This window comes from Orenia marismortui DSM 5156 (assembly GCF_000379025.1).
Lineage (GTDB): Bacteria > Bacillota > Halanaerobiia > Halobacteroidales > Halobacteroidaceae > Orenia > Orenia marismortui.
Genome location: NZ_KB900618.1, coordinates 402,995 through 460,665 on the forward strand (window position 1 = coordinate 402,995; position 57,671 = coordinate 460,665).

General features: G+C 30.5%; 54 protein-coding genes (2 of these 54 running past the window's edge). 4 read left to right on the forward strand and 50 right to left on the reverse strand.

Annotation, left to right across the window (positions count from 1 at the left end; genetic code table 11):
- Together OREMA_RS0107980 and OREMA_RS0107985 are read left to right on the forward strand one after the other, a co-directional pair.
- Positions 1–23, forward strand: the end of a protein-coding gene (locus OREMA_RS0107980) for a hypothetical protein (RefSeq protein WP_018248745.1). The gene continues 244 nt to the left of window position 1, outside the view; the window shows 23 of its 267 coding nt (coding positions 245–267); its start codon lies off the left edge, out of view; the stop codon is at positions 21–23.
- A 148-nt stretch (positions 24–171) separates the two neighbouring features.
- Positions 172–435 carry a hypothetical protein gene (locus tag OREMA_RS0107985; protein WP_018248746.1) on the forward strand — a complete coding sequence of 88 codons (264 nt, stop codon included), beginning with the start codon at positions 172–174 and terminating at the stop codon, positions 433–435.
- A gap of 28 nt (positions 436–463) precedes the next feature.
- Here OREMA_RS0107985 and OREMA_RS0107990 read toward each other — a convergent pair whose 3' ends face one another.
- Both OREMA_RS0107990 and gyrB read right to left on the reverse strand, forming a co-directional pair.
- Positions 464–1,192, reverse strand: a complete 729-nt coding sequence (locus OREMA_RS0107990; protein ID WP_018248747.1) for a YetF domain-containing protein — start codon at positions 1,190–1,192, stop codon at positions 464–466.
- Between the two features lie 871 nt (positions 1,193–2,063).
- Positions 2,064–3,971: a DNA topoisomerase (ATP-hydrolyzing) subunit B gene (gene gyrB / locus OREMA_RS0107995; RefSeq protein ID WP_018248748.1), complete on the reverse strand. Its 1,908-nt coding sequence runs from the start codon at positions 3,969–3,971 to the stop codon at positions 2,064–2,066.
- Between the two features lie 424 nt (positions 3,972–4,395).
- Here gyrB and gyrA point away from each other — a divergent pair, with 424 nt between their 5' ends.
- Positions 4,396–6,795, forward strand: a complete 2,400-nt coding sequence (gyrA, locus tag OREMA_RS0108000; protein WP_018248749.1) for a DNA gyrase subunit A — start codon at positions 4,396–4,398, stop codon at positions 6,793–6,795.
- A gap of 83 nt (positions 6,796–6,878) precedes the next feature.
- Here gyrA and OREMA_RS0108005 read toward each other — a convergent pair whose 3' ends face one another.
- From OREMA_RS0108005 to OREMA_RS0108110, 22 genes are all read right to left on the reverse strand, one after another.
- Positions 6,879–7,985: a protein-glutamate methylesterase/protein-glutamine glutaminase gene (locus tag OREMA_RS0108005; protein ID WP_018248750.1), complete on the reverse strand. Its 1,107-nt coding sequence runs from the start codon at positions 7,983–7,985 to the stop codon at positions 6,879–6,881.
- 129 nt (positions 7,986–8,114) lie between these two features.
- A complete protein-coding gene (locus OREMA_RS0108010) occupies positions 8,115–8,477 on the reverse strand; it encodes a response regulator (RefSeq protein ID WP_018248751.1) in 363 nt (120 codons plus the stop codon).
- Between the two features lie 14 nt (positions 8,478–8,491).
- Complete coding sequence (locus OREMA_RS0108015) at positions 8,492–10,480, reverse strand: chemotaxis protein CheA (protein WP_018248752.1); 1,989 nt, start codon at positions 10,478–10,480, stop codon at positions 8,492–8,494.
- Positions 10,481–10,497: 17 nt separating this feature from the next.
- Positions 10,498–10,974, reverse strand: coding sequence for a chemotaxis protein CheW (locus OREMA_RS0108020; protein WP_018248753.1), 477 nt, complete (start codon positions 10,972–10,974; stop codon positions 10,498–10,500).
- Between the two features lie 206 nt (positions 10,975–11,180).
- The gene (gene hisIE, locus OREMA_RS0108025; RefSeq protein WP_018248754.1) at positions 11,181–11,831 is read right to left on the reverse strand and encodes a bifunctional phosphoribosyl-AMP cyclohydrolase/phosphoribosyl-ATP diphosphatase HisIE; all 651 of its coding nucleotides are present in this window, start codon (positions 11,829–11,831) and stop codon (positions 11,181–11,183) included.
- The gene (hisF, locus tag OREMA_RS0108030) at positions 11,822–12,580 is read right to left on the reverse strand and encodes an imidazole glycerol phosphate synthase subunit HisF (RefSeq protein ID WP_018248755.1); all 759 of its coding nucleotides are present in this window, start codon (positions 12,578–12,580) and stop codon (positions 11,822–11,824) included. The genes hisIE and hisF overlap by 10 nt, the downstream gene beginning before the upstream one ends.
- 410 nt (positions 12,581–12,990) lie before the next feature.
- Positions 12,991–13,716 (reverse strand): 1-(5-phosphoribosyl)-5-[(5-phosphoribosylamino)methylideneamino]imidazole-4-carboxamide isomerase, encoded by a 726-nt coding sequence (gene hisA / locus OREMA_RS0108035; protein WP_018248756.1) that lies wholly within the window; start codon positions 13,714–13,716, stop codon positions 12,991–12,993.
- A gap of 348 nt (positions 13,717–14,064) precedes the next feature.
- Positions 14,065–14,682: an imidazole glycerol phosphate synthase subunit HisH gene (gene hisH, locus OREMA_RS0108040; RefSeq protein ID WP_018248757.1), complete on the reverse strand. Its 618-nt coding sequence runs from the start codon at positions 14,680–14,682 to the stop codon at positions 14,065–14,067.
- Positions 14,683–14,858: 176 nt separating this feature from the next.
- Positions 14,859–15,443 carry an imidazoleglycerol-phosphate dehydratase HisB gene (gene hisB / locus OREMA_RS0108045; protein ID WP_018248758.1) on the reverse strand — a complete coding sequence of 195 codons (585 nt, stop codon included), beginning with the start codon at positions 15,441–15,443 and terminating at the stop codon, positions 14,859–14,861.
- A 68-nt stretch (positions 15,444–15,511) separates the two neighbouring features.
- Positions 15,512–16,819: a histidinol dehydrogenase gene (gene hisD, locus OREMA_RS0108050; RefSeq protein ID WP_018248759.1), complete on the reverse strand. Its 1,308-nt coding sequence runs from the start codon at positions 16,817–16,819 to the stop codon at positions 15,512–15,514.
- 109 nt (positions 16,820–16,928) lie between these two features.
- Positions 16,929–17,585, reverse strand: coding sequence for an ATP phosphoribosyltransferase (gene hisG / locus OREMA_RS0108055; protein ID WP_018248760.1), 657 nt, complete (start codon positions 17,583–17,585; stop codon positions 16,929–16,931).
- On the reverse strand, positions 17,585–18,805 hold the full coding sequence (gene hisZ, locus OREMA_RS0108060) for an ATP phosphoribosyltransferase regulatory subunit (RefSeq protein WP_018248761.1): 1,221 nt from the start codon (positions 18,803–18,805) through the stop codon (positions 17,585–17,587). Before hisZ ends, hisG begins: the two co-directional genes overlap by 1 nt.
- A gap of 345 nt (positions 18,806–19,150) precedes the next feature.
- The gene (locus OREMA_RS0108065; protein WP_018248762.1) at positions 19,151–19,522 is read right to left on the reverse strand and encodes a YlbF family regulator; all 372 of its coding nucleotides are present in this window, start codon (positions 19,520–19,522) and stop codon (positions 19,151–19,153) included.
- A gap of 40 nt (positions 19,523–19,562) precedes the next feature.
- Positions 19,563–20,891 (reverse strand): tRNA (N6-isopentenyl adenosine(37)-C2)-methylthiotransferase MiaB, encoded by a 1,329-nt coding sequence (gene miaB, locus OREMA_RS0108070; RefSeq protein WP_018248763.1) that lies wholly within the window; start codon positions 20,889–20,891, stop codon positions 19,563–19,565.
- Positions 20,892–21,044: 153 nt separating this feature from the next.
- Complete coding sequence (locus tag OREMA_RS0108075; protein ID WP_018248764.1) at positions 21,045–21,605, reverse strand: GNAT family N-acetyltransferase; 561 nt, start codon at positions 21,603–21,605, stop codon at positions 21,045–21,047.
- Between the two features lie 55 nt (positions 21,606–21,660).
- A complete protein-coding gene (locus OREMA_RS0108080; protein WP_018248765.1) occupies positions 21,661–21,867 on the reverse strand; it encodes a hypothetical protein in 207 nt (68 codons plus the stop codon).
- A gap of 57 nt (positions 21,868–21,924) precedes the next feature.
- Positions 21,925–23,112, reverse strand: coding sequence for an SPL family radical SAM protein (locus OREMA_RS0108085; protein ID WP_018248766.1), 1,188 nt, complete (start codon positions 23,110–23,112; stop codon positions 21,925–21,927).
- A gap of 222 nt (positions 23,113–23,334) precedes the next feature.
- Complete coding sequence (locus OREMA_RS0108090; protein WP_018248767.1) at positions 23,335–23,772, reverse strand: DUF523 domain-containing protein; 438 nt, start codon at positions 23,770–23,772, stop codon at positions 23,335–23,337.
- 37 nt (positions 23,773–23,809) lie between these two features.
- Positions 23,810–24,238: a C-GCAxxG-C-C family protein gene (locus OREMA_RS0108095; protein WP_018248768.1), complete on the reverse strand. Its 429-nt coding sequence runs from the start codon at positions 24,236–24,238 to the stop codon at positions 23,810–23,812.
- A gap of 114 nt (positions 24,239–24,352) precedes the next feature.
- On the reverse strand, positions 24,353–24,859 hold the full coding sequence (locus tag OREMA_RS18325; RefSeq protein WP_018248769.1) for a GNAT family N-acetyltransferase: 507 nt from the start codon (positions 24,857–24,859) through the stop codon (positions 24,353–24,355).
- A 141-nt stretch (positions 24,860–25,000) separates the two neighbouring features.
- On the reverse strand, positions 25,001–26,947 hold the full coding sequence (locus OREMA_RS0108105) for an elongation factor G (RefSeq protein WP_018248770.1): 1,947 nt from the start codon (positions 26,945–26,947) through the stop codon (positions 25,001–25,003).
- 255 nt (positions 26,948–27,202) lie between these two features.
- Positions 27,203–28,309, reverse strand: a complete 1,107-nt coding sequence (locus OREMA_RS0108110) for a methylated-DNA--[protein]-cysteine S-methyltransferase (RefSeq protein WP_018248771.1) — start codon at positions 28,307–28,309, stop codon at positions 27,203–27,205.
- A gap of 267 nt (positions 28,310–28,576) precedes the next feature.
- Between OREMA_RS0108110 and OREMA_RS0108115 the strand changes: the two genes are divergently transcribed.
- On the forward strand, positions 28,577–29,032 hold the full coding sequence (locus OREMA_RS0108115) for a cupin domain-containing protein (RefSeq protein ID WP_018248772.1): 456 nt from the start codon (positions 28,577–28,579) through the stop codon (positions 29,030–29,032).
- 147 nt (positions 29,033–29,179) lie between these two features.
- Here OREMA_RS0108115 and OREMA_RS0108120 read toward each other — a convergent pair whose 3' ends face one another.
- The 26 genes from OREMA_RS0108120 to OREMA_RS0108255 all read right to left on the reverse strand — a co-directional run.
- Entirely contained in the window at positions 29,180–29,419 is a 240-nt protein-coding gene (locus OREMA_RS0108120) for a hypothetical protein (protein WP_018248773.1), read from the reverse strand.
- Between the two features lie 310 nt (positions 29,420–29,729).
- Positions 29,730–30,017 carry a hypothetical protein gene (locus OREMA_RS0108125; RefSeq protein ID WP_018248774.1) on the reverse strand — a complete coding sequence of 96 codons (288 nt, stop codon included), beginning with the start codon at positions 30,015–30,017 and terminating at the stop codon, positions 29,730–29,732.
- On the reverse strand, positions 30,004–30,396 hold the full coding sequence (locus tag OREMA_RS0108130) for a zinc ribbon domain-containing protein (RefSeq protein WP_018248775.1): 393 nt from the start codon (positions 30,394–30,396) through the stop codon (positions 30,004–30,006). Before OREMA_RS0108130 ends, OREMA_RS0108125 begins: the two co-directional genes overlap by 14 nt.
- 538 nt (positions 30,397–30,934) lie before the next feature.
- The gene (locus tag OREMA_RS17420; protein WP_018248776.1) at positions 30,935–31,612 is read right to left on the reverse strand and encodes a hypothetical protein; all 678 of its coding nucleotides are present in this window, start codon (positions 31,610–31,612) and stop codon (positions 30,935–30,937) included.
- 247 nt (positions 31,613–31,859) lie between these two features.
- Positions 31,860–32,183, reverse strand: coding sequence for a hypothetical protein (locus OREMA_RS0108140; RefSeq protein ID WP_018248777.1), 324 nt, complete (start codon positions 32,181–32,183; stop codon positions 31,860–31,862).
- A gap of 349 nt (positions 32,184–32,532) precedes the next feature.
- On the reverse strand, positions 32,533–33,417 hold the full coding sequence (locus OREMA_RS18330) for a formylglycine-generating enzyme family protein (protein ID WP_018248778.1): 885 nt from the start codon (positions 33,415–33,417) through the stop codon (positions 32,533–32,535).
- A gap of 1,000 nt (positions 33,418–34,417) precedes the next feature.
- The gene (locus OREMA_RS0108150; protein ID WP_018248779.1) at positions 34,418–35,617 is read right to left on the reverse strand and encodes an FprA family A-type flavoprotein; all 1,200 of its coding nucleotides are present in this window, start codon (positions 35,615–35,617) and stop codon (positions 34,418–34,420) included.
- A gap of 437 nt (positions 35,618–36,054) precedes the next feature.
- A complete protein-coding gene (locus tag OREMA_RS0108155; protein WP_018248780.1) occupies positions 36,055–37,248 on the reverse strand; it encodes an IS91 family transposase in 1,194 nt (397 codons plus the stop codon).
- A gap of 227 nt (positions 37,249–37,475) precedes the next feature.
- Entirely contained in the window at positions 37,476–37,919 is a 444-nt protein-coding gene (locus tag OREMA_RS18335) for a hypothetical protein (protein ID WP_018248781.1), read from the reverse strand.
- On the reverse strand, positions 37,919–38,167 hold the full coding sequence (locus OREMA_RS0108165; RefSeq protein ID WP_018248782.1) for a DUF6429 family protein: 249 nt from the start codon (positions 38,165–38,167) through the stop codon (positions 37,919–37,921). The genes OREMA_RS18335 and OREMA_RS0108165 overlap by 1 nt, the downstream gene beginning before the upstream one ends.
- Before the next feature lie 227 nt (positions 38,168–38,394).
- On the reverse strand, positions 38,395–39,258 hold the full coding sequence (locus OREMA_RS0108175; RefSeq protein ID WP_018248784.1) for a GIY-YIG nuclease family protein: 864 nt from the start codon (positions 39,256–39,258) through the stop codon (positions 38,395–38,397).
- 189 nt (positions 39,259–39,447) lie between these two features.
- Positions 39,448–41,418, reverse strand: a complete 1,971-nt coding sequence (locus tag OREMA_RS17440; protein ID WP_018248785.1) for a hypothetical protein — start codon at positions 41,416–41,418, stop codon at positions 39,448–39,450.
- A gap of 305 nt (positions 41,419–41,723) precedes the next feature.
- Positions 41,724–42,065, reverse strand: a complete 342-nt coding sequence (locus tag OREMA_RS0108185; RefSeq protein WP_018248786.1) for a HepT-like ribonuclease domain-containing protein — start codon at positions 42,063–42,065, stop codon at positions 41,724–41,726.
- Positions 42,062–42,352, reverse strand: coding sequence for a nucleotidyltransferase family protein (locus tag OREMA_RS0108190; RefSeq protein ID WP_018248787.1), 291 nt, complete (start codon positions 42,350–42,352; stop codon positions 42,062–42,064). The genes OREMA_RS0108185 and OREMA_RS0108190 overlap by 4 nt, the downstream gene beginning before the upstream one ends.
- A 271-nt stretch (positions 42,353–42,623) precedes the next feature.
- Positions 42,624–44,090, reverse strand: coding sequence for a group II intron reverse transcriptase/maturase (gene ltrA, locus OREMA_RS0108195; protein ID WP_018248788.1), 1,467 nt, complete (start codon positions 44,088–44,090; stop codon positions 42,624–42,626).
- Positions 44,091–44,841: 751 nt separating this feature from the next.
- Entirely contained in the window at positions 44,842–45,528 is a 687-nt protein-coding gene (locus OREMA_RS0108205) for a cyclase family protein (protein ID WP_018248790.1), read from the reverse strand.
- A gap of 1,190 nt (positions 45,529–46,718) precedes the next feature.
- Complete coding sequence (locus OREMA_RS0108210) at positions 46,719–47,471, reverse strand: hypothetical protein (RefSeq protein WP_018248791.1); 753 nt, start codon at positions 47,469–47,471, stop codon at positions 46,719–46,721.
- Positions 47,472–47,511: 40 nt separating this feature from the next.
- Positions 47,512–48,309, reverse strand: a complete 798-nt coding sequence (locus OREMA_RS0108215) for an L-2-amino-thiazoline-4-carboxylic acid hydrolase (RefSeq protein ID WP_018248792.1) — start codon at positions 48,307–48,309, stop codon at positions 47,512–47,514.
- Positions 48,310–48,435: 126 nt separating this feature from the next.
- Positions 48,436–49,284, reverse strand: coding sequence for an EFR1 family ferrodoxin (locus OREMA_RS0108220; RefSeq protein WP_018248793.1), 849 nt, complete (start codon positions 49,282–49,284; stop codon positions 48,436–48,438).
- A 49-nt stretch (positions 49,285–49,333) separates the two neighbouring features.
- Positions 49,334–49,870, reverse strand: a complete 537-nt coding sequence (locus tag OREMA_RS0108225) for a hypothetical protein (RefSeq protein WP_018248794.1) — start codon at positions 49,868–49,870, stop codon at positions 49,334–49,336.
- A gap of 100 nt (positions 49,871–49,970) precedes the next feature.
- Positions 49,971–50,561: a TetR/AcrR family transcriptional regulator gene (locus OREMA_RS0108230; RefSeq protein ID WP_018248795.1), complete on the reverse strand. Its 591-nt coding sequence runs from the start codon at positions 50,559–50,561 to the stop codon at positions 49,971–49,973.
- Between the two features lie 485 nt (positions 50,562–51,046).
- Positions 51,047–52,513, reverse strand: coding sequence for a group II intron reverse transcriptase/maturase (gene ltrA / locus OREMA_RS0108235; RefSeq protein WP_018248796.1), 1,467 nt, complete (start codon positions 52,511–52,513; stop codon positions 51,047–51,049).
- 1,190 nt (positions 52,514–53,703) lie between these two features.
- The gene (locus tag OREMA_RS0108240; protein ID WP_018248797.1) at positions 53,704–55,314 is read right to left on the reverse strand and encodes an Eco57I restriction-modification methylase domain-containing protein; all 1,611 of its coding nucleotides are present in this window, start codon (positions 55,312–55,314) and stop codon (positions 53,704–53,706) included.
- The gene (locus OREMA_RS17445) at positions 55,307–55,918 is read right to left on the reverse strand and encodes an HNH endonuclease (protein ID WP_018248798.1); all 612 of its coding nucleotides are present in this window, start codon (positions 55,916–55,918) and stop codon (positions 55,307–55,309) included. The genes OREMA_RS0108240 and OREMA_RS17445 overlap by 8 nt, the downstream gene beginning before the upstream one ends.
- Complete coding sequence (locus tag OREMA_RS0108250; protein WP_018248799.1) at positions 55,911–56,540, reverse strand: hypothetical protein; 630 nt, start codon at positions 56,538–56,540, stop codon at positions 55,911–55,913. Before OREMA_RS0108250 ends, OREMA_RS17445 begins: the two co-directional genes overlap by 8 nt.
- Positions 56,537–57,671, reverse strand: partial view of a sensor histidine kinase gene (locus OREMA_RS0108255; RefSeq protein WP_018248800.1) — the 3' end only. 1,415 nt of this gene lie beyond the right edge of the window; only the last 1,135 of its 2,550 coding nucleotides appear in the window; the start codon falls outside the window, past its right edge; its stop codon occupies positions 56,537–56,539. Before OREMA_RS0108255 ends, OREMA_RS0108250 begins: the two co-directional genes overlap by 4 nt.

Consider the following 57,671-nt stretch of genomic DNA (forward strand, 5'->3'; position numbering starts at 1 on the left):
GCAACCAGAAGTTCGATTTTTAAGAGAATCCCTTTCATTTTTGAAAGGGATTTTTTATTATCTGAAATTAAATTGCTATTGCTATTAAAGTTTATTATGTTATTTTTTACTTATTATAAAGCTACTAGTTCAAGGTAAGACTATAAAAAAGAGTAAAGGAGGTTAAATAAATTGGCCCAAGGACCAAAAGAAAAGTCTTATAATCATGAAGCTAGTGATAATCCCGGCAGTCCAGGTAATTCTTTTGTCCATGAACCTAATATATTAGAACAAGAGTTAGGTTCAACTCAAGATCCTAGAGAAATTCCTCAAGGTTATGCAGGTACTCATAGTATGCCAGCACTTTTTGGCTGGATAAGTCAAGAATATCAAAGACAAATTGCTGATGAATTAGTTGATATAGGAAAAAATAAAACACCTAAGAAGATAAAATAATAGTTCCCTAAAGAATAGGTCTTCTGACCTATTCTTTATTATCACTAATATCCACAGTATCTTTACCTAAATTATCATTCCTCAAATCAAAATATATACTATTATCGATTGGATTATAACTAGCAAATAGTACATTTTCTATTTTAAAAATATTATTTTTTCTCAAATTATCCTCTAACCATTCTCTAGTAAGTCCATGTTGCTTTAAATTTGGCTCTATTAATTCTCCATCAGCAATCAACTCTGTACATATACTCTCTTCTTGACCGTCTAAATTTAAATCTTGAGGGGTCAGTGATTTTTTATTAGCATTAGGAAGTACACTTAATTTACCATCAGTTTCTAAAATAGCAAAATGTGCATCTCTAATATCAAAAATATTATTCTTTCTTAATTCTGAAAGAAGGTCTTCTAAGTTAAACCTTGTCTTTCTAAGATTATCTTCTAAAATCTTGCCTTGATGAATTAAAATCGTTGCTTCACCTTCTATTACCTTTCTAACTTTTCTATTTTTTAATGCAATATATTGCATTAAAAAGGTTAAAGCTGCAAATAAGAACAAACCAATAAAATGCTGCCAAGTTCTCTGATCTAAATCACTAGCCATATTACCAGCTATGGATCCAAAGGTAATACCATTAATATAATCATAAAAGGTTAATTCACCAATCTGTTTCTTGCCTATTATTCTAGCAAAAAAGAAAGTAGCATAAAACGCTACTAATGTTTGTATAATAATTTCTATTATTACCCTCATTTTTAACCCTCCCTAAGTATCTCAAGCTCACAATTAGGGTAGACTAAAATAAAAATATTTATTATTATAAAGGAGATTTTATGTCTTTATCTATTCAAGTTATATTAACAATATTGTTTATTGTTGTTGGTTTTGCAATTCTTTATTATCTGTCTAAAAAAGAAATGTTATAACAAATAAGCGGGTGTATAAATACACCCGCTTATTTTAACTTTTGAACAATCAAAAAATTTAACTTGCTATCAAATTTATTAGTATGTCATTTTTGTAATAGAATTACAACTGCTAGTGATAAGTTTCAACCCCTTAAAGTAGAGAATATTTTTCAGTTGACATACTTCATTTAAAATAATTTATTATATTTTAATCTTTTCAAGAAACATAATCGATAGATATTTGATTCCCCACTAAAATTTGAAAGTAACTTCTATCTTATCGATTAATATAGTAATTACAATATATAATCCTAGCGTGTTTCTCAATCTTTTGACCTTAACTGAAAAAATTACTGTTTAAACGAAGAAAACAATAATAAGCATTTACAACATGGCAGATACTTTTTTATAAAACTATTAATTCAAGATCCACAATTAATATTTCTTATTTCTGAGTAAGTTTAATTTTTTCTTGACCTTTTTGCTTGCTTTTTTGTCAATGACGCCCCGCAGGAGAACATTAAAAATTAAAATTTCACGAAGGGTTATCTGTTCAAACCCGAAGAAGTAGTCTTGGGCTGAAAAAGTAAATCGCCCTTAGGCAAAACCTACAGCAGAATATCTAGATTAAAATATAAAGCAAAATATCATCTACTAAACTCAACACTCAAAAATATATAAAAAAAAGCAGCCCACAACTGTGGACTACTTCCCCTTTATATATCAATATTATCGGCTAAATCTGCATTCTTCATAATAAACTCTCTTCTTAATCTAGCTTTAGAACCCATCAATCTATTAAAGACATCATCAGCCACTATCTCATCATCAATCTCTACCTTTTGTAACTTGCGATTTTCTGGATCCATTGTAGTCTTCCATAACTGTCCTGGATTCATCTCACCTAAACCTTTGTAACGCTGAATACTTATTTTATTTCTATCCTTATCAGCTAGATAACTTTCTAATTGTTTATCAGTATAAAGATATTTCTCTGTTTTCCTATAAGTCACCTTATATAAAGGTGGTTGAGCAATATAGACATGCCCTTTTTCTATTAACTCTGGCATATAACGATAGAATAAAGTTAAAATTAAAGTACAGATATGAGCACCATCAACATCGGCATCGGTCATAATTATTACTTTATGATACCTTAACTTATCAAGGTTAAATTCTTCTCCAATTCCAGCTCCTAAAGCCGTTACAATAGTTGAAACCTCAGCATTCTTTAGGATCTTATTTAAACGAGATCGTTCTACATTTAGGATCTTACCCTTCAAAGGAAGAATAGCCTGAAACTTACGGTTACGACCTTGTTTTGCAGATCCACCAGCAGAATCTCCCTCTACTAAATATAACTCACATTCTTCTGCTTTACGGCTACTACAATCAGAAAGTTTACCTGGCAAAGAGTTACTATTTAGAACTCCCTTTCTTCTAGTTAACTCTCTAGCCTTCTTAGCCGCTTTACGAGCTCTAACTGCTTCTAAAGCCTTATCAATTACTCCTCTTGCCAATTTAGTGTGAGTATCTAAATAATAACGTAAAAATTCATACACACTCTTCTCAACGATACTTCTAATTTCACTATTTCCTAATTTAGTCTTAGTCTGTCCCTCAAACTGTGGATCAGTTAATTTAACACTAACTACCGCAGTTAATCCTTCACGTAAATCCCTTCCTGACAAACTAGGATCATTCTTCTTTAGTAAATTATTATCTTTAGCATAATTATTAAAAGCCTTAGTAATAGAAGTCTTAAATCCAGTTAAATGATATCCTCCATCATGGGTATTAATATTGTTAGCAAAAGTATATATTCTTTCATTATAGCTCTTATTATATTGAAAAGCTACTTCAACATAGGTATCATCTATCTCTTCTTCGATATAGACAATATCATCAGTTAATGGATCTTGACTTTCATTTAAATGCTCTACAAAAGCCTCTAAGCCTCCACTATAACAATAATCTACCTTTTTAGCTTCTTCTTTTCTCTCATCAATTAAGATCAACTCTAGATTTTTATTCAAAAAAGCTGATTCTTGTAGCCTTGTACTTAAAGTTTCAAATTTATAATTGATATCATCAAATATTTCTTCGTCTGCCTTAAATCTAATTTGAGTACCTGTCTCTTTAGTCTTTTCACCTTTTTCAAATTCTGTAACAGGAATACCACGTTCATACCTTTGTCGATAGACATAGCCATCTCTATGAATCTCTAATTCTAGCCATTCTGATAAAGCATTTACTACAGACACACCTACACCATGCAATCCACCAGAAACTTTATATCCGCTACCATCAAATTTACCACCTGCATGCAAAGTGGTTAATACTAATTGAGCTGCTGGTAAACCTTTTTTAGAATGGATATCCACTGGAATACCACGCCCATAATCTCTAACAGTTATTATCTCTTCTGGTTGAACCTTAATCTCTATCTTATCTCCATGACCAGCTAAAAATTCATCTATACTATTATCAACTATCTCCCAAACGAGATGATGTAATCCCTTAGTTCCTGTAGAACCAATATACATTCCTGGTCTCTTTCTAACAGCCTCTAAACCTTCTAGAACTTGAATTTGTTCTGCATTATATTGTTTGTCTACTGCCATATATTAACACCTCTCTTATTGTTCCCATCTTTTGTCAAAACTTATGTTTCCATTTATTATAATAGCATATTAAAGAATTCTTAGCAACTATTAGCCCAATTAAGATTCGATTGACCTGTTTATATCTAAATTAATCAAAACAAATAATTATTATTCCTAATCAAGAGTAAATTTTAATAAAGCAACTAAATGATTGTAATATAATAATACTTTTTATTAGAAAACTACTTTTTAGATAAAGATATATTCATAGCAGACTACTTTGTCAAACAATACCTTAATAATATCTTATTAATTAATGAAAGCTAAATTTATACTATCTAAAGTTATTAAGATACTTAATATAAATTTTACAAATTAAGATTTAATGATATAATAAATACTGTCAATCTCAATTGTAATAATTGAAAGGAGTAGATAAAAAATGAAAGATAAAAATATTATGCCCGTAGCTATTGAAGATAAAATGCGTAATTCATATTTAAATTATTCATTAAGTGTTATTATTGACCGTGCTTTACCTGATGTTAGAGATGGGTTAAAACCTGTACATAGAAGAATTTTATATGCTACTAAGAAATTAGGCTTATTACCAAATAAACCACATAAAAAATCAGCTCGTATTGTTGGTGAAGTTTTAGGTAAGTATCACCCTCATGGTGATAGCGCTGTATATAATGCAATGGTTAGAATGGCTCAAGATTTTAGTCAAAGATATCAATTAATTGATGGTCATGGAAACTTTGGTTCAATTGATGGTGATAGTGCAGCGGCTATGCGTTATACAGAAGCTAGATTAGCTACTATCTCCGAAGAACTACTTCAAGACATTGAAGAAGAGACTGTTGATTTCACTGACAACTTTGATGGTAGTCTACAAGAACCAACTGTATTACCATCTAGAGTACCTAACCTATTAATCAATGGTTCTAGTGGAATTGCTGTCGGAATGAGTACAAATATTCCACCTCATAATTTAGTAGAAGTTATCGATGGATTAATTAAACTACTAGCAGACAATGATATTACTATTGAAGAGCTAATGAATACTATTCCAGGTCCTGATTTTCCTACAGGAGGGGTTATTGTTGGAAATGATGGCATTAAAAGTGCTTACAAAACTGGAAAAGGAAAGATAACATTACGTGGTAAGAGTGAAATTGAAGATCGTGGTCGTGGTAGAGAACGTATAGTTATTACTGAAATACCTTACCAACTAAGCAAGTCTAAGTTAATAGAAGAGATTGCTGATACAGTTAAAAAAGGTAAGATAGACAATATTAGTGATGTTCGTGATGAATCTGATCGTGATGGACTAAGAATTGTGATCGATTTAAAGAAGAAAGCCAACCCTACCATAATCTTAAATCGTTTATATAAATACACCTCTTTACAATCTAATATGAGAATTAATATGTTAGCCTTAGTTAAGCAACAGCCAAAAGTAATGAACATTAAAAAGATACTTGAATCTTTCTTAGACTTTAGAAGAGAAGTTATTACTAGAAGGACAAGATATAAATTAAATACGGCTAAAGATAAAGAACATCTACTAATAGGCCTTAAAAAGGCAACAGATCAGTTAGATAAAGTAATTCAGATTATCAGAAGTTCTAAATCTCCAAAAGATGCTAGAAAGAATCTACAACGAAAATTAGAAGTTACTAAAAAACAGTCAGAAGCTATTTTGAATATTAGATTACAAAAATTAGTTAGTCTAGAAATCCAAAAATTAGAGGATGATTTAAAAGAAATTCGAGCAACCATTAAACATTTAGAATCCATCTTAAATAGTAGTGAAATACTTAATAATATTGTTAGAGATGAATTAATTGAAATCAAAGAAAATTATGGTGATAAGCGTAAAACCAAGATTTTGGCTGATGACTCTAAAGCTGAAATAGAAAAAGAAGATCTTATTAAAGATAAAGAAGTAGTTATCTCCTTATCTTATCGTAATTATATCAAACGTGCTGATAGCTTAGAAAATGTTAGATCTGGCAAGAATGACTTTATTACTCATATTTCTAAAGGAAGAAGCCTTGACCAAATCTTATTCTTTACCAATACTGGGCAGAGCTATAGTATAACAGCACATGAATTACCTGAACATCATGGATTATCTAATGGAGATCCACTAACTCAATTCTTAAAACTACCTATGAATGAAAAGATTGTAGCTATGATTGTATTAACTGAGCAGGTAAAAGATAATTATATTACTATCGCTACAAAAGATGGACAAGTTAAGAAGACCAAAGGTGAAGAATATGAAAGTACTATCTCTTCAATTAAAGCAATTAACCTAAATGATGGTGATGAAGTAGTTGGGGTTAAAGTTACTACTGGTAATAATCAAATACTACTAGGTACAAAAGAAGGCTATACTATCCACTTTAAAGAAGATGAAATTAATGATACTGGTCGGAATACTAAGGGAAGTAAAGGAATTAACCTAAATAATAATGATAAAGTAATCAGCTTCAATATAGTAAAAGATGACAAAATAGTTGTATCATTAACCAAAGAAGGTCGTGGAAAAGCAAGCCCAATTGATGATTATACTCTACAGAAGAGAAATGGAAAAGGGCTACAAACCATGTCAAATAATAAGTATAAGCTTTTAGATATATTAACTGCTCACAAGAATGATAAAATCGCCTTAGTCAGTGATAGTGGAGAAATCTTTGAAAAAGAAGTAAATGACATTACATCAACTAAGCGTTTGGGGAGCATGTACACCCAGGTTAAGCTAACAGATGATGAATTAATTGAAATTCATAGATTACCTAGACTAAGTTCTACTACTAAAGATAATGACTAATCAAAAATTAGTATAATTAAGCAAAAATATATTTTCAAAAAGTAAGAGGATGGCATTTGCCATCCTCATTATTATTAAATTAATTATGAATTAACTCTTCTAACAATTTCAACTGCAATATCATCAATAGACTTAACTACATCTACTGCTCCTAATTCATAAGCTGCCTTAGGCATACCATAGACTACACAACTTTCTTCATCTTGAGCAATAGTTTGTCCACCAGCATCTCTAATTAATTTCAAACCTTCTGCACCATCTTTGCCCATCCCAGTCAACAAGACCCCTACTATATTATTTCCGTATTCGGCAATAACAGATTCCATAGTTATATCTACTGCAGGCCTGACATTATGAACCTTATCACTTTGAGACAAGCTCACTTTTCCTCTTTCAATTACCATATGATAGTCCCCAGGAGCTAAGAGAGCAAGACCTTTCTCTAGTCTATCACCTTCTTGAGCTTCTTTAACCTTAATTTTAGATAATTTATTCAACCTCTCTGCTAAAGAAGTTGTAAAACCAGGAGGCATATGCTGAATAATCAAAATCTCTGCATTTAAATCCTCTGGCAATAAAGTCACTACCTCTTTTAAAGCACGAGGTCCACCAGTAGATGCACCGATTACTACTAATTTTTTATTTGAAGCAGGCCTTTGCCCTTGACTTAAATTCTTCTTATTTCTGTTGATTCTTTTTAACTTTCTCTTCTTTAAAGAGAGAGAAGTATTAGATAAGCTAGGTGCTTTATCTAATTTAACTTTAGCCTTTGCTGCTAATCTTACCTTCTCAATCAACTTTTCTTGTACTTTATTAATATCTAATGAAATACTCCCAGAAGGTTTAGCAACAAAATCAACAGCTCCTAATTCTAAAGCTTTAATAGTTGTTTTGCTCTGTTTAGTTGTCAAACTACTTAGCATCACAACTGGAATAGATTTTCCTGTTACTTGGACCAACTTTTCTAAAAATTGTAGCCCATCCATCTTTGGCATCTCTACATCTAAAGTAATTACATCAGGATTACACTTCTCTAGTTTACGTAAAGCATCTATTCCATTCCTTGCCCGATCAATAACTTCTATATTATCTGCTTCTTCTAACATTTCACTGATTACTTTTCTCATAAAAGCAGAATCATCTACTACTAATACTTTGATTGTTCGCGATTTTTCCAACTGAGAAGTCAATTCCACACCTCCATTAACATCAACCCAAAATATTACTAAAAGCGTCTTAAACTTTATTTGGGTTGATTGGTTTTACTATAAAATCCTTCTTACAGGTTTCAAGGAAGGCTTTGGTAATTTCCAGATAAGTTAACCTAGAATATTCTTCAAAGCATCCTTTACTTTATTAGGCTTAATAGGTTTTACTATAAAGTCTTTCGCTCCAGCCTTTAGCGACTCTACAACCATAGGTTTTTGCCCCATAGCACTACACATAACCACCTTAGCTTCAGAATCATAAGCTATAATCTGTTTAGTAGCTTCTACACCATCCATTTTAGGCATTGTTATATCCATAGTTACTAAATCAGGAGATAAATCCATATACTTTTGTATTGCTTCTTCTCCATTAATAGCTTGTCCAGCTACTTCATAACCATTCTCTTCAATCAATTTACCCAACATTGTTCTCATAAATTGTGCATCATCAACAATTAATACAGACTTCGACAAGACAGTTCCCCCCCCTAAGCAGTTGTAATTTCTTCTACATTAACAATTAAAGCTATACTACCATCTCCTAAGATAGCTCCACCGGCAATCTTTTGAAGGTTCTCTGATAAATCATTAATTCTTTTAATTACTACTTCCTGCTGTCCAATAATAGAATCAACCATTAAACCATAGTTATCATTTCCTACTTCTACAATAACTGTAGGGATCTCTAATCTCTCTTCTTCTAGTGGTTCCTTCTTTAACTTTTGGCGTAAAGAAATCAACGGAATTACAGAACCACGTCGATGAATAACTCTTTCCTGTCTAATAGTTTGAATTTCTTCAGGATTTACATCAACAATCTCTTGGATTGATTCTAAAGGTATTACATACTCTTGGTTTGCAACCTTTGTTAAGAATCCTTGAATAATAGATAATGTCAATGGTAATTTAATAGTAAAGATAGAACCTTTTCCAACTTCAGAACTAATATCTACCGAACCACTTAAAGATTCAATTTTAGTCTTAACAACATCCATACCTACTCCTCTACCTGATACATCACTAACCTCTTCATTAGTACTAAATCCAGGAGCAAATATTAAATTAATAACTTCATCATCGGTCATATTAGCTAACTCTTCTGTAGTTACAACTCCTTTTTCTACAGCTTTATTTCTAATAAACTCAGGGTTAATACCTTTCCCATCATCTTGAATCTGAATTACAACATTGTTACCTTCATGGAAAGCAGATAATTTAACTAATCCCTGTCTACTCTTTCCTATTTTTTCTCTTTCATCAGGATTTTCAACTCCATGATCAATAGAATTTCTTATCATATGAACTAAAGGATCACCGATTTCATCAATAATTGTTCGATCTAATTCAGTCTCTTCACCTTCAATTACTAAATTAATATCTTTATTTAAATCCTGAGCTAAATCACGTACTAACCTAGGAAAACGATTAAAGACTATACTAATTGGAACCATTCTCATTTCCATAACAGCATTCTGCAACTCTGTAGTTACCTTACTTAATGGTTTTAATTTTTTATTTAGCTCATCTAAGTTATAACTTGTACCAACTGATTCAACTTGAGTACGTTTAATAACCAGTTCTGCCACTAAATTCATTAATGAATCTAAACGTTCTACATCGACTCGAATAGTATTATTAGACTTCAATCTTTTTGATAATGAAGTAGCTTTTCTTTTCTTCTTAGAACTGTTCTTCTTAGAAGATTGTTTAGTCTTTTCTTCTTTTTTATCTTCTTTCTCTAACAAAGAATTAATATCTTCAACAACTTTAATCTCTATTTCTTCAACCTCAGAGATAGTATTGATAGAATTATAGATAATCTCTTCTTCATCCCTACTTAAAAATAAGACATGAAAAATATCATTTAACTCTTCATTTTTAATCTTTTCAATCTCTGGGTTAGATTTAATTAATTCCCCATATTCTTCCAACGCTTCAAAGATCATATCGGCTCTAAGTGATTTAAATACACAGTCTGCTTCTAATTTAACTTTAATAATCATTGGATTACCCTCATTTTGGGTAATCAATTCTAACTCTTCTTTGCTTAAACTAAATTCTGATTCTCCACCACTTTTAACAACAGTTTCATTATTATTAACAACTGTATCATCTTGAGAATAAGACTTCAATTCACTAATTAATTCATCCATTCCCTCTACTTCATCGGGGTTGTTACTTAATAATTCCAACATATCTACGGCTCTAAATAGTAAATTAACAACCTCCGTATTTACAACTAATTTTTCATCTCTTAGTAAGTCTAGTACATTTTCCATAGCATGGGCTAATTCACTAACATTATCAAAGCCCATAGTACCAGCCATACCTTTTAAAGTATGAGCTGCTCTAAAAGATTCATTTATCATTTCCATATCTTCAGGATTATTCTCCAAAGTTAATAATGAATCATTTAAGATGTCCAAATGCTCTCTAGATTCACTAGCATACAACTCTTGAAAATCATTCATATCCATAATACAATTCCCCCTTCCTAAACTCCTTTATCTACCTTTACATCATTATCTAATTCAATCTTTTCTTTAGATTTTAATAAATTATCCAATTCTAAAAGAACCACTATGTCTTCATTTATTTTAATAATACCTCTGATATAATCATTTTTAATCCCAGACATACTCTTAGGCGGTGTGTCAATATTATTTTCATCAATATGTAAAACCTCAGATACTGCATCTACTATTAAACCTACATTCTGTCCTTCAAACTCTACTACAATTATTCTAGTATCATCTGTCTTTTTTATATCTTTAAGAGCAAATCTCTTCCTTAAATCAATAACTGAAATAATATCTCCCCTTAAGTTAATAATTCCCGCTATATAAGAAGAATCAATCGGAAGTTCAGTTATTTCTTTCATACGAATAATTTCATGTACCTCTGTAATCTTAACTCCAAATTTTTCAGTACCTATATCAAAAACAATTATTTGTCCTGTTTCATTGGCCATTAAAATTCCCCCTTTCATAGGATAAGTTAGTAAAAATAAAATTTTTACTAAAATTTTATTTTATATTCAATGATTTTATATACTAAATCCTTAAATTAATAATTCGTGATTTTGTTTATTAATTCCTTCTTAATTAATTAAAAAAATCTCTCCGATCTAAATATTTCTAAATAATACAAAAAAAGATACCTATCAAAGGTATCTTTTTATCTTCTACTCTCTAATTCTTTAAAAATATCTTTTAAGCTTACATCATAGTAAACCATCATGACTAATAAATGATAGAACAGATCAGCTACTTCATAAATAATTTCTCCAGAGTCATTCTCCTTAGCAGCCATAACAACTTCAGTAGCTTCTTCTCCAATCTTCTTTAAGAAGGCATTTTCACCTTTGTTATACAAAGATGAAGTATAGGACCCTTCCTTTGGATTATTTCTTCTATCTTTGATAACATCATACAATTCATCTAAAATATCGCAATCTAAAGCTTTTTTATAAACCTCTTCAGGATCAAAAACCTTTTCTGCTTCCTTCTCACGTTTTATTCCACGATAAAAACAAGATTTATGTCCTGTATGACAAGCCCCACCAGTTTGCTTTACTTTTAATAATAATGTATCTCCATCACAGTCATAATCTATCTCTTCAACCTCTTGGATATTTCCAGAACTTTCACCTTTCCACCATAATTCTTGGCGGCTTCTACTCCAAAAACATGTTCTACCTGTACGAATAGTATTTCTCAGAGACTCTTCATTCATATATGCCATCATTAGAACCTCTTTAGTTTCTGCATCTTGAATGATAGCTGGAATTAATCCTTTTTCATCAAACTTCAAATTACTTATAGACATCTGACATTCACACCCTCTTTCTTTAAATATTCTTTACTTTCTTTAATAGTATACTCTTTAAAATGAAAAATGGATGCAGCTAAAGCAGCATCAGCTTTACCTATAGTAAATGCTTCTTTAATATGTTCTAAATTTCCTGCACCACCAGAAGCAATTACAGGAATATTTACCGCTTTAGAAACTGCATTATTTAATTCATTATCATAACCATCTTTGGTTCCATCTCCGTCCATACTGGTTAGAAGAATCTCTCCTCCACCTAAATCTTCTATTCTTTTAGCCCAGTCAACTACATCAATTCCTGTAGCCTTTCTCCCACCATGGATAAAGACTTCCCAGGAGTCTTCTTTCCTCTTTGCATCTATTGCTACAACTATACATTGACTACCAAACTTTTGAGCACCTTCCCTAATTAATTCAGGATTCTTAACTGCTGCCGAATTAATAGATACCTTATCTGCTCCTGCCTTTAATAATTCTCTCATATCCTCAGTAGTTCTAATTCCTCCACCAATTGTAAAAGGAATAAATACTTTCTCTGCTGTACGTTTTACTACATCAACCATAGTCTTTCGTTTATCACTGGAAGCTGTAATATCTAAAAATATCAATTCATCAGCACCTTCACGATCATAAAACGCAGCCAACTCTACAGGATCTCCTGCATCACGAATATCGACAAAATTTACTCCTTTAACCACTCTACCTTTATCAACATCAAGACAAGGTATAATCCGCTTTGCTAACATTCTATCCCCCCTCAAATCTAAAGTTACATCAAACTCAAAAGATATTTTTTTGCCATAGATCTACACAGCTATTCACTAATTTAAATCTAATAACTTTTAATACTAACTCCATCAATTAAACCTTTACTCTTTATTCGTATTTCATTCGTGATCATCCGTGGTTAAACAATCTTTTAATCTTTTCTTACCACAAATTAACACTAATTTACACGAATTTAATTCAAGACCTTTTTAAACAATAATTCTATAAATTAATCTTTTAATCTTTATTCGTGCTATATTTGTGACCATTCGTGGTTAATTAATCTTTTAATTATTTTTTACCACCAACTAACACTCATTTTCACGAATCAAATTCAAGATCATCTTAAACCCTAATTTTATAAAAGAGTTAGAATTATATTATAATCTTAGCTATTAGCTAATTCAATAGCCTCTTCTAAATCTAAGCTATCTGTATAAATTGCTTTTCCTGTTATTACTCCTACAATCCCATCCTCTTCTACTGCTTTTAAATTTTTAATATCCTCTATTTTGGATACTCCCCCTGAAGCAATAACCTTTAGCCCAGTCTCTTTAGCTAAGTTTTGAGTACTGTCTATATTTGGTCCTGTTAAAGTACCATCTTTACTAATATCGGTAAAGACAACCCACTCTACACCTTTAGTCTTCATCGCTTTACCTAAGTCAACAATCGTAGTATCAGAAGTCTCTAGCCATCCTTCAGTTGCTACATAATTATTCTTAGCATCAATACCTACTACAATTCTATCAGAACCAAACTCTTTGATTCCTTCTACCACCAATTCTGGATTTTCGATAGCCGCTGTTCCAATAATTACTCTATCTACCCCTACCTCTAGATAATTTCTAATAATCCCCATCGTTCTAATTCCACCACCAACCTGAACTGGAATCTCAACCTCTTCAACTATTTTAGAGATTAGCTCTAGATTTGTAGGTTTACCATCTAAAGCTCCATCTAAGTCTACAATATGCAAACGACTAGCACCTTTACTTTCCCATAAACGAGCCATTTCAATTGGATCACCATAAACTGTTTCTTGATCAAAGTCCCCTTTATATAAACGAACACAATTTCCATTCCGTATATCTATCGCTGGTATAACTTCCATGTTTAATCCTCCTTTAAATTCAGTGATAAGTGACAGAGCAATCAGTAACGAGTTAAGTTCAATCCTTAGGATAGTTCCAGAATTTTAGTAGAACTTTAAATTCTATGGTACAACACAACAGACTAAATCCTGTTGCTAATCATCTCTTAAAATTTCAAATAATTTTAACCCCTTTTAAGGAAAGTTAGATTATTTTTAAGATTAGCCACGGACTTTTAGCTGATAGGATCATATGTAATCAAAGCTTATATAATAAAAACAATTTATAGAAAATTATAATTCTATTAGTACAAGACATTAAATTCTTATTACTTTATCTTTTACTCGTTACTGGTCACTCCTTACTAATTACTGCTCTTCAACTATTTTTCCGAAATTTTTAAGAATCTGTAAGCCTTTTTCACTACTCTTCTCTGGATGAAATTGAGCCCCATAAATATTATCTTTAGCAATACTTGATACAAACTCAATTCCATAATCAGTTGTGGCACCTATTACATCTTGATTTTCTGTCTCGACATAATAAGAATGTACAAAATATTGAAACTCTCCATCGTCTAATCCTTCGTAAAGCTTATTATCTTGTTTGATATTTAATTGATTCCAACCTATATGTGGAATTTTAAGTCCTAAATTATTAGGAAACTTCTTTACTGAACCTGAGATAATATCTAAGCCTTTGCTATGTCCAAACTCTTCACTTTCGGTAAATAACAACTGAAATCCTAAACAAACACCTAAAAAAGGCTTTCCTTCATTAATAACTTGATAGATAGGATCTATTAAATCTAAATCTTGAAGGTTCTTCATAGCATCCTTGAAAGCACCTACCCCTGGTAGAACAATTCCATCAGCATTTAATATTTCATATTTATTACTGCTTATTTGCGCTTGATAACCAACCTTTTCAAAGCTCTTTTGTACACTCCTCAAATTGCCCATCCCATAATCTATAATCTTAATCATCTTATCACCTCGCTTAAATTCAGTTTATAATTGAGAATGTAGAATTAAAAATTAATACATTAACAATATAAAGCAAAGAAATTAATATTTTTATCATAGTTTATACTAAGATTAAATTATGAACTACTTTGCCTTTGAACTTTAATTTTCAATTATACATTTTAAATTCTCAATTCTTATAGCTTTCCTTTAGTTGACATTACCCCTGTAATTCTATCATTAATAGTAACTGCTTTAGATAATGATCTTCCAAAAGATTTAAAGATTCCTTCAATAATATGATGGGTATTATAGCCTGCTAACTTTCTAATATGTATATTCAACCCAGCATTAAAGGCAACCGCTCTAAAAAACTCTTCTACCAACTCAGTATCAAAATCTCCTACCTTCTCTTTAAGCTCTTCTACCTCAAAGTTCAAATAATATCTTCCACTTAAATCCAAGACTACATGTAATAAAGCATCATCCATTGGAACAAACTCATTACCATAACGGTTAATTCCTGCTTTATCCCCAACAGCCTTCTTAATAGCTTGCCCTAATACAATCCCGATATCTTCAACAGTATGATGATCATCAATCTCTACATCACCATTGGCCTCTATTTCTAAATCAAATAGTCCATGTCGAGTAAATAGATCTAGCATATGGTTTAAGAAAGGTACTGGAGTATCTATATTAGACTTTCCATTGCCATCTAAGTTAATATTTAATCTAATCTCAGTTTCACTAGTCTGACGATCAATAGTTACTTGGCGCATTTTAGACCTCCTTTTAAAATATAGTAACAAGTGACAGGGTGACGAGTAACAACTAACAAGTTAAGTGCTTACTCATCACTACTGCCCTCAAACCTTACTTTAATACTATTAGCATGAGCATCTAAGCCTTCTACTTCTGCTATTTTAATTGCATCATCTTTTACCTTCTCTAAGCCTGCTTTAGTATAATAAATGATACTTGATTTTTTCATAAAGTCATCTATATTTAGTGGGGAATAGAATCTAGCTGAACCTCCAGTTGGTAAGACATGATTAGGTCCTGCTATATAATCTCCTACTGGTTCAGCAGCATATTCACCCATAAAGATTGCTCCTGCATTCTTGAGCTTACCTAAGATTGCAAAGGGATCATCTACTTTTACCTCTAAGTGCTCTGGAGCAAAGCGGTTAGTTAAGTCAATTGCTTCATCTAAATCTCTAGCAAGCAATATTGCCCCATAATTATTCAAAGACTCACTAGCAATTTCTTTTCTAGATAATTCTTCTAACTGCTTCTCTACCTCTTGATTGACCTTCTTTGCTAAGTCTAATGAAGTAGTTACCAAAATACTTGAAGCTATAGGATCATGCTCTGCCTGTGACAATAAATCTGCTGCCACAAAACGAGTATTAGCACTTTCATCTGCTAATACTAATACTTCACTTGGCCCTGCTAACATATCTATGTCAACATATCCAAAAGCCATCTTTTTAGCTAAAGTTACATAAATGTTACCTGGCCCAACTATCTTATCAACCTTAGTTATAGTTTCAGTACCTAAGGCTAAACCTGCTACTGCCTGAGCACCACCTACTTTATAAATCTTATCTACCCCAACTTCTGCTGCTGTTACTAGGGTGTATGGATTAATTCCTCCATTCTTGGCTGGTGGAGTAACCATAATAATCTCTTTAACTCCCGCTACCTTGGCTGGAGCACCATTCATTACTACTGAAGATACTAATGGAGCACTGCCACCTGGTACATAAATACCTACTCTCTCTAAAGCTTCAATCTTTTGCCCTAAAATTACTCCATCTTCTTTTACATCCATCCAACTTTCTTGTAGCTGTTTATTGTGAAATTCACTTACATTCTTAATCGAAACTCTAATCGCTTTTAAAAATTCATCATCAACTTGCTTATAAGCCTCTTCTATCTCCTCTTGACTTACTTCTAAGCCCCTATCTTTTAAGTCTACCTGATCAAAACGAGCTGTGTATTCAAAGATTGCTTCATCGCCTCTAGATTTGACATTATCCCAGATCTCTTGTACAGCCTGTACCTGAGCTTCATTATCAAAAGATGAACGATTTAAAACCTTATTTAACTCTGCTTCTATCCCTTTTTCACTGGTCTTTAATATCTTTAACATCTTTAAACCTCCTTTTTTTAATTCAGTAACGGTGACTAGTAACTAGTGACAAGATAAGAGAAAAAACTTTAATGAGAATAATTATTCATTCTCTCTTTACTATCATCCATTACTTCTTACTGCTTTTCTCACTAATCACTCTCTTTATTCCCTCAACTATCTCTTTAATTCTACTATATTCAGCTTTATAACTCACTTGATTAACAATTACTCGTGCCGAAGACTTAGCTATTTCAGCAATCTCAATTAAATTATTCTCACGTAGCGTAGTTCCAGTTGAAGTTATATCTACAATCATATCAGACAATCCAATAATAGGTGCTAACTCTATTGAACCATTCAACTTTACTACTTCAATTTGAATCCCTTGTTGATCAAAATATTTTTGGGCAACATTTATATATTTGGTAGCAACCCTTCCAGTTGGTGGAAGTTGACTTAAGTCAGTGATTCCTCTGTCTTCAGGTAAGGCTACAACCAACCTACAGCCCCCTATTCCTAAATCTAACATTTCACAAATATTTGCCTCTGCTTCTAATAAAATATCTTTTCCAGCAACCCCTATATCAGCAACTCCATTCTCTACATAAGTTTGTACATCAACAGCCTTTGATAAGATGATATCAATCTGATTCTCTTCATCAGTTAAGACCAATTTTCTAGAATCATCACTAAAGTCTCTACTGACTATTCCAGCTTGCTGTAGGATATTAACTACTGGAGTAAATAACCTACCTTTTGGTAAAGCAATAGTTAGTTTACTCATTATTGCTCTCTCCTCTCAACTTTAATGTCTCTTAGTCTTTGCTTTAATTCTTCACTTCCTACAACTTCTATGCTTAAATCTTTGCTATTTACATAATCTATAATCTCTTTTAATTCTCTACCTTCTATTTCAATCTCTACTGCTCTTCCTTCTTTACGTAATTTATCTGCTAATTTGAAACCCTCTTCTTTATATTTAGCACCAATTAAAAGTAAAGTTCTATCTATTTCTTTAGCAAATTCATAACCTTGCTTTTCTAATGACAATAATAATCTATCAGTTCCTATAGCAAAGCCTGTAGCAGGAATAGAATAGCCAAATTTACTTACCAAACTATCATAACGTCCTCCACCACAGATAGTATATCCTAAGTCTTTACTATAGCCTTCAAACACTATTCCTGTATAATAATCAAAACTTCTAACTACACTTAAATCTATACAGATATAATCATCTACACCCATCATTTCTAAGTTCTTATATACTTCTTCCAAGTTAACTAAAGCTTCTAAAGATTCTTCATTATCTACCAAATCTTTTGCCTTGACTATAACTTCTAATCCTCCACGAAATTCTTGAGCTGATAATATAGCCTCTTTCTGCCTCTTTGTAAGTTCTGTATCTAATAGCAATTCCTGTAACTTAACCGTATTTCTATCAGCTAAAGCAGTTCTAATCTTAGCTTGCAATCCTTCATCCAACTTAGCAGCCTTCATAATTCCACCAAAATAGTCTACATCTCCAATATCAATTTTAAAGTTCTTTAATCCTGATTCTGCTAATGATTTTGCTGCTATAGCAATAACTTCAGCATCTCCCATTGGACTTGATACTCCTAATAGTTCAATTCCAACTTGATAGAACTCCCTATACTGCCCTGCTCTTGGTGCTTCATATCTAAAAACATTACTTTGATAAGCTAACCTCAATGGTAAAGGCTCATCCTTTAGTTTAGTTGCTGCGACCCTCGCAATTGATGCAGTCATTTCAGGTCTTAAAGCTAAAATTTGGCCTTTGCGATCAAAAAATTTATACATCTTAGTCTGTAATCCCTCTGTTCCTGCTGATAATATATCATAAAATTCAAAGGTAGGTGTTATAATATCATCATAACCCCAGCTTTTAAATACCTTATCTAATCTTCCTTCTATATACCTCTTTTTAGTAGCCATCTCTGGCAAATAATCTCTAGTTCCTTCTGGCCTTTGTAATTTAATCACTCGCTTACCCTCCTTTAATACTTTACTCCTTTAAAGTGATGATTTCTTAAAATATAACATATATTTGCCATTCTGTCAATATAATATCTAAATAATATTTTCAAATACTTAATCCTTTAATTCTAGTTTTATCAATTTCTACCTTCCTAATATATATTTATCTTTTTAAGTGATATTATTCTGATTATTTTTGGTAGCAGATAAAGGAGATCTTAAACTTATCAATAACACACATTTAGTTGGCTTTAGGTAAGATTTTTTCTATTATTGAAATCAAAAATATATAAGCTATAAAAAAAGCCCTTTAAGCTTGAAAGCTTAAAGGGCTTTTTAATAAAGATTAACTTAGCAACATCCTCCACCACAATTACCTGAAGCACAATCTTCTTGCTCTCCAGATAATGCAGAAGTGATCACTTGATTAACTGTTTGCATTACTTTATTGAATTTATTTTGAGCATCCATGAAATTCTTGATATTTTCATTCTCTTGCATTTTAGCTTGTAAAGCTTCTAATTCATTTCTTGTCTCATCATTTACTTCTTGTCCATTCATTTGCATCATTTGAAGCATTCTTTGCTTAGCTTGAAACTCTTGCAAAATTGCTTGAGCTGATTCATCAGCTTGCATAGTCTCCTCAGCAGTTTTCAATTCACTGTATTCTGTAGATTCTACTATTGATTCACCTAATTCTTGGGCTTTCTTCATAATTGACATAATTTAAAATCCCCCTTAATATCTATGTACCTGCAAAGTCTTAATCAACTATTTTACCATATAACGTCCAACTCTGCACCTTGTTTATTTTAACATTAACTAGCTGACCTGTCAAATCACTATCCCCTTCAAAGATAACTATCTTATTAGCAGTAGTTCTTCCAGTTAATGTATCTGGATTATTCTTACTTTCACCTTCAACCAATACTTCCACAGTTTTACCTTTATATGGTTTATTTTTCTCCATACTAATTCCCTTTTGTAATTCAATTAATCTTTGTAGACGATCCTTCTTTACCTCTTCTGGAACTTGATCTTCTTTTTGAGCAGCAGGAGTTCCTGTTCTTTTAGAATACATGAAATTATAAGCCATATCATATTTAACCTGTTCAAATAGATCTAAAGTATCCTGAAAATCCTCTTCTGTTTCTCCAGGGAATCCAACAATTACATCTGTACTGATAGATGCATCTGGATTTTTAGCTCTAACCTTTTCAATTAAAGAAATATATTCTTCCCGAGTATAATTTCTATTCATATCCCTTAAAACTTTATTACTCCCTGCTTGTACTGGTAAATGAAAATGATTACATACCTTATCTAAATTAGCAACTGCATCAATTAATCTATCACTACAATCTTTAGGGTGAGAAGTCATAAATCTAATTCTTGCTAATCCTTTGATCTCATTTAAAGCAGTTAATAGATCAGCAAAATCAGTCTCTTGCTCAAAATCATTACCATATGAGTTTACATTTTGTCCTAATAATGTTACTTCTTTTACACCATCATTAGCTAACTTTTTAACCTCTCTAACTATATCATCTAATGGACGGCTCTTCTCTCTACCACGTACATAAGGTACGATACAATAAGTACAGAAATTATTACATCCATAGATAATAGTTACCCAAGCTCGATGATCATCAGTTCGTTGAACTGGCATATCTGGAATTAATTCTGTATTTTCATCCCAAACTTGGACTAATGGATTGTTTTGCTCTTTGGCTTGTGCTAATAGCTCTGGAAAATGATGAATATTATGTGTTCCAAAAACAATATCAACATGGCGATATTTCTGCTTAATCTCTTTTACAACTTCCTCTTGTTGCATCATACAACCACAGATACCGATGATTAAATCTGGATTCTCTTCCTTCAACCTCTTAAGTTGACCAACCTTGCCATAAACCTTTAACTCTGCATTTTCACGCACACAACATGTATTTAAAATAATCACATCAGCTTCTTCTAATTCTTCTGTAGCTTGATATCCTTCTCCTTCTAATACTCCTGCCAACTTCTCTGAGTCATGCTCATTCATTTGACAACCATAAGTACGGATTAGATACCTCTTATCTTCTGCCATAATTATTCCTCCTTTTGATAATACATCTCAATTCGTAGACTATAACATTATATATTATAACATAAATCGATAAATTTAAAAGGACTATTCAATTAGTGAACAATTTATCCACTAATCTTAATAAATTATAAAATATCTTGTAGAAACTAAATGTTAGCCAAGAAATTCTTCCCGTGTTAAACCAAATAAAATTTCATTCATATACTTACCATTAGTAAATACTGTTTCTCTTCTAATTCCTTCTTGAACACAACCAAGTTTCTTCATCATTGTTGCTGAAGCAATATTTCCTTCAAGAACTGATACATTAAACTTATTTAACCTTCGTTCATTAAAGGCATAATTTAGTAAAATTCTCATTGCTGCTGTACCATAACCTTGGCCACGATAATCTCTACCTACCTGAATTCCTATGCCAAAAGTTCCATTTTTCTCATCTATTCCACACAGATTTAAAGCACCTACTACCTCTCCGGCTAAAGATTCTATTGTAAACATTAATCTACCTGATTCAGGATCAAAATATGCAAATTTTTCAGTCATTGCTTTAGCATCTTTAATAGTAGGTGGTAGTTCTAATTCATATTGTAATAATCGTCTAGCTTTACTATCAAAAAGATTATAGTAATGTTCTTCCCAATCTTCAGGGCGCATAGCTCGTAGTCTTAATAAGTCATTCTGCCAATAATAATCCTTATATTTTATATCTTTCACATTAACACTTCCACTTCATTATTTTTAATCAACTAAAGATAAATTTGAAGCTAAATTATTTACTAATTTTAGTTCCACTATATGTAAATTGATTTCTATTCATCTTAACATAATTTCTTTGGCCTCTAGATTTAATTTCTCCTATTAGATTGTTACAATCTCTACAAAACAAATTATTATCTTCAATTCTTCCATACAACTGTCTAATCTTATTCTCCCAACATCTTAAAACCCTTCCTTGCCCTATCTTCTTATATTTCATAAGTTTAGCTTTACATTTAGCACATTTAATAGTTAAAATTTTAGCCCCTCCTAAATATCACTTTAACTTTAATTTAATATAATCAAAAGTTCTTCTTTCTAGCACAACCTCCTCAATAAACTTACTCATCTTCTTATTTTTAATTAACTTAATTAACTCTCCACTATAAATTAAAAATAACAGTTTTTGTTCTAGAGCTGTATAATTTAAATTTCTCTTCCGATTAAAGGATTTCTTCTCTTTGATTAACCACTGACTATATCTTTTTAAACTATCTTCTAATGCTGAAATATCAATACCTCTTTTAGAATATAAATCCTGCATATGATTTAATAAGATATAAATTTCATCATATAGAGGGAACTGATTTCGATAAAGATAATGGGGCAGGTGCAGAGAAATAGAAGACTGCATAAAGATTTCATCTATTTTTTCGTCCACTTGCTGGCGATAAGAATAAATAGGAATTCCTGATTGTCTATTCTCCCTATAAAGATTTTTGAATTTGCCCAATAGTTGAGGAAATTTATTCTTGATAATATCCATAAATATATCTTTCTGCTTGCCAGGTCTTAAAGTTAATGCTCCTGGAATAATAAAATCAACTCCAATCTCCTCTAACTTCTTTAATAAACTCATAAGATTCTTCTTAGTATCAGAAATATAAGGAATAAAGGGCATAGCAAGAACTCCAACATAGATTCCTCTTTCTTTAAATTTCTTTAACATCTCTAACCGTTCTTCTACTGAACTTGCTCCAGGTTCAAAAATTCCCCTTAAATTATCATTTATAAAAGTTAGAGATACCATTAAAGTAACTCCATTCTTAAGATTAATCTTCTCCCAGATATCAATATCACGCATAGCCAATGCTGATTTAGTCATAATATTAACAGGAAGATTGTATTTAGCTAAAACCTCTGCTGATTGTTGCATAAGCTTTTCTTCTGCTTCTATAGGCTGATAAGGGTCACTTACCCCTGAACCTATTGATATAATCCCAAGCTCTCTTGTTCTGCTTAATTCTTCTTCTAATAATTCAGCTATATTCTCTCTAACTACAATATCCTTTTCAAAATCTCCCTCTACATAATACTTTTCAGCCCTACCATCACAATATTTACAAGCATGCTGGCACGCAGAATAAGGAGAAAAACTATACTTACGAGGGAATAAAGGACCTACAAGACCTGTATTTTTGGAAATTGATTTCAGTTTAGTATAATGTTTATTGATATTACGCATCCTTCCGCTCCCCACTAAGATTCTAGATATATTCCTTTTGCCTATTGATATATTCTATAATCATCCAATTTTAGAATGAAATTTAAATCTGGTGTTATAGATAGAGATTACGACAGTTTTTATTAGCCACTAGCTGCTGGCTTCTAGCCTTTAGCTTATAAGGTCTTAGCTAATAGCAGATTTATCACGAAGGGTTTATGATTTTCGAACCCGTAGGAACAGCTAGAAGCTAGTAGCTAAAGTGTCGCTATATACAATTATATCATTTTTAATTAATAAATCAGCAGTTAGGCCATTTCCTTTTATAAGCTCTCCACTAAAGTTTCCATCATATATTAATCCATAACCACAAGAAGGACTTCTTGACTGCAATATTGCTACTTCAGCTCCAATAATCTGAGCAATCTCTAAGGTCTTCTCTGCCCCAACAATAAATTCTTTGCTAAAATCTCGCCCATCTTTGCTTATAACCCTTTTATTCTTACTTTCATCAATTATAATTTCACAAGAAGATCTAGGAGTCTTTAGACCTCCTAAAACTTCCGGACAGACTGGAAGAGCTTTGCCTTCTTTTACTAACTTACTTACAGATAGATTCTTACTATTTCCTCCATTATATCTACAATTAATCCCTGCTAAGCATGCACTGACTAAATACATCTTAATTCATCTCCTAGCTTATATAAAATTAAAGTCTTTAATTAAAACTACTATTATGTCTTATGGAATTTGTAGCAAGCTTTACTGCTCTTTTTGTTATATCCTCACACAAATGTGGTGGATTATCTGCCTTAAAACCTTCTGGACGTAATTCTTTACACACTAAACTACCCAAAGTATTCTCAAATTTATCAGCAAAATCATAACACAGACTTCTAATTTCTTGCTGAGAAACTTTTGACTTTTTCCCTAAAATACCAAAAAACATTAATGCTCCTCCTACTAATCCACATTGCCCTCCAAACCTCCCAGCACCTGGGATACCACTAGCAGAATCTATTATCTGAGAATTTAGTTCAACTTCAAATATTTCTCCTAGTGTTTTTAAGATTGTAATAGCACAATTTAAATCTTCCTCCCAATAATAAGCATGTACTCTCTGATCAATTAATCCTTCCAAACCCATTACTTCTACCTCACTTTCTATTTTTCACCCTACTAAAAGTTCCTTTATTTCCCTTTTCCAAAGCCATGTATTTGTTATATTTCTCTATAGATTATAAGCAAACTTAAAACTTTTTTAAGCTTCAATCATATACTTATTCTTATTTCCACTATCTTTTACAAAGCTATACCCTGATTTCTCTAATACCCTAGCTGAGATTGTATTGTTAATATCTACGATCCCCCATATATTAGATACCTCAAGTTCTTTTAATGCCCAAGCACTCATTGCTTTTACTGCTTCTGTAGCATAACCTTTACCTTGATATCTTTCTTCAATTGCATAACCAATCTCAACACCTTCATCTATTGGGCTAAGACCTACATGACCAATTAATTCTTTAATTTCTTTGATTACAACCCCTAGTACATATGGAGCTTTGTCAGGTGATGCTTTCTCTAAATATTGTGATATTAAAAATTCAACAACCTCATGTGCCACTTCTTCATTCTCATATACCTGATCTGGTAGCCATTTCTTCATGCCTTCTTCTTGGCTCATTAAAAATATTTTTGAAACATCTTCTACTAACAAATGACGTATTGCTAATCTTTCTGTCTCAATCAAGCTGCATTCTTTCATTTTGATTATCTCCTTTTAGTTTTTTACAACTCTTCCTTATTTTCATTCCAAAGTTTTTTTAGTTAAAAAATCGTTAGTGGTCATTCTCTGACTAATTTTTATAAAAGAATGGTCAACCTCTCTATCAAATCCAAACTTTTCTTAACCACAGTGCATCTTTTCTTCTGCTTCATACCAGGGCACTACATATCCCTGACCTTTGGCACAAAAGACAGAAGATGAACTATACTCCACATCTGCATCTTTATCATAGTTAATCCTCTCAATAACTTCCTCTTGATTATGACAGATATCATAACCACTAAAGACTAGATTTATCATCCCCTTACCACTAGTAAAAGCTAACAATTCCGTAGGATAATTCATAAAAGTAGCTACAGGTGCTTTACCTTTGATTATAACCTTATCCTCTATAGTCTCTGGAGGCTCAAAGCTACCACTAGCCTTTTGAATATCTGCTAAAACCCTCCCCATATCATCTAACCCTACTTTTATCTTAAAACCATAGTAAGGTTCAAGAAGTATCTTATCAGCTTTTTCAAGTCCCTGTCGTAAAGCCCTATAGGTAGCCTCCCTAAAATCTCCCCCTGAAGTATGTTTATTATGACCTCTTCCTGTAACTAAGGATATTTTCAAATCAGTTAATGGACTACCAGTAAGTAAGCCTCTATGTTCTTTTTCGAAAATATGCTGTTCAACTAGATTTTGATGTCCCTGGCTCAAATCATCAACATGGGCCAAATTTTCAAAGATTATTCCACTATCTCGTACACCTGACTCGATCTTCAAATGAACCTCGGCATAATGTTTTAAAGGTTCAAAATGGCCATAACCAAAGACCTGATCATTAATTGTTTCTTTATAGATAATTCCAGGTTCACCAAACTCAACCTCAAGATCAAATCGATCCTTAACAACCTCTTTTAATATCTCTAGTTGGATTGGGCCCATTACCTTAATTTGAATTTCTTGTAACTCTTTTTCCCAGCTAAGCTGTAAAGAAGGATCTTCATCATTTAGTATATTAAAAGCTGTTAATACTTCTTTAAGATTAGTTGAAGAATCAAAGATTACCTTTGATCTTAAGGTAGGTATCATATTATAGGCCAGTGCTGAATCAACTTTACCAATCCCCATTCCAGCCTTTGTTTTAGATAATCCCATAACTCCCACTAGCTGACCAGCCTCAGCTGAGTCTACTGTTTGATAATTTTCTCCGTTATAGACTCTTAGCTGGCTAATCTTTTCACTGATTTTCTCTTCACCATCTAGGTAGCTAAGTTGATCTCTAACTTCGATACTTCCACCTAAAATTTTCATAAATGAGATTCTATTCCTCTGATCATCATATCCTATCTTATAGATTCTGGCTTTAAGACTTTGATCATTATAATTAGTCTCTGTTAACTGATGAAAGTTATCAAAAAACTGAATAATTCCTTGGTCATGCAAGGCTGAACCACTAGCAGATAAATAGAGTTGATTTTCCTTAATCATCTTCTTCATCTGAGCAATCCAGATCTCCTTACTATAATTAGCTCCAAGATACAATTCCAAAAGTTTATCATTTCTTTCAGCCATAAACTCTATAATCTCTTCATCTAATTCTTGTGTTAAAGAATTAGAAAGAAGGCAGATATTTTCTGTTAAATTAGCCCTAATTTCTTCTATTACCCTATCTACATCTGCCCCAACTCTATCTGTTTTATTAATAAAGAAGAAGGATGGTATCTTATGCTTTTTTAGTAATTCCCAGACTGTTTCTGTATGACCTTGTACCCCTTCTACAGCACTGACAATAATAATAGCATAATCCATGACCATAATGGTTCTTTCCATCTCTGGAGAAAAATCTACATGGCCTGGAGTATCTATTAAATAATAAGTATCTCCTTTATATTTCATCACAGCCTGTTCTGAAAATATCGTAATCCCTCTCTCTTTTTCTATCTGATGAGTATCAAGGTAAGAATTCTGATGATCTACTCTACCAAGTTCTCTAATTGTATCTGTATGGTATAAAAGCCCTTCTGAAAATGTAGTTTTACCTGCATCAACATGAGCTATAACTCCAATTGTTTTCTTCACTGCTAAACCTCCTACTATTGATAGAAAATAGTTTGATATATTATTATGATTATTTTCATCATTTAAACATAAAGCCCTTCATAATTTGTTGAAATAATGGATTTATAGCTAAAGTTATATACTAACTCTTTTAATTCTCTAAAATTTAAATTTTCCCAAACTTACGGTTTGGACTGTCCTTTCTTTTATAAGAAATATTAAAATTTTAATAGAAAAAATCTGATATAGGATCTCTACTCAAACTAATATAGATCATTAACAAAAATTTTTCTCATGTTCTAAAAGCCATTCTTTACGCCATACTCCAGCTCCATATCCTCCAATTGTACCAGTACTTCCTACTACTCGATGGCAAGGTATAATAATTGCTATATTATTCTTATTGTTAGCATTGCCAACTGCCCTATATGCATTAGCATTTCCTGTCGCTACTGCTATATCTTTATATGATGATGTTCTTCCATAAGGAATTTTGATTAATTCTTTCCAGACCTTATTCTGAAATCTAGTCCCATTAATTCTTAGTGGCAAATCAAACTCTCTTCTTTCCCCATTAAAATAAGCCTGTAATTGTTTTTTACTTTCTAGTAATAGAGGATCTAATTTTTCTTCATATCTTCTTTCTTTAATAAAATCTAAGCTAATTATCTCTTCTTGAGCAGACTGAATTTCCAACAATCCAATTGGAGAATCAAAATATGCTACATTATTTTTGAGATTAACTTCTTCAATATCATCATACTTAAGGTGATAACCCTTAGCAGTTATCTCCCATAAATAAAAAGAGGCTAAAGTATTATAAGGAGAAAATTTACTCTTAAACTTCTCAAACTGCTTCTTGCTTGGACTTTCTTTCAAACCATAAAGCCATTGTAAGCCTTTTCTAATCCCTAAATCATTAGTACTAAGAATATTCTTTCTATTTAAAGAAAAAATCAGAAACATCTCAGCAGTCCAAGTTCCTATTCCTTTTATTTTAATAAGTTTCTTTATAATCTCTTCATCTGACATCAAAGTAAAACTGTCAAAATCAATTTCATTTTTCTCAACTGCCTCTGCAATGTTTTTTATATAGGTTATTTTTCTTTTTGAAAGCCCACAATTTCTCAATCCCTCATCACTTGTCTGAAGTATATTATTAGGCTCCAACTCTGAAGTATAATCCTTAAATTTATTCCAAATTGTAGTAGCAGCCTGAGAAGATAACTGCTGAAATACTATACTATTGACTAAAGCTACAAAAGGATCAGCAATATATTCTCTATCTACCTCTCCAACAGAATCAATTAATATCTTCATTTTATTATCTTTACTTTTTAAGCCCTCTATTTCACTTTCTCTAATGATAATTTTCTTATACATATCTTCTTATCCTCCATTACAATGAAATTGCACTTCTAAAAATACATAATAGATAAAAAATCTTATCTAAAACTTTCTGTTGATGATCACAACTAAAACTTATCTAATCTGCTACTATGTAAAATAAAGATCAATTTAAAATATCTATTCACACTCTTATTTTTCCTAATGAAACCTGATTAGAATTGATAGCTTTTCTGTAAATCTAAGAACTTATCTTAAAGATATAACATATAATATCAAAAAACTACGAAAGGAAGGATCAAGATGAATGATGGTTATATAATCAACCCACGCTACCCCAAACAGCTTATTCAGTTAAAAGATTATGGACCATGCCCCTTTGTAATTAATATTGAAGAAGCTACTAAACAAAATAACTATTACCGTATCGCTTTATGGACAGGAGAATATTTGCAACTTACCTTAATGAGTATCGATGTTGGTGATGAAATAGGCTTAGAAATTCATCCAGACGTTGATCAATTCATACGTATTGAACAAGGACAAGGAATTACTATGATGGGCAATAGGAAAAATCAGTTAGATTTTCAAGCAGAAGTCTATGATGATGATGCAATATTTATCCCTGCTGGTAAGTGGCACAATTTGATCAACACAGGTGCTGTACCACTTAAATTATACTCTATTTATGCTCCACCTGAGCACCCACGTGGAACAGTTCATGAAACTAAAGAAGATGCTGAAGAATACCATGGATAATAAAATTTATGATTAATATAAAATATCAAAAAATTTCTATGAATTTAACTAGTTGAGATTATAGTTAACTTGAAAATCACTACAAAACATATGTTCTGTAGTGATTTTTTTAATTGCTAACTAGTTCAGCTTCTCTATGTTTAGTTTTTAATCCTTCTTTCTAGAAGCAACAATAGAGATAATCAAGCCTGTAAGCACTATCAAATATTCAATACCAGCCAAATTAGAATTAGAATCTACTGCTATTATTCCACCAAATAAAGTACTATTTATTCCTAAAAGCATTAACTTAACACCTGAAACTCCACTTCTAATACTTACAACAATTAAGCCTATTATAACTCCTAATATAATTAGTAAAAATAATGCATATGGAATTACTGCCATTTTTCATTCCTCCTTCTTATGGTACAATATTATATTATCCTTTAACCATAATTTAAATATATAGACATTCAAGATTTTTAGTATCATATATATTTTTTAGAACTAGTTTAATACTATCCTTATGCTATTAATTTCAGCTAAAATCTTGAGATTTGTAACACTCCAATTACCTATCAGTATATACATTCTAACTGTTAAATCTCATAAGTTACCTCTTATACACTTTTAAGTAACTAGCTTAATGTTACTAAATCCATATTATATAATGTAATTGCTAGCTTCTGATTTATAAGAATAATAAGATCTAACACTAAACTGATTTATTATTTTTATTTAACCATAATAAGATTAATTGTGAGGCTCCTATTAGAGACAAAGATATTAAAATTCTAGAAATTAAAAGTTTAGCCGCAATCAAAATAGATGCAATCTTCATAATTAAAAAATAATCATTAAACATAGCTGCTTCAGATTTATTAGCTGAAACCAAAGCTATAATATTTATAATTAAAGCTACAGTAAATAATATAATACAAATCAAAATCAACCAAAAGCCTATACTATTTAATTTCTTAACTTTAGAATTATTCATTCTCATAATTTACCATCATCTTTAATAGACTAATTAATTCTCCTACTCCATAATAAACAAGACCAGACATAGTTTTATTAAGTATAGAAAAAAGTACGCTTAAAATAATAACAATCATACTTTGATTATTAGAAGCCATTCTGTCATGTAAAACAAAATTGCTTACTGTAGTCAAAATAACATGTAACACTCCAAGAATAATGAAAACTATTCCTCCCATTTTTAACCATTCTTCCACCTTGAAATCCATAAATTTAAATTTTAAATTGTCCTCATTATCCTTATCTTCCATTTTAGCTGCTAACGTCTCTACTAAATCAACATTGCATTTAGTACAACGCTCAAAACCTTCTCTAAATTCATCTCCACATTTTGGACAAAACATTCATAGCTCCTCCTTTATTTTATTTAATGTTTGCAATATAGAAAAAAATTAATAACTACTTAATTTATATAAATTTTCTAGATTTACAACATTAAATTGTTACTTCTTTACCTTTGCATATCTTCCCAAACTTCATAAATCAGTTAATGACCTGATCTTACTTTACAATTAGATATAACTAAAGTGCTATTGCTATTAGCCAATAGACCATATACTACTTAGAAAATAACACTAAAGGAAACTAACCATGTAAATCATATAATAATATAACTTTGTCTAAATAAAATAATTACAGATAAAAATATAGTAAAACACCTGATATCTTGTTTCCTATGTTATCTAAAAACAAAAACTTTTTATATTTTAATTTAGTTAGCAGCAAATTTAACAAGCGAACAAAAACTATTCCTTTTACTACAATACAAGTATAACAGTTTGTGAACCATCACAAAGCCATTCCAAACTTAATAAAAATGAGAGATCAATACTATATTTACTTTATTAATACTAAATTTTATTAAGTCTTGATATATAGTAGCTATTGATTGTATTTTATTCTTTTTTTATAATCATTTTTAAATTTTATGCCTTTACTTTTCAATAAATCATCAGCAACTATAGCTGTTCCTTTAATTCTAGCACCTACTGTTATTTCCGGTTCTATAGAAGGGTTAAGGGGATATTTTTTACCATTAAACTTCATTTGAGCAAAAAAACTCTTTATTCCACCTCCAGCCACAGGAATAATAATATCATTCCATCCATTAGTTTTATCTTTACTAATAATTATAGGATTATTCACTAAACTAAATCTTGAAATCAAATTATATTCATCATTATTATCTTCAAATAATAAAGCACTACACCCCCCTGAACCACAAACCATTCTCCCTACAAGTAATACAAAAACTTCCTGCTTATCATCTCCATTAAGATCAATTCGATTATAATAATATCGAATTTCATCTCTACCCTTCTTTAAATTATAAACTTTTGCAAATGCTTCTTCTAATTTTTCATCTTTTGTAGTTTCTGCAGATAAATAATTAATATCTGAAAAATCAATTTCATCTCGCTTCTTAAAGTTTGAAAAAAATCTACTTTTTTCAAAGCTTAATAAAGCATCATTATTTTGTTTAGCAATTTTATTGACATTAAAATATACTATTAAACTTATTATTAAGATAGTTAAGAATATAAATTTTAATTTTTTCACAAATAAGCTTCCTTTCTTTTTAAATTAAAATAATTATTTTAAATCAAATCTTATTATTCATTTGAATATTCTATTTACCTTTAGGTGTTGAATAATATAAACTTTTCTTTCAAATTTGCTCTAAAAGTAAATTAATAAGATGTCATATAATTTTCTACAGGTTAAAAACTTTCTCATATAATGAGCCTAAATTTTTAATTAATCTACAATCTTACATAAGTCATCTTCACTTCAATTTAGAACCTAGCTAGGATTTGGCTAAGATATTGTTATACAAAGTAAGGAATGTAGATTTATTTATTATACTATCAAGAATATCCATAAAACCTGATACATTTTTAAAAGAATCAAAATGTCTTCCTATCTTATTCCAGGTCTGTTCTTCATCTAATTCTAAATGTTTTCCTAATGCTAGCCAAGCATTTTTATCACTTAAGAAGTTAAGAGATATATCAAATTCATGCTTTTGTACAACCTCTTTAAATTTTTTAGCCGCTTCATAAATTTCTTCCTTGTAAAATAAACGATCACAACATATTAATTCACATGGACAAATTAACTTTCTATCCACTTTTTACACCTCATTTTTATAGTACATTTCAAATAACTTCCCATCAAAAACACTGTTTATAAATTATAACCCTCTACTTATCTAATTTTCTCTTTCTATTGTTTCAAAACGATTTTAAAGCCAGAAATGTTACATAAGATTCCTGAGACTACGTTCCCGAAAATGCTCCTAACTTCTAATTAAAACTAAAACTTATGCAATTTATTCCAGCCTTCATATATGCTCATAGACTGAGATGTTGTTAATCTGCTGTTATCTGGAGTCCTACATTAATTATATATCTATTCTTATCTAAAATTTTAAATAATTTCAATTAAGAACCTTTCTCATTAGCTACTAATTTTTATACCTACTGAGCTTTAGTTCTTACAAAACGAAATCCAAGTGTATCTTCGCTTATAGATGGTTTATCATAATCCCAAAAACCAACTTCACAGAAAATACCTAAATCATCCCAGCTGCCATTCATGAAAATCATATTAGAGTCATTTTTGGTATTTATCCACTCAGCTACATTACCACTCATATCATAGATTCCTAATTCGTTTGCCATTTTTTCTCCTATTGGATGTGTCTGTCCAACATTGTTAACTTTTGAGTTTTCCCAATGCCAAGCACATTTATCTAGGATATCACTTCCTGCATATATAGTATCTTTGCCTTTTATTCCTCCCCTTGCCGCATATTCCCACTCTACTTTTGTAGGCAACCTATATCCTTCTACTTTTCTTATATCAGTTACTATGTTTCCATTCTTATCTAATAAGTATCCATCTGAATTGTATGCTTTTTTCAATTCATTCTTTTCACTTAACCAATTACAATAATCTATAGCTCCCCACCAAGTTACTTCTATTACCGGACACTCTTCAACATTGGCTTTATTACTACTTTTAAAATAAAATTTATTTCTATATCCTACTGCACAATCCAAATCATCTATATCTATTAACCTATGACCATTATATTTTCCATCTATTCCTATTTTCCTATCATTAAGAAATTCTATATACTCTTTATGTGTTACCTCATACTTACTTATATAAAAATCATTTACTTTTACATTACATTCTTCTTGCTCACTAAAATTTTCATTACTACTATTCATCATAAATTGTCCCTTCTCTACTATAACTAGTTTGCTCTTGTTAAAACTACTCTGACTAGCATAAATTAAGCTGCTAAACGATACTACCAAAATTAAAGATAAAATAATTATTTTCCCCTTTTTCAATTTTTATTCCTCCTTTATATTTCTTACTCCCATAATATTTTCTACTACAAAATGTTTTGAATATTTTCAGTAGAAGTCGGGTAAGTCAGAAGCCTTACGGCCTCTTCCTCCCCTAAGAACCGTACTTGACACTTTCACGTCATACGGCTCAAGCTCTCTAAAATTAGCCTTCGGATTAGCGATAACAAATAATAAATTTACTACCTAACCTTTCAGAATATGAGTCCGTTAACCTTAATCGTCTGTGGTAGCCCACTCATACGAGTTATTTAGCTTGCCACATTCACAAAGTTCTTATTCCTTCCAGCCTACAGCCACCTTGTAGGAAGTCAGCCTCCTTTCAGAGTAGGGCAAATTTTGAACCCTTATCCATCTCATTACAAGATAGCATTCGCTTCTTCCAATCTCTTCTACCCACTGATATTGTATTAACATTACTGTTAACCTACCTAAATCTTTTAGGAAAACATTGGGCTTACCCAATTCTATATCTTAGCCAATTCATACTGTCTTAGGTTCTACCTTTACTCCGAAGATTTCATCTATTTGTTAGATAGTCCGACAACCCTATCTAACTCTTTCTCACACCTTTTGGTCATAGTGTATCAGCCTAATTTCACTATTTACGTTTGACGAAGCTTGCAGTAGTTCAATTAGTTTAACCATAACAGTATCTTTATCCTAGCAACTCACCTGCTTTAGGCTAGCAGGGTATTTCACATTGTCTTTATCGCTTGGCACAAAACCGTTACTAGTAATGCACCGATAGATAGATTACCTCAAATAGAATAGGTAGTCCAAAGGCCTACTTTCAGCAGACTTAGACAGCCTAAGATATAACTTACCCCTGTTATTTCAAGGGCTGGTCACACTTCAAACCTGAAATCTGAATGTCGCTAGCTCCATGTTAGCCGAAGTACCCTTTGTTCTTATCAAATAAAATTATAGAATAATGAAACCCTCAATAATAACTAGAAATTCCATTATTCCACCTTTTTAATTATATTTCCTGCTTTATTTTATGAGCAATTCTAACCCCAAATTCATAACACTCTTTTAATTGTTCTTGATTAGGAACATATATTACTTCTAAAGGTTTTTCAACTAATTTAATATTAGCTTTTTCTAACCTATCTGCAATTCGTTTTGTTGCTCCTCCTCGCCAACCATAAGAACCAAAAGATGCTCCTATCTTATTTTTAAACCTTAAACCTTCTAATTCTTCTAATAAAGGCACTAATTCAGGAATTATTACATTATTAATAGTAGAAGAACCAACAATTATCGCTTTAGCATCAAGAAACTCCTTAATTATATCATTCTTATCAGAATCTGATTTTCTATAAAAATGAACCTCTATTCCTTGGTCTATTAACCCATCGGCAATTTTTTTTGCCATCAATTCTGTACTATCCCACATAGTTTCATATACAATAAGTGCCTTCTCCTTTGTTTTACCCTCAGCCCATTCTAAATATTTATTGATTATCTTAGTTGGTTTGTTACGCCAAATAATTCCATGAGCTGGTGCAATCATATCTATCTCAATATTCATCTCTTGTACTTCTTTTAATTTTTTAAGTAGAATACTACTAAAAGGGGTTAAAATGTTTGCAAAATACTTCTCAGATTCATTCATAATAAGACAGTCATCAGCTTGATCATCAAACAATTGAGAAACACAAAGGTGCATTCCAAAAGCATCATTAGATAATAACAATTTATCTTCTGAAATATATGTAAACATACTATCAGGCCAATGTAACATTGAAGCATTTACAAAAGTTAAATTTCTACTTCCTATATTAACAGTATCGCCCGTGTTAACGACTTTAAAATTATATCCATCTCCATAATGCTCAATAATTCCTTCTTTACCTTTAGCTGAACAAATTACTGTGACATCATCTTTTAATCTCTCCATTGTTCTAGGAAAAGAAGAGGAATGATCTGGTTCTACATGATTGACAATATAGTAATCAATATCTTTAAATTCAATCACTTCCTCTATATGTTCAAAAAATTTGTCTATAAAGGGCTTATATACTCCATCAACTAATACATTCTTCTCATCCTTAATAATATAACTATTGTAGGTAGTTCCTTGATGAGTACTATAGGCTGGTCCGTGAAACCAACGGAGATTCCAATCTCTTGCTCCTACCCAATGTATACCTTCCTTAATTTGAAAACTAGACATTTTATCCCTCCATAATACTTATTTAAGTTAAAATTAGTTTAACCTAATGTTTTTGTATTATGTAGATTAAAATATAAAACTATCTTAAGGGTATTTCGGCTAATGTTCCTGAGGTTCGCGACATCTCATAGACGCACCTATCCCTCACATCAATCTATATCTAACATAAGTCCTCGCCACCTTCACCTCTGATCAAAATTAGATGTCGTTAAACTCTTGTTATATGAAGTGCGTAGCGCCTTCTATGGAGTTTTATATTTATTTTTACCTCCATAAACTTGCGATAACTTGGATTCTATTTAGCTTATTCTTGCCCTTAACATCTATTTTCTTGTCCAACTTTACTAATTAACTATACCATAATCATCAATTAAGCAAATTTAGGCCTACTCCAACCACTTCTCACTAACCCATGTTATTAAAAATCATACTTTACACTACGCAGACCTCTCTCTGTCTCGTAATGTCAAATCTGAATTTAATTCTTTACCCATTAACAGCAATAATAATCTCAACTCTACACCTTTAAACTCTCTTCCTTTAACTAACTTTTTGCCACACACTGGGCATACTGCTGCTTTCCCATGCTCTTCACAATAATCTTGCCACTCTATCTTCTCAATTTCTCTTACTTCATCTTGTCCAAATGTCTGTCGACATTTATTCAATTCATCCCTTTTGCAACCAGCATATATCCCATAATATCTTACTACCTTCAANTGTGGCATCGGCACATGCAATAGNAATCTACGGATAAATTCTTCGACTTTTAAAGTCATTACCTTTCTATTAGATCCATCCTTATTGTCATCATAATAAAATTTAACTTCCTTCTCATTATAAGAAATTATACGCTTGTCAGATATTGGTCCTCCCTTTATATAATTCCCTAAATATTTAATGACTCCCTCTCCATATGCATATTTTTTACAAGTATATACATTCCATTTCTTCTTTCTTAACTTTCTTAATCTTCTATGTATTTTGCTATAACTAGAATCCTCTGGTATATCTATTTCTCCCTTATAANTTAAATTATGGACTCCATCTAAAAACTTCCCTCTAAATATTTTCATCAATGTTCTTACTGGAACTAAATATCCCTTCTTACTTTCTTTCCATTTTCCATCTTCAGTTAATCCACCACCTGTTACAAGACAATGCANATGTGGATGANAAGTTAAAGTTTCTCCCCAAGTTTGTAAAGTTGCTATCATTCCTGGTTTAACTCCTAAAAAATCTACATTTCTCATCATTCCAAATAAAGATTCTTTAGCACATTTAAATAATAAACTTGTCATCTTCTTTGGATTTAATAACCATAAATCATTTAATTGATGAGGTNTAGTAAAAATCACATGATAATGGTGAGTATCTATAATTCTTGCGCTCTGTCTTTGAATCCACTCTTCCTTTTCCATCGCTGAACATTGCGGACAGGATCTATGCTTACAGGAATCATACCAAATACGATGGTAATGTCCTTCTGGACATTTTTCCACATGACCACCCATTACTTCTGTACGACAATTAATTATATTCCAGGCTGCTTTTCTAGCATGATCAGCTATGGTATATTTTTCTGAAACTTGGTTATAATATTTTTTAAAGATGTTTTGTATTTTTGACATCTTTTATCACTCCCGGGAGGTTTGTTGTTTGTGATGATTCAACATATCTTTCCCGGATTTTAACTTTTCTATGCGGAGCATTTCATATAACGTTCCTGGGGTTCGCGAAGTCCCCGATAACACTCCAACTTCTAATTAAAACTAGCATCCTAACATAAGCCAGCCCCGACTTTCATTTATGCTCCCTAATTGGGATGTCGCTAAGCTGTTGTTATGAGAAGTTGGGCTTAAAATGGGACTACATCTTTAAGAGGATCTACACTGTTTTTATTCTTATTATCATCTTCTTTGCCTTTTATATCTCTTTCATATTCCCACCATGTAATTCCATATGGTGCCCCTCCAGATGTATATCCCGCAATATAATAAAAATTTTCATCCTGATCAGAATTAAAATATTCTTCTTCAGCTTGTTTCTTTTTCTCTTCTGCTTTTCGTCTCTTAGCAGCTTTTCGCTTTGCCTCTTCTTGTTTTAAAATTTGTTCTTTATATTCTAGGTCAATCTCATAACCTAACATTTCTAATTCCTTTATTGCACAAACAAAATTTACACCATACCATCTCTTATACCCTCTTACTAAATTCTTTCCAGTATAAGTAGGAATCCATGTCTTTGCAGATTGTAATCTCTGTTTTCTTTTAAATTGCTTTCTTCTTGGTGTTGAAGACATTAGTTTTCCTCCTGATTGATATATTTTTCCATTAATTTTTTAGCTTCTTCTATTCCTTTTTCTTTAATATAAACTGATTTTGCTCTACTGCTTCCAAAAATAAAATCTTCTTCTCTTAACTCATCAAGTATTTCAAACGGATATCCTTTCCAACTCCTCTTTACATCCACGTCTTCTGGAAAGTCATCTTCTTCCCATGACGTTAAATATAATAATAATAGAGTTAGTTCCTTAATTTTTTCCTTCATTTAATATACACACTCTCCTTAATATCTGATTTTTTGCTTTTAAAATCATTAAAGCATACATACTATCAATAGCCCAATTTCTCATAACGTCCCTGAGATTCGCGACGTCCCCTGTAATGCTCATAATCTGAGATAAATTCTAAGTCTCACATAAGTCAGCCCCAACCCTCATTTATACACCTCAACTGGGATGTCGCTAACGTGCTGTTAGGTGACGTTTCTCGGTTTTAACTTTTTTCTGGTTTTTCAAATTCTTTCAAAGTTGTACCATCTTTTAATTTCCATTCTGTCAATCCATTTGCATTTCTTCCCATTACTACTCCCGCCGCTGTTGAAGGACTAGAAAATAAATAATCTTTTACAAACACATAATCATTATCTATTTCTTCAACTATACCTTTTTCTATTAATTCTTTCCTTTGTCTATTAACCCAATTTTGAGCAGATTTAACAACATTCTTTGCCATTCTTGATTTCTTCAAAACTACAAAACCTTCTGATGTACTTTGACCTTTAGCATCTGCACCTCTAGCAGCATTTATATAAAAATAACTAACTTTCTTTTGACTAACTTCTTTAATCTCCTCAAAAACTTTATATCCTAATGTGTTTACTAATAACTTTACATTATATATAAATTCCTTCATTTCTGCTTTGTCTGATTCAGAAATAGATGGACATTTTGGGATTGTAGCATTTTCAATTTTAAATCTACCTACTTTTTCAGCAATTTCATATAATTTATATTCTAAAAATCTAACATGAGCTCTATTTAAATTTTCATCTTTACTTACAATTGCTATTGCATCATTCCAGAAATCTTTTTTATCAAGATGTTGATTTAATCTACTGAATATATCCTCTGTTTGTCCAATATAAACCATATCATCATCTGGACTTTCAGGATCTTTTCCAAATAATAAATACACTCCAATATTTTTTAATTCTTCTCTATTTGAAGACTCTTTTAATAATTTTCTTGGAATTTTATATGCTTTACCAACCCAATTTGATAATTCACATGTCATCCTACTATTAGGATCACCATCCATCAAAAAGATCTTTATAGTTTTTGCAAAAAAAGAATCCAAAATTACCCCTCCCAATAAACAAAATTTATTCTTTATATTATACCAAAATCATTCTTACGAACATTTTTATACTAACAATAGAGAAATGTCACCTAACGTCCCTGAGCTTCGCGACGTCCCTGCAAATGCTCCAATCTCTAATCAAACTACAATCTAACATAAATCAGCCCAAACTTCCATTTATCCTCTCTACTGGGATGTCGCTAAGGTCATGTTAAGTGAAGTTGGTCTCCACCAAATTTTATCTAAAATACAAAAATCATCATTAATTTTAATTATTACTAGAATAAATAATCTTAAAAAAGTGATATAATTTTGATAGTGTATTTCTCTATCATCATCAATACTAGGTTGAGTATGTACATACTTATTTCTTAAATCTAATCCATTATTAAATTGTGATTTATTAAGAAAATAGTTTATATAAGCTTGTTCAGGTCTTGAAAATAATGTGCTTTCAAACTCAATTATATTCTTACGCCCAAGTTCATCAATAATTTTTCTTTCCGCCTCTGAACATTTCCAGTAGCTAATTACTTCATTAAAATATAGATCTCTTAAAATCGTAACAAGACGTTTATTACTAAAAATAATATAATCTTCTTTATCAGTTGATAAATATTTATAATCAAGCAACCACTTTACTTCTGAAATACAATAATCAGGATAATCATCTAGCTTAAATTTTTCATTACACAATAGTTCAAAATAATTTTCATAAGATTTTTTAGTTTTTTCGCTATATCCTAAACCACTTTGATCTGAAAAAAGTAAGAAAGTAGCAGTCTTATATATATCCCCAATACCATAAGCATATTTTTTATCTACTAATGATGGTATTTTTTTATATATCATATGTTCTGAGCGAATTTCAAGTAGTTCAAAATCAATTTCTCCCTCTTCCACAAATAAAATAAACTGTTTTAATACTGACTCCATTGCTGGCATAATATTAGTGCATTTTTCAAGCATAGTAGAACTAATCGAAGGCATATTAATCTTAAATTTATAAGCATTAAATTCATCCATAAGATACTCTTCAAAAAACCATTCAATAACTTCTTCTAGCCTAATACCTAAACTAAATAATTCATTATAATATCCATTTATTTGAAGCAAAGATAAAATATTTTTTCTGTCAAATATTACTCCTTTCCTATAAGCACTTTGAGATGAAATCAGTCCAAATCTTTCAATTACCCCCATCTGATTAAATTTATTAACTAAATTAAACCTCATTTGCAAATCTACAAACTCAAACAAATAAATAAAATTATTTAATAATGTTGCATAATCCATATTACTCTTAATCCATTTTCTATTATACTTTGCACTTATAGCTTGATCGTCTACTTTTATAATAGTTTCTTCATCATGTGAATCAGAAAATTCTACAGTTGTTTTCATAACCATCTTAAAACCATTGGATAATAATTCATCTTCTTGATTTACTACTTTCTTTTTTGCCTTTAACAAAGTTTTTGGAGAGAGCTCAATTTTATCCTTATTACTTTGTATATTTGCAATAAGTCTCAAGTAATTCAAATTTGGATTTTCGCTTTCAATATAATTATGAATAATATTTTCTTTATCTTTATTAGTTAATTCTTTTGGTAAATATAAAGTTTCTTTTTTAGTAATATGTTTTATCTCATATTTATCCAACAATATTTCTGCTGACTGACAATCATTGAGCATACATTTTCTAATAGTCTCACCAAAATAGTATGTAATTCTTTTGTTCTTTAGCAATCCATATAAGGGTACTTCTGAAGTATTCATAAATTCTTGAAAATCATTTTGGTTAATATTTTTATATACCTCAAGTTTTTCAATTAATTGCCAGAAATCATCTTTATAATTTCTTTCAACATTATTATAAATTATTATAAAATCATCTTGATTTATTGATTTTAAAAACCTTGCTACTTTTCCAAACTGATATCTAATTATATCTTCAAAATTTTTAATATCTTTAGGGGTCCATTTTGACAAATAAATTTTATTATCAAAATATTTTTTTATATTATAAAGTTCAATCATATCGTTAATATCTTCTACTGGTTTTCCTGCTTGATATTCCCTGATAAGATGTTCACCATTTATAAGATAATGACCACATGCTAAATCGTTAATAGAATAAAACTTAACCCTTTTCATTTTTACACCCCCTAAAAACTTGAAATCACAATAAATACAACCATAGAACACAACATTTTCTTGACCAATTTCACTTAACGTCCCGCAGCTTCACGACGTCCCTGATAACGCTATCAACTCTAATTAAAGCTACAAATCTTATGTAAGTCATCCCAGCCCTGACTTATGCTCATAGACTGGGATGTTGTTAATCTGCTGTTAGACGAAGTCCCTGAACTTCCGATAATAACTAAATAATAAACTATCTATTTTAAATTCCATATTTAACCTTATTGCTTAAAATAAAAAGCAGGATAGCCCTGCTCTTATAATGGATAATCTTTTAATATTTCTTCTATTTTAGGTTTAGTCTCTGGCAAATTCACACTAATGACTTGCCAAATAATACCTAAATCAACTCCAAAATACTCATGAATAACTATATTTCTTAACCCAATCATTTTTCTCCATGGAACATCATCATATTCATGTCTAATTTCATCTGAAACTTTATTTGAAGCTTCTCCTATAATTTCAATATTTCTTAAAACAGCATCAATCAACATTTCATTTCTTTTAAATTCTTCCTTACTTATCCCTTTAGTATATTGAAAAATTTTATTCATAGAATTTACTATATCATCTAAAAATAGACTATCTCTTCTCATTGATAAATCACATCTTTTAATATTCTATCTTTCAATTGGGGTTTTAAAGCATCCATAGTAACTAGGTCAACATCTGTATCTAAATTCTCTTCCAGAAAATCTTTTAAATCAAGAAACTCCCACCCTATGCTACCAGAAAATTCTACAAGTATGTCAACGTCACTATCTTCTCTAGCTTCTCCACGTGCATAAGATCCAAAAAACCCAAGTTTTTTAACTTTATATTGTTTTTCCAAAAAAGGTTTTAAAGATTTTAATTTTTTTTCTAATTCCTCTCTAGTAACCATTCAATCTCCCTCACTTTCATCATATAATGATATACTATTATTATACCAGCTATACTATTTCTTAACAAAAATATTTATCTAACATAAAACGAAAATATAATTTTTTCACAATTAATACATCATATTTATTACATATATACAAAATAAGGGAGTCGGGTAAGTCAGGAGCTTTACAGCTCCCTTCTCCCCTAAGAACCGTACTTGACACTTTCACGTCATACGGCTCAAGCTCTCCATAACTAACCTTCGGATTAGCAAACAATAACTAAATTTATTTCAATCTTAGCTTTCTTCGTAAATAATATTTATCATACTCTTTTAAATACGGGTTTGCTGCAAATTTTATTAACCTATGCCTTATTATCTTCGTATCACTTGCAAATATCAGTTTGATATTTCTATCTGAGAATATCCAGTCACGAGTTTCATTTCTTATCCAGTATCTATTTTTTATCCATTGTTTAGTTTTATTTGGATGTCTTCGTTTTGCCCAACTCCACAGTGCATGAAATATATCCCTATCTAGACTTTGATAGCTCTTTTTGGAACATGCACTTCTATGGTAGTTACACCAACCTCTAATCTTTTGATTTAGTATTCTGATTAAATTTTCTTGTTTTGCTGTCCTATTTTTCTTGATTTTCTTCCTAATTTCATTTATTATTGATTTATAGGATTCCTTAGATGGTTTTATAATTAACTTTCCATTATACTTCCTAAAGTTCCATCCTAGAAAGTTAAATCCAGTATTGATATGAGTTATTTTGGTCTTTTCCTTTGATAGTTCAAGACCTCTTTCTTTCAAAAATTCCTCAATCAATTCTTTGGCTTCTTCTAGAACTTCTTTATTGGTGGCTGTTACTACAAAATCATCTGCGTATCTTACCAGATTTATTTTATTTACTCTATTATATTTCCTGTTTATTGTTCCTCTTGAATTAGTCCAATATTTTCTTTTTAATAATTCTTCTAATCCATCTAGTGTCATATTAGCTAGAATAGGTGAAATTATTCCACCTTGTGGAGTTCCTTTTTCCATAGGAAAAAGCTTTTTGTTATGAACAAAACCTGCTTTAAGAAACTGATTTAATATTTTTCTGTCGATTAATATATTTTCTTTTAACCATTCGTGATTTATATTATCAAAACAACCTTTGATATCTCCTTCTAGTATCCATTGAGCAGATATCTTTTTTCCTAATAATTTAAACAGATATTCTTTGGCATCATCACAACTCCTATATTTTCTGAAGCCAAATGACACCTTATCTGCTGTTGTTTCTGATATCGGATCAAGTGTTTTGGCATATAAAGCTTGCATCGCTCTATCATGCATTGTAGGTATCCCCAAAGGTCTTTTCTTTCCATTTGACTTTGAAATATGCACTCTTTTTAATGCTTTTGCTTTATAATTCTTATTAGTTAATTTTAAGGCATTTATATATTTGCTTGTAGCAGTAGACCATAATACTTTATCTACTCCTGCTGTCTTCTTTCCTTTATTTGTTGTTACTTGCCTTATGGCAAGTAGTTTTGTATAATATGATTTTGATAATAAATATTGTAGCTTTCTAGCTAAGTTCTTCATTCTTTTAGTTATTGCTTTAGCGATTCGCGATTGAAGTTTATTAACCTTTCTTATTACAGATCCCCAAATTATTGTTTCCCATTTGATATCTGCATTCTTCTGGTCTACGGTCGCCCACTCATATTGAGTTATTTGGCTTGCCATATTCATAAAGTTTCAATCCTTTCCTGCCTTAGATAACCTTTAGGAAGTCAGCCTCCTTTCAGAGCAGGGCAAATTTAGAACCCCTATCTATCTCATTACAAGATAACATTCGCTTTTTCCTATCTCCTCTACCCACTAATATTGTATTAACATTGCTGTTAACCTACCTGAAAATCAGGAATATACTGGGCTTACACAGTTCTATACCTTAGCCAATCATACTGCCTTAGATTTCACCTTTACTCCGAAGATATCAGTCTATTTGCCAAGCAACACGAAAACTTACTTGACCCCATCTCGCACCTTTTGGTCATAGTGTATCAGCCTAATTTCACTATTTACGTTTGACGAAGCTTGCAGTAGTTCAATTATTTTAACCATAACAGTATATTTATCCTAGCAATCACCTGCTTTAAGGCTAGCAGTCTATTTCACATTGTCTTTACGGCTTAGCACCCAACCGTTACCAATCACGCACCCGTAAATAGGATTACCTCAAATAGAATAGGTAGTCCAAAGGTTTACTTTTCAGTAAACTTAGACAGCCTAAAATATAGCTTAACCCCTGTTATTTCAAGGGCTGGTCGCACTTTCATCTAACGTCCCTGGGATTCGCGACGTGCCATTAATGCTTCTATTCTCAAAGTAACCCTGTAAATCTGACATAAGTTAGCCTCCACTCTCATTTATACTCTCAAATTGCATGTCGCTAATCGTATGTTATGTGATCGTGCCGCATATGTTTTATTCTCTATAATTACTCTAAAATTTCTGCAAAAGCTCTAATTGATAAAGCCGCAACATTTTTAGCTTTCAAAGGAACTGCAAAAAATCTAAATTTTTCTCCATGTAATTCTTCTAACCCTGTTAAATTCTCTACTATAAAAATTTCATTCTTAAGTAATAAAGTATGAGCAGGACGATTCATTTTTCTTGAACTATCAATATTTAATGTGTCAACCCCAACAAGTCTTACTCCTTCATTAATTAAATATTCTATTAATTCTTCTGATATATATGGATATGAATGATATTTATCTTCACCCCAATATTTATCCCACCCAAAATTAAATAAAACTGCTTTGCCTTCTAACTTTAAATCATTCGGAATAATATCTACACCTATTGATTCAAATTCATTCTTTCCCCGAACATCTATAACAACACCTGACAGAATTACCTCATCAATTTTAATTTCACTAATATCTCTACCTTCTGGATACCTATGATAAGGTGAATCAAGATAAGTACCAAGTGAAGTTTGAAATAAAATTTCTGTTATCTCAAAAGAAGCTTTTCCTTGATATTTAGGTTTTGATTCTTCATGAGTTAAAAACGGCTTTATCTCTGCTGTATATTTAGTATAAGTACCATCCTCATTTTTCATTTTAAATCCTGGCATATTATCTTCAAAATAATGACTTAAATCAATAAATTTAAACATCTATACCACCTTTTCTTTAGAATATTTTTATTCTCCCCATACACTTTTTACTCTAAAACTATTTAATTGACATATTTATACCCAACTTTAAAAATAACCAAAACTCCTATACACAAAAACGATTTTTAAAAAAATATTTTCCTGACCTTGCGGCATGTCACATAACGTCCCAGAGGTTCGCGACGCCCCTCCACACTGCACTTATGTTTTATCTAACCACTAAGTCCCAACATACTACTCCCTACTTAATCTAGGGTGTAGCTAACGTCTTGTTATGTGATGGAATCGGTGTCATAGAATCTACCTGACTGAATTTCCTGACCACTTATATATCATAAAAACTCATAATCAGAGCTGTTAGTTACCTTATGTTAACATCTTAATTCTGATTAAAAACCTTTCTTAATTGAGACTCCTGCCAGCCAATACAAAAACAACACCACTAGAATTTCTCTATAGCTGCAATATTACATCAGAACTATTTAACCTTGGTTGGCGATTTTCAATTCCGCTCCCCCTCAAACCTTCATCTAAACACTATAAATTTCACAAACCTAACCTACAATCACATTTCTCCTCAATATTCCTTGTAATTAGCCAACAAGCAACTACAATCCTACTCCCAATTATCATAACCCCTTCACAAATTATAAGTTATGATCTTAGCCAACCAAACGATTATCCTACCAAATCAGTCCTTTATGAATTATGAAATTCACCCCTCTGCTTTCAACTATAAACTTTAATAAATAACTTTTATAGCAAAATATTCTTACCAATTTATAAAAAAGCTCTTTTTGGCTGGCTGGTCACGTTATCATACAAGCTCAAAAACCTTCATCCTTAACCTTTTTAGAGTAAATATCAAAATCATCAAACAACTACTATGCAAGACTTAGCCGATTCTGTCATATAACGTCCCGCAGGTTCGCGACGTCTCATATAAAACTAAAAGTCTGAGCTAAAAACTCAGACTTCACAATTGATATAACATTAAAACTATGCATAATAATTAGATGTCGTTAACCTGCTGTTACACGACGTGCGATATTTTAAACATTTAATATTTAAAATATTTTTTAATTCCCTTAAATTTGAATTAATTCAATTATACTACTAATACACTTTTTCTACAAGTCTGTTAGGGCTATATAGAAGCCCATTTTCCAAACCATCCAAATATTGATTTTTTAATAACTTTTATAATTTTTTCTATTCCATAACCATATGGTGATTGCAACATTTGGAATTAACATAAACCAAGTTCCAAATAATGCGAGTACAAATCCAGCAAAAGGTGCTGGAAGAAGTAGACCTATTGTACTAGCAATTATTAATACACCCAATGGAGATAATACTAAAAACCAGCGAGGAAATATTGTTCTCTCACTTAAGGTAGCTACTGCATGCCATATCGATCCGATACTTAGTGCAAAAATAGCTGTAATATCTCCCATGACAAAATGCTCCACAATATAACGATTTGCCAATAAAAAGAACTCTGAATTCGGGCTTCCAACAACTGCTTTTGTTTGCTCTAAAACAGATAAGAATGCCCAACCTGCATGTTGAATTCCACCAATCATCAATACAGCATATGCCAGCAACATAACCGGTATATATCCAAGCCAGAAGCCAGCTTTACGCATCCCTATCCACCAGAGATAATACGTTAAGGAATATAATGGATAAAACCATCCTGCTGTTTGTCCAAGCATAATCAGCCAATGTGGACGACCATTAGCTGTAAGAACAACATTTATAACCTTAGAAGTAAAGTAATCGAATCCGCTTAAATCAGGTGAATAACCATAAATATAGTCACATCCTCCATTCCAAAGCATAAGGATAGATAACGCAACTCCTAAATAAAGAAGTTTTTTATAGTGTTGTTGTTCAATGCTATTTAGCTTACTGTGTATACTTTTTAGTGAATCTTTCATGTTCTCCCTCCAATCTTTTAGCAAATTACACCATTATAAACTACCACTTAAATTGTCCATCATTTTCTTTATAATTTTTTTCCCACTTTTTAATAATTGCCATTGCATCATAAGGTGCTTTCTTAGTATCCCCATATCTCTTATCATCATTTTCAGCATCGGTCTGTTTTCTTATTTTATAATGATGGTCACAATAACCATCACCTACACCCTTACAGTGGTCTCTCTTAAAATATAGTTCAGGGGTGCAATTATCAAAGATAATATGATCACAATAACAGACCATTGATGCTGCATACTCCATTCCATATGCTCGAAGAATTTCAATATAGGCACACCTTGTAAATTTATAAATCACTTCCTTTTTATCTGCTGATACCTCTTCTGTCCACTCAAAGCCGGTTCCTTTACCAAGATAATCGGTCATATCTTGTCTAAATTCATCAATATCTTTTATATCAGGATTTGGTTTAAAAGTTTTTGCCAAATAAGGTACTGAAGCAGGAACACTTAATTTTGCCATAATAATTTGGACTTGTTCTATCCTATGATTTTTCTTTAATCTATTAAACAAACATATAAAAGGAGTTAAATCTTTAAATTTCTTTTCATAAGTCTGTCTAACTTCCTTATTTGGTAAATCAAATAGTTCTGGCTTCCAGCCTGGTTTATTAAAGATTGGATCCCATAAAAATGCTTTCAAGAGTATACTGGTAGCCTTCATACTTCCAATCTCATCATTCAGGATATGCTTCATTCCTTTCATAATATCTAGTTGTGCTACAGAATCCATTGCACCATTTTGTGGCTTTAATTTTTTAGCTTCATAAAATTTCATTATATCCCTCCTTTTGTATTGGTACTACTCTAATCAAAATATCTTATATTTTTTATACTACTAGCTATTAGCTAATCAATTTTAACTAAATTAACTTACCTTCTTTTAGCTTAAATTATTACTAATTTACGTTTTATTCAATAGTTTAGCAGGCTTATAATCATTATTAGGTCCTTGCCACCTAAATTTATCTACAGTCCATTTCCCAATCTGTATTGATTCAACTGGACATTGATGAATACATCTCATGCATAAATAACATTGATTTGAAAATATAACTTCATTATTTGTTACCCTTATATTATTAGCAGGACAAATTTTCTCACAGAGTCTACATTTAATGCATTTATTGTCAGCCCAAAACCTATTCTTAATAAATCTTTCACCAGGATTATAAATCATTTTTACAAAAGAATCTAATACTACTCCTCTTGCCTTTAATTTTGACATTACTAAATCTTCTCTATTTAATTCTTGCTTTAGTTTATCAGTATTTTTATCAATAAAATTATAAATCTTATTCACATAATTTTTAATAATTGGATTTTCTAAATAATTTTTTGACAGAACTTTATTCACAAAATTTGAGTCTTTTTTCATAAAAGCTAAACCATCTGATCCTGGCATCTTAACTTCTTCTGAAACTAATGGAATGAAACCTTTATCAATAAATTTTTTTGCTGTTCTTCTTAAAGAATTACCTGCATAAAATCCAAAAGTGGAAAATAACATAACTCCTCTACTTTTAGGAAGGGACATTCGATCTACATATTCCTGCAAAAATAATGGCATATCACAAGCATAGATTGGAAAACCAAAGATAAGAATATCATATCCTTTTACATTTTCAGGCAAAAAATTTTCTATAGATGATAGCTGAATTTTATAATTATCTTCCTTAAAATTTATATATATCATATTGGCAATAAAATAGGTATTACCAGTTCCGCTAAAATATAAAATTAATATTTTCATAATTCCCCTCCTTTTTTGGCAAATTTAATCATCCAGCTTTTTAGTTAGTTTAAGGAAAATGATTAATCGAATAACCTAAAATTAATTTAGTCAAAAAAGTAATCGCAAACCATAATACTATTACAGGTGGATTTATTATATAAATACAAACAACTATACCTATTAACCAGAATACACTAGCAAAAATACTCTTATAATCATCCTTTATTATTTCAGTTACTAACAAAGCTGCTAAAACAGAATATAACCATGAAAAGATAAAGAAACTTATCGATGTTTTAAAAGTTATAAATATAATTAATGGTTGTAAAATGTGTAATGAGTAAAAGAATAGCCTTAACTTATGACTTGAAGCATGAAAATTATTTGTTGATTTTGTAAAATTAGCAATTACACCCCCAAGATCATCGATTGCTATTAAAACAATAATTACTTTTTGAAGCATATTTGTTGTTTCTTTTATTACTGGTACAAAAAAGGCTAGAAAAATACCAAGTAAAATTGAAACCAATCCTATTACTATAACATCAAAAGTTTTTGGATTTTCACCAAAGAAAAACAAAATCTCATCTTTAATTAAATTCATTAATATCTCCCCTATTAAGTTTAATACATTTTTGAACGAATATTCGTTCAAAAATAAGCATAAAATTTATTCCCTTGATTCCAGGGAAATAAATTTTAATTTAATCTTTTTTAATATAAATTTCTATTGCTTTTAAAAAGGAATTGAAAATTTTATCAACATCAAAATCTTTTGGTCTTAATAAACTTTGAATCCATAATCCATCAAAAGTAGCTCCTACCCAAGAAATTAAAGCTTGAGGATTAATATCCTCTCTAATTATTCCTCGCTTTTGATCTCGATTTATCCTTTCTACCATATAATCAATATAATCGCTATATACTTCTCCTAATTTTTCAAAATCTCCTTTAATCCCTTGATAAAAAACATCAATCAGAATATTGATTTCATTTGTTCTTTCTTCTTCAATTTGCCTTTTGAATTTTTCTAAAATCAATTCAAATTCTTCTAAAACAGTTAGTTCCTCATTTTCTTCTGGAATATATAACTCTTGTAAGAAATATTCCAATGCTTGTTTAATCAGTTCATCTTTATTCTTAAAATATTCATAAATAGTACTCTGCCCCATATTGATTTCTTTAGCAATATCAGCTATTTTTAATTCACTCAACTCTTTTTTAGACAAAGCCATCAATGTACCTTCAATGATTTCTTTTCTTTTTTGCTCAACATTAACTAATTTTGGAGACATATCTCCACTCCTTTCAAAATAATTTTTATCGAATAACTATTCAATAAAAATTATACTAATTCTTTGTCAAATTGTCAAATGTTTTAAAAGTTTCATTTCAATTTTTAATGACTTTAAAAAATTATTTTTCTTCTCTATCTATCATTAGTTCTCTTATTTTCTCTAAAGTATTAGCCTACCTATTTAAATACTTCTAAACCACGTACCTGCTTAAAAACAAAAAATTTAGAGTCTAAAATTTCCATTATATATTTGTTTATCATTCTATCATCTAATAATTTATTTAATTATTCAGTTTAATATTGTTGATTTAATTGTTAGAGAGGTTAAAAGCTATACAATCTTATAAAAAACAGAACTTAGCAGTCGGGTAAGTCAGGAGCTTTACAGCTCCCTTCTCCCCTAAGAACCGTACTTGACACTTTCACGTCATACGGCTCAAGCTCTCCATAACTAACCTTCGGATTAGCAAACAATAACTAAATTTATTTCAATCTTAGCTTTCTTCGTAAATAATATTTATCATACTCTTTTAAATACGGGTTTGCTGCAAATTTTATTAACCTATGCCTTATTATCTTCGTATTACTTGCAACCATTANTTTGATATCNCCATTTGAGAATATCCAGTCACGAGTTCCGCTTCTTACCCAATATTTATCTTTTATCCATTGTTTAGTTTTATTTGGATGTCTCCGCTTTGCCCAACTCCACAGTGCATGAAATATATCCCTATCTAAACTTTGATAACTCTTTTTAGAACATGCACTTTTATGATAATTACACCAACCTCTAATCTTTTGATTTAGTATTTTAATTAAATTTTCTTGTTTTGCTGTCCTATTTTTCTTGATTATATTTCTAATTTCCTTTATTATTGATTTATAGGATTCTTTAGATGGTTTTATAATNAATTTTCCATTATATTTTCTAAAGTTCCACCCTAGAAAGTCAAATCCAATGTTGATATGAGTTATTTTGGTCTTTTCTCTTGATAATTCGAGACCTCTTTCTTTTAAAAATTCTTCAATCAATTCCTTTATTTCTTCTAGGACTTCTTTATTTGTGGCTGTTACCACAAAATCATCTGCATATCTTGTTAGATTTACTTTATTAGCTCTGTTATATTTTCTATTTATTGTACCTCTTGAACTACTCCAATATTTTCGCTTTAATAGTTCTTCTATTCCATCTAGTGTCATATTAGCTAGAATAGGTGAAATTATTCCACCTTGTGGAGTTCCTTTTTCCGTAGGAAAAAGCTTTTTGTTATGAATAAAACCTGCTTTAAGAAACTGATTTAATATTTTTCTGTCGATTAATATATTTTCTTTTAACCATTCGTGATTTATATTATCAAAACAACCTTTGATATCTCCTTCTAGTATCCATTGAGCAGATATCTTTTTTCCTAATAATTTAAACAGATATTCTTTGGCATCATCACAACTCCTATATTTTCTGAAGCCAAATGACACCTTATCTGCTGTTGTTTCTGATATCGGATCAAGTGTTTTGGCATATAAAGCTTGCATCGCTCTATCATGCATTGTAGGTATCCCCAAAGGTCTTTTCTTCCCATTTGACTTTGAAATATGCACTCTTTTTAATGCTTTTGCTTTATAATTCTTATTAGTTAATTTTAAGGCATTTATATATTTGCTTGTAGCAGTAGACCATAATACTTTATCTACTCCTGCTGTCTTCTTTCCTTTATTTGTTGTTACTTGCCTTATGGCAAGTAGTTTTGTATAATATGATTTTGATAATAAATATTGTAGCTTTCTAGCTAAGTTCTTCATTCTTTTAGTTATTGCTTTAGCGATTCGCGATTGAAGTTTATTAACCTTTCTTATTACAGATCCCCAAATTATTGTTTCCCATTTGATATCCGCATTCTTCTGGTCTACGGTCGCCCACTCATATTGAGTTATTTGGCTTGCCATATTCATAAAGTTTCAATCCTTTCCTGCCTTAGATAACCTTTAGGAAGTCAGCCTCCTTTCAGAGTAGGGCAAATTTTTGAACCCCTATCTATCTCATTACAAGATAACATTCGCTTTTTCCTATCTCCTCTACCCACTAATATTGTATTAACATTGCTGTTAACCTACCTGAAAATCAGGAATATACTGGGCTTACACAGTTCTATACCTTAGCCAATCATACTGCCTTAGATTTCACCTTTACTCCGAAGATATCAGTATATTTGCCAAGCAACACGAAAACTTACTTGACCCCATCTCGCACCTTTTGGTCATAGTGTATCAGCCTAATTTCACTATTTACGTTTGACGAAGCTTTGGGCAATTCAATTAATTTAATCATAGCAGTATTTTTACCCTAGCAATCACCTGCTTCAAGGCTAGCAGTTTATTTCACATTGTCTCTATCGCTTAGCACAAAACCGTTACCAGTAATGCACCGATAGATAGGATTACCTCAAATAGAATAGGTAGTCCACAAGTCTACCGTACGGTAGACTTGGACAGCCTAAGATATAGCTTATCCCTATTATTTCAAGGGCTGGTCGCACTTTCGTATAACGTCCCGCAGGTTCGCGACGTCCCCATAAACGCACCCAACTTCTAACTAAAGCTACCACTCTCATAAGTCATCCCCACTTTTCAATTTATCCTACCAAGTTGGGATGTCGCTAACGTGCTGTTATCTGAAGTTCAAAATTCGTTAACCCCGTCTAATTTCAACTCAACAAAAAATTAAACTTAATTCCTTTATAGTAACAAATCTATCATTAAAATTTTAAAATAAATTCAATTATTACTCCATTTCTTTAATTTAAGCTATTATGAATATTTTTTCTAAAATATATTAATATTTACATACATTAAGGAATATTAATTAAAAAAACAACACACACTATCTTTAATAAATATTATTTTGGGAATAATTTATAAATGAAAGGAGGAAAATAAAATTAATACAAATAATATATCAAAAGCAATTGGCTTATTAAATAAACTTTATAAAAAAAATCAGGAAATCTTAGATTCACAAGATTCCTCTGAAATTAAAAAAAACAAAAAATTTGCTTCATTATATGAAGCCTATTGTTTATCAAATATGCGATTAGAAAACATCTTGGACTTATTAGAAATATTAAAAACAGATATTGATTAGTCTAGTTCTTTATTCTTCTATATAATAACTTTTTTCTTATAATTTCTATTTTTTTTAATGTTACTTTATCTAATCCTAATTTTTTTAATAATAATATCTCATTTGTATATTGTAAAATTTGATTTATATTTTTTCCTTCCCTAAACATCTTATCTAAGGTATTGAAATCAATATCACTAATTTTAATATATGGTAATAATAGACCTTTAAATTCACTAGGAATAATCTCTAATACTCCACCACCATAAAATCTACCATCTAATTCTGCAAAAGTAAGAGTCAATGAATTGTAGAAAGAAAAAATAAAACTTTTTATATCATATGTATCTTTCATTTTTATTCTATAAGCTGTATCCGTTACTAAAACATTTGCTTCATTAACAATAATTTTAGGATATAAATGACTTCTTTTAAAAAAGATACCTTCCGACTTCCAAATATTAGGGATTTTATACCATAGTTTTCTTTTGTTACATTTATACCTTTCATTTATTCCTTCATTAATACCTTTATTTAAATATATCCTAACCTTATCCTCAAATTTATTACTATCTTTTTTATCAAAATATAATAAATTGCAATCCTTACCTTCAGAACAAATAATATCAAAATCTTCATTTGTTAACATTACACTGTTATTTGGTAAGTAAAAACTTCTTTTTAATATAGGTAGAGCAAATTTTTTTAAATTATATTTCTTTATTATGTCATTAGTAACAATAAAAAATTTATTAGCTCCTGTTACAATTCCTGTTGAAGAATTACATATATCACTCACTTTTTTTAATTTTAATTTATTTTTTAGATTATCAATTAAATTTAATTCTTCAGTAGATAAAATATATTTAGTCCATTTTTCATTTGATTTTACATGAAATAAAGATTCATTTGAAAGAAAATCACCTTTTTTCAGTTCTTCTAAATTATCAATTAATTCAAAACTAATTCCTTTTATAGAAGAAGATTTTATACCTAGAAATAAAATTACATCTTGTTCGATATTATCAAATATTAATTCATCAAACCCAAATATTTTTATCTGATCAAACTCTTCATTTAAATACTTTCGTAAGCTCTTAGCATAGCTAACCTGTAAAATTTCAGCTGGTAATACAAAAAATAACATCCCTTTTTCTTTCAACTGGCTTATAGCTCTTAAAAGAAAATAAATCCAAATATTCATTATTTTTTTGTTACTTATTTTCATTTCACCCAGCATCTTCTCACATAGTTTAATTTGTTTTTCTGATAGATATTTTCTTGTAATATATGGTGGATTCCCAATAACTATATCATATTTAGTATCAGTATTATATTCTAAATAATCAATATTATAATCTTTTACTTTTACAGAATTAGTCTTCAATCTATTAATTCTTTCTAATGATTTTTTTAATTCTTTAGAGTTTATTTCAATAATATCTATCTTAATATCTTTAGATAAAATATCTGAGTTATTAAATAAATATTTAAGAAATATTCCATCACCACAACTTGGCTCTAAAATATTTAAATTATTATTTAAATCAAAATTATCTATTATATAATTTACCATAAAATTTGCTAAAACATTTGGTGTGTAATAAACTCCATTCTTTTTTTTATTAGTCATATTTTAATTCTCCCATTAAATAATCCATAAAATCATCAATTTGCATACCTAATTGTACATATATATTTTTTAGCTTATCATTGATTTCTGTATCTTCCCCACAATCTTCTAACATAGATCTAATTTCTTTCCTAAGTAATCTTATCTTAGCTATTTTCCATAAAATACTATGTCTTTTTAAATAAAGTTTTAATTTCCTATACATATAAATACCTACTTTAGTCCTAGGAATAATTTCTCCTTTTTTATTTCTATAGAAATTATTATGATAATCTAAATCACATGGATCGATATATCCTCTATTATCTATTATATTTATATCTGCTTTATCAGAAATCCAATCATCACTTTTATACTGATTACAATATGGGCATGAATATACTAAATTATTGTATTCTGACTTTAATTCGGGAAATTTTTTCTTTGGAGCAAAATGATCTATATGAAAATTATGCGGTCCACCCAATAATAGACTATTATCATCACAATACCCACATTTATAATTAAAATCTTTTGCTAAAAATTCCTTATAAGAACTATAATTTTTATAAACTTTATCACAAGTTCTTTTAGGATGTATATTTCTAAATTTGTTTCTACTCATTTTTATTTTTCACCTCTTCTAAAAGAAAACTTGCCATTTCTATAATATTATCTAGCTTTTGCTCTACAGAATTAGTTTTAAATTCTTTTGGTAATTTACTGCTAATACTAGTAGTTTTTACTAAAAATTCGTCTAACTCAATTAAATCTTCTTTTTCCTTAGCTGTTAATTCTTCTTTACTTTTTAATTTTAATATATTTTCTTCTGCTTCTTTGATTAAATTACGATAATTTTCAATTTGCCTTTTTATTCTTCTATTAAGTATTTTATAATCTTCTTTCTCATAATCATAATATTTTCCCTTATCATATATCTTATTAACATCTATTAATTCATTTTCTGCATCCTGGTCAAAAGAGGTTAATATAAAGGAAGGAAATTCTATTTTTTCTTTCTCTAATTGCTTCACAATATCTGCTCCATTAAAATGGATACTACTATCACCTTCATTTAAAAGATAATCTACTACTATAGCATCAACTTTTGCTTCTATAATTTCCTTCATTATCTCTAATATATCACTTTTTAATTTTATACCTATTACCTCATCAAAATCTTCACTTGCTCTACGTTGAAATGCTCTTAAATCACTACCTTTATCATCTATATATCCTATTTTCATTTTTTTATAACCCCCTCATATTTATTTAATGGAAGAATTATTTTTATTTGAAATCCTGATTCATCTGGTGTCAAAATTTCAATTTCCCCTTTATATTCTTCAACAGTAGACTCTACTATCCACATTCCAATACCAGTTCCAATTTTTTCACCTACTTTATTACGTTTAGTTGTAAAAAAAGGTTCAAATATTTTATAAGGATTTCCTATATTTTTAGATAAACCTGGACCTGTATCCTCATATAAAATATATAATTTATTGTTTTTTTCTTCCATATTTATATTTATTTCTCTTCTATTGGTCGCATCGCTTCTTTTAATAAACGCATCTAAAGAATTGGTTATTAAATTATTAAATATACTATCTATATCTATTAAAAAAACTTTCTTTAAACATTTTTCTCCATCTATTGGTTCAGGAACATTCAACTGTACTGCTTGGGATGATAGAGCTGACTCCCAATTTCTCTTGAATTCTTTAAAAACCGTATACAAATCAAATTTTTTTCTTTTTCTTTTGTCTTTTTTTACTACATTCAGTGCAAAATCTAACCAAAACTTAAGCTTTTTATCTTGAGTTTCAAAGTCATCTATCATAATAAAAGGATTCTCATACTCTTTTAAATTGGACAATGTTTTAGAGTCTATAAGGTTCTTTAATATATTTCTCAATTCATATGTTCGTGGTAAAATACGTGCACTTAAATTTTTAAATTCATGTGCAAATGATGTTATAACTAATCCAGTAGTAGATAAGCCTCTTAATAATTTTAATTCATCTAATAACTCTTGTGCTTCCTGTTCAGATGCTAAAAAAGATTGAGCTAAAATTTGTTCTTCTTGCTTTATTGATTTTTCTTTTTTGGATTCTATAATTTGGTTTAAATTTTTATCTTTTTTAGTATTTGAAACTATCTTTTTAGCAATTGATTTTGCTTTCTTCTTGTTACTTTCTCTTTTGTTATTATCCTCATAATATTTTTTCATAATTCTCATTATTGTTTGTCTATCTCTTTCAAATTCTCTAATAATATTAATAATTAATTCCTTGAAAATATTAAATTCTTTAGTTTCTTGAAGTCCTTCACGACTTGACTTATCTTCAAAATTAATATTATTCAATCTTGATATA

Bases quoted from the DNA above. Each gene is read 5' to 3' on its own strand.
- OREMA_RS0108215 (WP_018248792.1), bottom strand. From the start codon at position 48,309: ATGAAATTTTATGAAGCTAAAAAATTAAAGCCACAAAATGGTGCAATG.
- OREMA_RS0108250 (WP_018248799.1), bottom strand. From the start codon at position 56,540: ATGAAAATAGGATATATAGATGATAAAGGTAGTGATTTAAGAGCATTT.
- OREMA_RS0108230 (WP_018248795.1), bottom strand. From the start codon at position 50,561: ATGTCTCCAAAATTAGTTAATGTTGAGCAAAAAAGAAAAGAAATCATT.
- hisA (WP_018248756.1), bottom strand. From the start codon at position 13,716: ATGGAAGTTATACCAGCGATAGATATACGGAATGGAAATTGTGTTCGT.
- OREMA_RS0108015 (WP_018248752.1), bottom strand. From the start codon at position 10,480: ATGGATATGAATGATTTTCAAGAGTTGTATGCTAGTGAATCTAGAGAG.
- OREMA_RS0108120 (WP_018248773.1), bottom strand. From the start codon at position 29,419: ATGGCAGTAATTCCATATGCATTATTTTTACTAATTATATTAGGAGTT.
- gyrB (WP_018248748.1), bottom strand. From the start codon at position 3,971: ATGGCAGTAGACAAACAATATAATGCAGAACAAATTCAAGTTCTAGAA.
- OREMA_RS0108110 (WP_018248771.1), bottom strand. From the start codon at position 28,309: ATGTATAAGAAAATTATCATTAGAGAAAGTGAAATAGAGGGCTTAAAA.
- OREMA_RS0108090 (WP_018248767.1), bottom strand. From the start codon at position 23,772: ATGTATTTAGTCAGTGCATGCTTAGCAGGGATTAATTGTAGATATAAT.
- hisF (WP_018248755.1), bottom strand. From the start codon at position 12,580: ATGTTAGCAAAGCGGATTATACCTTGTCTTGATGTTGATAAAGGTAGA.
- OREMA_RS0108080 (WP_018248765.1), bottom strand. From the start codon at position 21,867: ATGAAATATAAGAAGATAGGGCAAGGAAGGGTTTTAAGATGTTGGGAG.
- OREMA_RS18335 (WP_018248781.1), bottom strand. From the start codon at position 37,919: ATGTCTTCAACACCAAGAAGAAAGCAATTTAAAAGAAAACAGAGATTA.
- OREMA_RS0108020 (WP_018248753.1), bottom strand. From the start codon at position 10,974: ATGGCCAATGAAACAGGACAAATAATTGTTTTTGATATAGGTACTGAA.
- OREMA_RS0108240 (WP_018248797.1), bottom strand. From the start codon at position 55,314: ATGACTAATAAAAAAAAGAATGGAGTTTATTACACACCAAATGTTTTA.
- OREMA_RS0108220 (WP_018248793.1), bottom strand. From the start codon at position 49,284: ATGAAAATATTAATTTTATATTTTAGCGGAACTGGTAATACCTATTTT.
- OREMA_RS0108165 (WP_018248782.1), bottom strand. From the start codon at position 38,167: ATGAAGGAAAAAATTAAGGAACTAACTCTATTATTATTATATTTAACG.
- OREMA_RS0108115 (WP_018248772.1), top strand. From the start codon at position 28,577: ATGAATGATGGTTATATAATCAACCCACGCTACCCCAAACAGCTTATT.
- OREMA_RS0108225 (WP_018248794.1), bottom strand. From the start codon at position 49,870: ATGAATTTAATTAAAGATGAGATTTTGTTTTTCTTTGGTGAAAATCCA.
- OREMA_RS0108205 (WP_018248790.1), bottom strand. From the start codon at position 45,528: ATGTTTAAATTTATTGATTTAAGTCATTATTTTGAAGATAATATGCCA.
- gyrA (WP_018248749.1), top strand. From the start codon at position 4,396: ATGAAAGATAAAAATATTATGCCCGTAGCTATTGAAGATAAAATGCGT.
- hisIE (WP_018248754.1), bottom strand. From the start codon at position 11,831: ATGTCTATAAGTAATTTGAAGTTTGATGAAAAAGGATTAATTCCAGCT.
- OREMA_RS0108065 (WP_018248762.1), bottom strand. From the start codon at position 19,522: ATGTCAATTATGAAGAAAGCCCAAGAATTAGGTGAATCAATAGTAGAA.
- OREMA_RS0108125 (WP_018248774.1), bottom strand. From the start codon at position 30,017: ATGAGAATGAATAATTCTAAAGTTAAGAAATTAAATAGTATAGGCTTT.
- OREMA_RS18325 (WP_018248769.1), bottom strand. From the start codon at position 24,859: ATGAAAGAATGCAGCTTGATTGAGACAGAAAGATTAGCAATACGTCAT.
- OREMA_RS0108095 (WP_018248768.1), bottom strand. From the start codon at position 24,238: ATGGGTTTGGAAGGATTAATTGATCAGAGAGTACATGCTTATTATTGG.
- OREMA_RS17445 (WP_018248798.1), bottom strand. From the start codon at position 55,918: ATGAGTAGAAACAAATTTAGAAATATACATCCTAAAAGAACTTGTGAT.
- OREMA_RS0108130 (WP_018248775.1), bottom strand. From the start codon at position 30,396: ATGTTTTGTCCAAAATGTGGAGATGAATTTAGAGAAGGTTTTGAGCGT.
- OREMA_RS0108210 (WP_018248791.1), bottom strand. From the start codon at position 47,471: ATGAAAGATTCACTAAAAAGTATACACAGTAAGCTAAATAGCATTGAA.
- hisH (WP_018248757.1), bottom strand. From the start codon at position 14,682: ATGATTAAGATTATAGATTATGGGATGGGCAATTTGAGGAGTGTACAA.
- hisG (WP_018248760.1), bottom strand. From the start codon at position 17,585: ATGAGTAAACTAACTATTGCTTTACCAAAAGGTAGGTTATTTACTCCA.
- ltrA (WP_018248788.1), bottom strand. From the start codon at position 44,090: ATGAATATGGCAAGCCAAATAACTCAATATGAGTGGGCGACCGTAGAC.
- OREMA_RS0108190 (WP_018248787.1), bottom strand. From the start codon at position 42,352: ATGGTTACTAGAGAGGAATTAGAAAAAAAATTAAAATCTTTAAAACCT.
- OREMA_RS17440 (WP_018248785.1), bottom strand. From the start codon at position 41,418: ATGAAAAGGGTTAAGTTTTATTCTATTAACGATTTAGCATGTGGTCAT.
- OREMA_RS0108150 (WP_018248779.1), bottom strand. From the start codon at position 35,617: ATGTCTAGTTTTCAAATTAAGGAAGGTATACATTGGGTAGGAGCAAGA.
- hisB (WP_018248758.1), bottom strand. From the start codon at position 15,443: ATGCGCCAAGTAACTATTGATCGTCAGACTAGTGAAACTGAGATTAGA.
- OREMA_RS0107990 (WP_018248747.1), bottom strand. From the start codon at position 1,192: ATGAGGGTAATAATAGAAATTATTATACAAACATTAGTAGCGTTTTAT.
- OREMA_RS0108185 (WP_018248786.1), bottom strand. From the start codon at position 42,065: ATGAGAAGAGATAGTCTATTTTTAGATGATATAGTAAATTCTATGAAT.
- miaB (WP_018248763.1), bottom strand. From the start codon at position 20,891: ATGGCAGAAGATAAGAGGTATCTAATCCGTACTTATGGTTGTCAAATG.
- hisD (WP_018248759.1), bottom strand. From the start codon at position 16,819: ATGTTAAAGATATTAAAGACCAGTGAAAAAGGGATAGAAGCAGAGTTA.
- OREMA_RS0108085 (WP_018248766.1), bottom strand. From the start codon at position 23,112: ATGCGTAATATCAATAAACATTATACTAAACTGAAATCAATTTCCAAA.